Source organism: Fibrobacter sp. UWB16, assembly GCF_900215325.1.
In the GTDB taxonomy this organism is placed as follows: Bacteria; Fibrobacterota; Fibrobacteria; order Fibrobacterales; family Fibrobacteraceae; genus Fibrobacter.
Genome location: NZ_OCMS01000003.1, coordinates 518547 through 564288, shown reverse-complemented (window position 1 = coordinate 564288; position 45742 = coordinate 518547). Strand labels below are relative to the sequence as shown.

General features: G+C 50.5%; 41 protein-coding genes, 4 tRNA genes and 1 rRNA gene (1 of these 46 running past the window's edge). 9 read left to right on the top strand and 37 right to left on the bottom strand.

What is annotated here, in order from left to right; genetic code table 11:
* From CRN95_RS12175 to CRN95_RS12125, 10 genes are all read right to left on the bottom strand, one after another.
* Nucleotides 1-62, bottom strand: a 16S ribosomal RNA gene (locus CRN95_RS12175); the annotation flags it as partial.
* Nucleotides 63-613: 551 nt separating this feature from the next.
* The gene (locus tag CRN95_RS12165; RefSeq protein WP_235003030.1) at nucleotides 614-2035 is read right to left on the bottom strand and encodes a glycosyl hydrolase family 5; all 1422 of its coding nucleotides are present in this window, start codon (nucleotides 2033-2035) and stop codon (nucleotides 614-616) included.
* 170 nt (nucleotides 2036-2205) lie between these two features.
* Nucleotides 2206-3936: an alpha-1,4-glucan--maltose-1-phosphate maltosyltransferase gene (locus CRN95_RS12160; RefSeq protein WP_097021053.1), complete on the bottom strand. Its 1731-nt coding sequence runs from the start codon at nucleotides 3934-3936 to the stop codon at nucleotides 2206-2208.
* Between the two features lie 20 nt (nucleotides 3937-3956).
* Nucleotides 3957-5231, bottom strand: a complete 1275-nt coding sequence (locus tag CRN95_RS12155) for a carbohydrate binding domain-containing protein (RefSeq protein ID WP_235003029.1) — start codon at nucleotides 5229-5231, stop codon at nucleotides 3957-3959.
* Nucleotides 5228-6073 (bottom strand): TIGR02147 family protein, encoded by an 846-nt coding sequence (locus tag CRN95_RS12150; RefSeq protein ID WP_097021052.1) that lies wholly within the window; start codon nucleotides 6071-6073, stop codon nucleotides 5228-5230. Before CRN95_RS12150 ends, CRN95_RS12155 begins: the two co-directional genes overlap by 4 nt.
* 207 nt (nucleotides 6074-6280) lie before the next feature.
* The gene (locus CRN95_RS12145; protein ID WP_097021051.1) at nucleotides 6281-6862 is read right to left on the bottom strand and encodes a GNAT family N-acetyltransferase; all 582 of its coding nucleotides are present in this window, start codon (nucleotides 6860-6862) and stop codon (nucleotides 6281-6283) included.
* Between the two features lie 57 nt (nucleotides 6863-6919).
* A tRNA-Leu gene (locus CRN95_RS12140) sits at nucleotides 6920-7003 on the bottom strand.
* A 74-nt stretch (nucleotides 7004-7077) separates the two neighbouring features.
* The gene (locus CRN95_RS12135) at nucleotides 7078-7788 is read right to left on the bottom strand and encodes a hypothetical protein (protein ID WP_097021050.1); all 711 of its coding nucleotides are present in this window, start codon (nucleotides 7786-7788) and stop codon (nucleotides 7078-7080) included.
* Nucleotides 7785-8336, bottom strand: a complete 552-nt coding sequence (locus CRN95_RS12130) for a hypothetical protein (protein ID WP_088631293.1) — start codon at nucleotides 8334-8336, stop codon at nucleotides 7785-7787. The genes CRN95_RS12135 and CRN95_RS12130 overlap by 4 nt, the downstream gene beginning before the upstream one ends.
* Nucleotides 8337-8344: 8 nt before the next feature.
* Nucleotides 8345-9130, bottom strand: coding sequence for a hypothetical protein (locus CRN95_RS12125; RefSeq protein WP_235003028.1), 786 nt, complete (start codon nucleotides 9128-9130; stop codon nucleotides 8345-8347).
* Between the two features lie 34 nt (nucleotides 9131-9164).
* Here CRN95_RS12125 and CRN95_RS12120 point away from each other — a divergent pair, with 34 nt between their 5' ends.
* On the top strand, nucleotides 9165-10559 hold the full coding sequence (locus CRN95_RS12120) for a toxin-antitoxin system YwqK family antitoxin (protein WP_235003027.1): 1395 nt from the start codon (nucleotides 9165-9167) through the stop codon (nucleotides 10557-10559).
* Nucleotides 10560-10733: 174 nt separating this feature from the next.
* Here CRN95_RS12120 and CRN95_RS12115 read toward each other — a convergent pair whose 3' ends face one another.
* Nucleotides 10734-11195: a type II secretion system protein gene (locus CRN95_RS12115; protein ID WP_088631296.1), complete on the bottom strand. Its 462-nt coding sequence runs from the start codon at nucleotides 11193-11195 to the stop codon at nucleotides 10734-10736.
* Between the two features lie 7 nt (nucleotides 11196-11202).
* Nucleotides 11203-11757: a prepilin-type N-terminal cleavage/methylation domain-containing protein gene (locus CRN95_RS12110; protein WP_088631297.1), complete on the bottom strand. Its 555-nt coding sequence runs from the start codon at nucleotides 11755-11757 to the stop codon at nucleotides 11203-11205.
* Between the two features lie 234 nt (nucleotides 11758-11991).
* On the opposite strand from CRN95_RS12110, the gene CRN95_RS12105 reads away from it, so the two are divergent.
* Nucleotides 11992-12074: transfer RNA gene (locus CRN95_RS12105), tRNA-Leu, on the top strand.
* Nucleotides 12075-12112: 38 nt separating this feature from the next.
* Nucleotides 12113-12538, top strand: a complete 426-nt coding sequence (locus CRN95_RS12100; protein ID WP_097021047.1) for a hypothetical protein — start codon at nucleotides 12113-12115, stop codon at nucleotides 12536-12538.
* Between the two features lie 156 nt (nucleotides 12539-12694).
* Here CRN95_RS12100 and CRN95_RS12095 read toward each other — a convergent pair whose 3' ends face one another.
* Genes CRN95_RS12095 through CRN95_RS12075 form a run of 5 tightly spaced genes read right to left on the bottom strand, consistent with a single transcriptional unit; the run spans nucleotide 12695 to nucleotide 18251 of the window.
* Nucleotides 12695-13213, bottom strand: a complete 519-nt coding sequence (locus tag CRN95_RS12095) for a hypothetical protein (protein ID WP_097021046.1) — start codon at nucleotides 13211-13213, stop codon at nucleotides 12695-12697.
* Nucleotides 13214-13217: 4 nt separating this feature from the next.
* A complete protein-coding gene (gene recJ / locus CRN95_RS12090; protein WP_097021045.1) occupies nucleotides 13218-14930 on the bottom strand; it encodes a single-stranded-DNA-specific exonuclease RecJ in 1713 nt (570 codons plus the stop codon).
* Nucleotides 14930-16069 carry an AAA family ATPase gene (locus tag CRN95_RS12085; RefSeq protein WP_235003026.1) on the bottom strand — a complete coding sequence of 380 codons (1140 nt, stop codon included), beginning with the start codon at nucleotides 16067-16069 and terminating at the stop codon, nucleotides 14930-14932. Before CRN95_RS12085 ends, recJ begins: the two co-directional genes overlap by 1 nt.
* Complete coding sequence (locus CRN95_RS12080; RefSeq protein ID WP_097021043.1) at nucleotides 16051-17364, bottom strand: murein hydrolase activator EnvC; 1314 nt, start codon at nucleotides 17362-17364, stop codon at nucleotides 16051-16053. The genes CRN95_RS12085 and CRN95_RS12080 overlap by 19 nt, the downstream gene beginning before the upstream one ends.
* Nucleotides 17364-18251 (bottom strand): ABC transporter permease, encoded by an 888-nt coding sequence (locus CRN95_RS12075; protein ID WP_097021042.1) that lies wholly within the window; start codon nucleotides 18249-18251, stop codon nucleotides 17364-17366. Before CRN95_RS12075 ends, CRN95_RS12080 begins: the two co-directional genes overlap by 1 nt.
* A 45-nt stretch (nucleotides 18252-18296) precedes the next feature.
* Here CRN95_RS12075 and CRN95_RS12070 point away from each other — a divergent pair, with 45 nt between their 5' ends.
* The 4 genes from CRN95_RS12070 (at nucleotide 18297) to CRN95_RS12055 (ending at nucleotide 22003) form a co-directional block, all read left to right on the top strand.
* The gene (locus CRN95_RS12070) at nucleotides 18297-19277 is read left to right on the top strand and encodes a YbbR-like domain-containing protein (protein WP_097021041.1); all 981 of its coding nucleotides are present in this window, start codon (nucleotides 18297-18299) and stop codon (nucleotides 19275-19277) included.
* A complete protein-coding gene (gene tsaD / locus CRN95_RS12065; protein ID WP_085491520.1) occupies nucleotides 19274-20281 on the top strand; it encodes a tRNA (adenosine(37)-N6)-threonylcarbamoyltransferase complex transferase subunit TsaD in 1008 nt (335 codons plus the stop codon). Before CRN95_RS12070 ends, tsaD begins: the two co-directional genes overlap by 4 nt.
* 212 nt (nucleotides 20282-20493) lie before the next feature.
* Nucleotides 20494-20892: a hypothetical protein gene (locus tag CRN95_RS12060; RefSeq protein WP_235003025.1), complete on the top strand. Its 399-nt coding sequence runs from the start codon at nucleotides 20494-20496 to the stop codon at nucleotides 20890-20892.
* A 193-nt stretch (nucleotides 20893-21085) separates the two neighbouring features.
* Nucleotides 21086-22003 carry a biotin--[acetyl-CoA-carboxylase] ligase gene (locus tag CRN95_RS12055; protein ID WP_097021040.1) on the top strand — a complete coding sequence of 306 codons (918 nt, stop codon included), beginning with the start codon at nucleotides 21086-21088 and terminating at the stop codon, nucleotides 22001-22003.
* A 7-nt stretch (nucleotides 22004-22010) separates the two neighbouring features.
* Here the strand turns inward: CRN95_RS12055 and CRN95_RS12050 are convergent, their stop codons facing one another.
* The 5 genes from CRN95_RS12050 to CRN95_RS12030 all read right to left on the bottom strand — a co-directional run bounded on the left by CRN95_RS12050 (nucleotide 22011) and on the right by CRN95_RS12030 (nucleotide 27177).
* Nucleotides 22011-22232 carry a hypothetical protein gene (locus CRN95_RS12050; protein WP_097021039.1) on the bottom strand — a complete coding sequence of 74 codons (222 nt, stop codon included), beginning with the start codon at nucleotides 22230-22232 and terminating at the stop codon, nucleotides 22011-22013.
* Nucleotides 22219-23109 carry a 4-hydroxybenzoate octaprenyltransferase gene (locus CRN95_RS12045; protein WP_097021038.1) on the bottom strand — a complete coding sequence of 297 codons (891 nt, stop codon included), beginning with the start codon at nucleotides 23107-23109 and terminating at the stop codon, nucleotides 22219-22221. Before CRN95_RS12045 ends, CRN95_RS12050 begins: the two co-directional genes overlap by 14 nt.
* A gap of 21 nt (nucleotides 23110-23130) precedes the next feature.
* Nucleotides 23131-23787 (bottom strand): UbiX family flavin prenyltransferase, encoded by a 657-nt coding sequence (locus tag CRN95_RS12040; RefSeq protein ID WP_235003024.1) that lies wholly within the window; start codon nucleotides 23785-23787, stop codon nucleotides 23131-23133.
* Nucleotides 23784-24551 (bottom strand): ubiquinone/menaquinone biosynthesis methyltransferase, encoded by a 768-nt coding sequence (locus tag CRN95_RS12035; RefSeq protein WP_097021037.1) that lies wholly within the window; start codon nucleotides 24549-24551, stop codon nucleotides 23784-23786. Before CRN95_RS12035 ends, CRN95_RS12040 begins: the two co-directional genes overlap by 4 nt.
* A gap of 121 nt (nucleotides 24552-24672) precedes the next feature.
* A complete protein-coding gene (locus CRN95_RS12030) occupies nucleotides 24673-27177 on the bottom strand; it encodes a CotH kinase family protein (protein WP_097021069.1) in 2505 nt (834 codons plus the stop codon).
* A gap of 168 nt (nucleotides 27178-27345) precedes the next feature.
* Here CRN95_RS12030 and CRN95_RS12025 point away from each other — a divergent pair.
* A tRNA-Phe gene (locus CRN95_RS12025) sits at nucleotides 27346-27418 on the top strand.
* Between the two features lie 146 nt (nucleotides 27419-27564).
* Here CRN95_RS12025 and CRN95_RS12020 read toward each other — a convergent pair.
* Nucleotides 27565-28758 (bottom strand): HD-GYP domain-containing protein, encoded by a 1194-nt coding sequence (locus CRN95_RS12020; protein WP_097021036.1) that lies wholly within the window; start codon nucleotides 28756-28758, stop codon nucleotides 27565-27567.
* Between the two features lie 88 nt (nucleotides 28759-28846).
* Between CRN95_RS12020 and CRN95_RS12015 the strand changes: the two genes are divergently transcribed.
* Nucleotides 28847-28927, top strand: a tRNA-Ser gene (locus tag CRN95_RS12015).
* 33 nt (nucleotides 28928-28960) lie between these two features.
* On the opposite strand, the gene CRN95_RS12010 is transcribed toward CRN95_RS12015, so the two are convergent.
* From CRN95_RS12010 to CRN95_RS11945, 14 genes are all read right to left on the bottom strand, one after another.
* The gene (locus CRN95_RS12010) at nucleotides 28961-29671 is read right to left on the bottom strand and encodes a ComF family protein (RefSeq protein ID WP_097021035.1); all 711 of its coding nucleotides are present in this window, start codon (nucleotides 29669-29671) and stop codon (nucleotides 28961-28963) included.
* A gap of 120 nt (nucleotides 29672-29791) precedes the next feature.
* Nucleotides 29792-31039 carry a rod shape-determining protein RodA gene (rodA, locus tag CRN95_RS12005; RefSeq protein WP_088631312.1) on the bottom strand — a complete coding sequence of 416 codons (1248 nt, stop codon included), beginning with the start codon at nucleotides 31037-31039 and terminating at the stop codon, nucleotides 29792-29794.
* Complete coding sequence (gene mrdA / locus CRN95_RS12000) at nucleotides 31036-32889, bottom strand: penicillin-binding protein 2 (RefSeq protein ID WP_097021034.1); 1854 nt, start codon at nucleotides 32887-32889, stop codon at nucleotides 31036-31038. Before mrdA ends, rodA begins: the two co-directional genes overlap by 4 nt.
* Nucleotides 32882-33367: a rod shape-determining protein MreD gene (mreD, locus tag CRN95_RS11995; RefSeq protein ID WP_097021033.1), complete on the bottom strand. Its 486-nt coding sequence runs from the start codon at nucleotides 33365-33367 to the stop codon at nucleotides 32882-32884. The genes mrdA and mreD overlap by 8 nt, the downstream gene beginning before the upstream one ends.
* On the bottom strand, nucleotides 33360-34187 hold the full coding sequence (gene mreC, locus CRN95_RS11990) for a rod shape-determining protein MreC (RefSeq protein ID WP_088631315.1): 828 nt from the start codon (nucleotides 34185-34187) through the stop codon (nucleotides 33360-33362). The genes mreD and mreC overlap by 8 nt, the downstream gene beginning before the upstream one ends.
* Nucleotides 34188-34206: 19 nt before the next feature.
* The gene (locus CRN95_RS11985; RefSeq protein WP_088631316.1) at nucleotides 34207-35229 is read right to left on the bottom strand and encodes a rod shape-determining protein; all 1023 of its coding nucleotides are present in this window, start codon (nucleotides 35227-35229) and stop codon (nucleotides 34207-34209) included.
* 64 nt (nucleotides 35230-35293) lie between these two features.
* Entirely contained in the window at nucleotides 35294-35656 is a 363-nt protein-coding gene (locus CRN95_RS11980; RefSeq protein WP_235003023.1) for a hypothetical protein, read from the bottom strand.
* A gap of 148 nt (nucleotides 35657-35804) precedes the next feature.
* Nucleotides 35805-37106: a hypothetical protein gene (locus CRN95_RS11975; RefSeq protein ID WP_097021032.1), complete on the bottom strand. Its 1302-nt coding sequence runs from the start codon at nucleotides 37104-37106 to the stop codon at nucleotides 35805-35807.
* Between the two features lie 164 nt (nucleotides 37107-37270).
* Entirely contained in the window at nucleotides 37271-38197 is a 927-nt protein-coding gene (locus CRN95_RS11970; protein WP_088631319.1) for an AgmX/PglI C-terminal domain-containing protein, read from the bottom strand.
* A 3-nt stretch (nucleotides 38198-38200) separates the two neighbouring features.
* Nucleotides 38201-38695, bottom strand: coding sequence for a biopolymer transporter ExbD (locus CRN95_RS11965; protein WP_014546558.1), 495 nt, complete (start codon nucleotides 38693-38695; stop codon nucleotides 38201-38203).
* Between the two features lie 2 nt (nucleotides 38696-38697).
* A complete protein-coding gene (locus CRN95_RS11960) occupies nucleotides 38698-39588 on the bottom strand; it encodes a biopolymer transporter ExbD (protein ID WP_088631320.1) in 891 nt (296 codons plus the stop codon).
* 40 nt (nucleotides 39589-39628) lie between these two features.
* A complete protein-coding gene (locus tag CRN95_RS11955; protein WP_073424959.1) occupies nucleotides 39629-40267 on the bottom strand; it encodes a MotA/TolQ/ExbB proton channel family protein in 639 nt (212 codons plus the stop codon).
* Nucleotides 40268-40455: 188 nt separating this feature from the next.
* Nucleotides 40456-44334 carry a tetratricopeptide repeat protein gene (locus tag CRN95_RS11950; protein ID WP_097021031.1) on the bottom strand — a complete coding sequence of 1293 codons (3879 nt, stop codon included), beginning with the start codon at nucleotides 44332-44334 and terminating at the stop codon, nucleotides 40456-40458.
* Nucleotides 44335-44413: 79 nt separating this feature from the next.
* Nucleotides 44414-45742 carry the 3' portion of a tetratricopeptide repeat protein gene (locus CRN95_RS11945; RefSeq protein WP_088631322.1) on the bottom strand. The gene runs 912 nt beyond the window's last position, so only the last 1329 of its 2241 coding nucleotides appear in the window; its start codon lies beyond the right edge, outside the window; the stop codon is at nucleotides 44414-44416.

Genomic DNA, 45742 nt, shown 5'->3' with positions numbered 1-45742 from the left:
ACTTGCATGTATAAGACACGCCACCAGCGTTCGTTCTGAGCCAGGATCAAACTCTTCATTGATTTTTAAAATAGTCTGTCCTGTTTTTCGTAAATGGCGATACTTAAAGTATCGCTTAAATCTTCGGCTCGGTCATGCCCAAGCAAGCTTGGTCGCGACTCTCGCCTCTTGATTAATTGACTTCCAAGAAATTTTCTTGGGCCGTCACTAAGCACATCTCCAATTCCTTCAATCTTCCCGAAAGTCTCGCGGGCTTTCGCTTTTTCCTTCGTTCTCGGCTTTCGTTTCTTCGTTTCGGCCTCGTCTCTCAGGAACGGCGCCAATTATAGAATTTTCACGAACATTTGCAAGGGGTAATTGTGAAAAAAATTCACTTTTTTTCACTTTTTTCGATAAAAACGGGTTGTATTCCGTCGGCACTACACATTATTCACATTCTGTAAACAGAAATCTTTTTGGCCGGGGCGACACCGAGGTGAAATGTTATTGGATCCTTCGGGGAGAACCCCTCAGGATGACGTATTGCAACGTCACTTCGGCAGGCTCAGTCACCTTGCAACGCATAAAAAAACTCCTCGCGGAGTGCGAGGAGTCTCAAATCTATTCGATTACTTTATTTAACATCGCAGCCGGCGCTCGGATTTTGCCAGCCGTTTTCCGGAGGAGCCTCGCCCGCCTTCCAGCAATGGAGCGTGTCAAGCACATCGCCTTCCTTGTAAGTGGACCAGTCCGTCACCTTCTTGATGTTGGTTTGCGTAGTGGTGTTGAATCGGCTCATGTAATGGTCGATCAAGTACTGTGGGCACTCCACTTCTTCGATGTAGTAGGTCGGATTGTCTGCAGCCTTGTACCAGTCGGCAAACCAATGGCAACCGCGCAACAGGTTCGGAAGGCCTGCGTCGCCGAAGGCCGCGTCGCACATATCCTTGATGCAAGTCTGGTACGCGGCGAGAGTAGCATCGTAACCGAGCTTGTTCTGGCATTCGGTCAAGAATCCGCCAAAGCCTGCGCCCCAGTTGAAGTCGCGGCCTTTGTTTACCTGAACAGTAAGAGCGTCAAAGGCGCCCACGCCACCGCCCGGCACCATCAAGTCGAACTGGCCTGCAGGTAAATTAGCATTACCGCCCGCCACATCGTTACCGATGTTGGAGGCCATCACAATCATGTGCTTGCCCTTGAGCGCCTTGTGGGTTTCCCTTGGCGGGTTGTTTTCCATCTCGTTCGCGAAGTGGCCATCGTACTGCAAGTGATAGCACTTGCCGCACTTGCTATCGGCAGTGCCCGCAACGTACGCATAAGAAAGCGTGTCGTTCACGGCAATAGGCGCCATGTCCGTGCAGGTGAACACGCCCTTTTCCTTTTCGTCGCCGCAAGCGCTCCTGGTCCCGTTGTAACCGAACCAGGACTTCGAAACATCACCCAAGGTAAAGGTGGGGACTTCGACATCGCGAATGTTGCAGTTACGCGCAGTGCCATAGTCGGCAATGTAGGCCGCATCGGAAGACGTGTCTGCACGAGTCACATCGTTAGCGTTTTCCCTAAGCCAAGAGCAATGCGGCTTGCAAGCGTCCCAATAGCGGGTATTCCAACCGCGCTTTGCCGTAGCGCTAATGTCCTTGGTGTATTCGGCCGGAGGCGGGCCGTAAGATTCAAGAGTCGGGAATCCATCTGCACCTAATTCTGGTTCAGCACTGCTAGAGCTTTCAACGGCTGACGAATTCGGAGTGGCGCTAGATGTCGGATTGACAGAAGAGCTCGACTGAGACGGCCCATCATTGCTAGAACTCGTCGCCGAATTAGGCGGTACAACCACAGAAGAACTCGAGTTAGAGGCACTGGCCCCCGGCACAACAGAAGAGCTGGATCCCAAATCGCTATTCCCATCTACACTAGAGCTGCTTTCAACAAGCCAATCAACACTCGATGAAGATGCCGCAACAGACGGAGTAAGCGGAGACGGAGAATCATCAGAGCAGGCATTAAACATTGCACAAGCGCCCGCAGCCAATATCGAACTCAATAAAATTTTTTTCATAATCATCCTTTAAATACCTCGTCTAAAATTAGATTTAATCCTCTAAAAAAGACACAAAAAAAGCTTTTAAAAAGAGTTTTTGTGAGCAATCTAAAAAAACGCCCGGGAGCGGCGGCTTCCGGGGCGTTTCCAATTGCGATTGTGGCGTTTAGTTCGCGATTCGCAAGTTTTTAGATTTTCTTCACCACGAACATGTGACCAGGAGCCTTTGCAGGGTCAAGCTTCACATAGTTCTTGTTGCCACGCCATACATAGCTTTCACCAGTCACAATGTCCTTCAAGAAGAAGAACGAATCGTTCTGGAGGCCAAGCTTAGCCATGTCGAGCTCAACAATACCTTCCTGCACGTGGTCCATGTCCATATTGCACACGCAGAGAATCACGTCATCACCAGACTTCTTGGAGTAAACCATGAGCTGGTCGTTCTGAGCGTAATGGAAATCGAGGTTATCGTATTCCTGCAAGGCGACATGTTCCTGACGGGCGACATTCAAACGGCGAACAAAGTCTTGAATGCCCGGGCCAGACCAGTTATGTACTTTGTACTGATACTTTTCGCTATCGGCAAGTTCTTCCTTGATCGGGCTCGGGATGTTTTCGCAGAGTTCGTATCCATTGTACATACCCGTAAGGCTCGAAAGCGTCGCGGCCAAGAAATAGCGCTGCTTAAAGGCGTTTGCACCTTTGTATGCAAGATACTTCGGGAAGATATCCGGTGTTGTCGGGAAGAAGATACCACGCATGTATTCCTTAGCGTCGGACTGCGTGAGTTCCTTCAAGTACTGTTCGAATTCCCACTTTGCAGAGCGCCATGCGAAATACGTGTAGCTCATGTCAAAGCCGGACTTTGCAAGGCGGTGCATCATCTTCGGACGCGTGAAAGCTTCGGCGAGGAACACGAGTTCCGGGCGCTTTTCCTTCACGTCGGCGATGAGCCATTCCCAGAACGGGAACGGCTTGGTGTGCGGGTTATCGATACGGAAAATTTCAACACCCTTGTCGGCCCAGAACAAAATAATATTCTCGATTTCCTTCCAAAGAGCCTTGTAGTTTTCGTTGTAGTAATCGAACGGATAAATGTCTTCGTACTTCTTGGGCGGGTTTTCGGCGAACTTGATGCTGCCATCCGGTTCGTGATAGAACCATTCCGGGTGAGACTTCACATACGGATGATCCGGGCTGCAGTTGAGCGCGATATCGAGCGCAAGGCGAAGTCCCTTGGCACGAGCGGCCTTTGCAAAATGTTCGAAGTCCTTCATGGTCCCGAGTTCCGGGTCCACATCGTAATGACCGCCGTTCTTGTTACCGACAGCATACGGGCATCCCGGTTCAAGCGGATTGCCCTTCTTGTCGACCTTGGCGTGGAGCGCGTTGTTTGCGCCCTTGCGGTTCGTGACACCAATCGGGTGGATCGGAACAAGGTAAACCGTATCGAAGCCAAGCCCTGCAATGTAGTCGAGCTGCTTTTCACAATCCTTCCACGTTGCACTCTTGTTCGGGTCAGTACCCTGGCTCTTCGGCCACATTTCGTACCACGTACCCACGCGGCTGTAGACCGGGTCCACACGGAGCTTCATCACCGGGCTTTCTGTCGGAACATCCTTCGGTTCCTTGGTCCATGCGCAAATTTTGTATTCGTAATAGCCGATGTTACCGACCGTGAAGGAGCCTTCCCACAGGTCATTGTCGACAAAGTGCATCGGAGCCTGTTCCCACTTTTTCTTGGAAACGTGGCGGTAAAAAATCGCAGCATCGTACTTTTCGTGACTATGGCGGAAGATGTCTGCCTGGAGGGTCACAGTATCACCGGGTTCACGCTTGAGCATGAAGCGGCCGCCCTCGATGCTCGGGCGGATATTTTCAATAACGAGATTTTCTTTTAGAGTTGGAATAGTAGCCATAATGACTAGAATTTAGCAAACTACTTAATTCTAATCAACTGCACGTCCTTAATCCAGAACGTCCTTTCGGCCTTGCCCAGATTCAAGTCCAGACGGGCATACGGGTCCGTTTCATCGGGCGAGAATTCTATTTCAAAAGATTTGCCTGAAGTCGAAACCTTTACGTGTTCCTGGAAGCCGTTGGTCACGTTGTAGTAAGTGGACTTTCCTAAACGAGCGGTAATTTCGCCTTCGACATCAGACCAGATGGTGAAAATAAACTTGTATGTAGCGCCGGCCACCACAGGAATATTTTCGTGCAACAGCTGCACGCTGTACGAATAGTCTCCACCTCGTGTAACACGGACACGCATCACCTTGGAATTCTTTTCTTTAACGACAGCCGTATCAGCAACACCATTGAACTGCGTATGGAACACCCAGTCTGCACCGCCTTCGTCAAAGTTGCCGTTTGTGATAAAATTGCTGTTCCGTTTTCCACTAATTTCGCTCCACACGTCGTCCACGTAATCACTATGGTTTTTGCCTTGATCATCCGTGTACTTGTAGCGCAGAGCCTGGAAACTCGGCAAGAAACGTTCGTTCAGCGATTCCCAAAGTTCCGTATTTTCCGTCTTGCTAAAGCGAATAACGCCATCGTCACCGACCTTAGCCGAACCAAGGTCAAGCCCACCGACAAAGCGGCGCACGCGGAATATTACAGACAAATTCACAGAAGATTCCTGAATTTCGGTCTGAGACGAATGGTAGAACAGGTCAAAGCCCTGAATGCGGTTCAATTCGTAGACAAAAGGAATTTCCTTGCCATCCTGGCGGATTCGCCCATAGATAGAATTGACTCCATCTTTACGGTTCACTTCGAAACCGACACGGATTTCCTTCAAAATGCCGTTATGTTTCAAGTTGATGTGTTCAAATGCATCCTTGACAATTTCGCCTTCCGTAAACGAAATCGGAAGTACCGCAGCCGGATCTTCTTCGTACGGCCAAAGCTGGAGACCGCCATCCTGATCGTCCGTAATGACCATCGTATAGTAGCTACTGTAAGAATAGACATTCATCAAAGACAAACGGAACGTATCGATAACGACCTTTTCGTCTTTGGATGCCGCCTTGGCAAGAGCGACAGGCTTTGCGTCTGAATAGTCGATGGAGAAATCAGCGGTAAGCCCGATGTTCTGTGCAATCTCCGGATTTCCAATTTCAATACCGGCCGTAGTGTCGGATTCAGAACATCCGATTGCCCACAATGCCACAAGCATGCAACCGATTATTGAACTCAAAGAACGCATCATACTCCTCGGGTTAGAGGGTACAGCTGGATATTGATTTGCACAACATCCTCACCTTCCCCAGCCTTTGCTGAGAAATCTAGTAGTTCTTTGCGCATGAGTTGCAAATGTTTTTTCAAATTGGGGAAATCTTCGCGTTTTATGCTAAAAGTTAGGGCAGAAATGTCCCTTTGCGGGCCCGGAAGCGCCGAAAGCATGTCCGCCGAGAGCTTGAGCATCTGCAGATGGTACATCTTGACCATCATGTCCTGGACTTCGTCGTCGGTAGTAATCAGGGGATCGCGCTGGCGGTAACCGTTCGCGGTCTTTACCAGAAGTCCCAGTTCCACGAGAAGTTTAAGAGATTCCGTCACCTGGGCAGGCGTAATGAGACCGCCGAGGCGTTTGGAAATCCAGTCGGGAATCGGGCGAAAATCCTTGAGCGCCACCATCTCGAGAATCGCAGAGTGGTGCCATTCGCGAAAAATACGGAACTGAGCCGCATCCATCTTGTGCAGTTTGGAGCGCGGGCTCGCCTTCAAAAGCTGGGCGTAATAAACCTGCTTATCCGCATCCGTCTGAGCCTGATTGAAGAAAACAAGACTTTCGAAATACGCAGCACGCTGGCCATCCAAGCCGAGGCCGTGGATGAGCTTTACCACCGTGTTCTTTGTAATATTTCGCTTTCCGTCAATCGTGAGCTTGAGATGGGCGTGGCTCGAAAGCCCGGCCTTCTCCGCGAAGAAACGGAGGCTAAAAGCCGGAACCGTCTTCTTCTTGAACTCATAATAGTCCCGCAAATACACACGGTAGTTCGTGTATTGCAGAACATCAGGTTCAACTATGCGATTTTCTCCTGTTTCCATATTCTAAAAATAGAAGTCTTCCGCTACAAAATCAAAGAATAAAAAGCTTTTATCGTTTACCCAAGTAACCATGTCAGACGAGAGACGGGAGGGGCAGGCTTTCCCCTGATTGCAGCCCCGGCTCGCCGGGTCTTCCATCACCCCTTCGAGCGGGGTTCCACCCCGCAACGCCCCGAACGCTACAAGAGCAACAAACGCCGTGAATGCTTAACAAAAGTCTCTAGCGAGGAGCGAAAAGCGGATATGGTCTTCAAAATGCCCGTGGAGGAGTTCGTACTCGCGGCAAACACCTTCTTCCTGGAATCCGGCACGGCGGGCGACCGCAACACTCTTTAGATTGTTGACCGAAGATGTAAGTTCAAGGCGGTTCAGCCCCATCGCAAAAGATTCGCCCGCCACGAGCAAAAGCGCCTCAGTCGCGAGGCCACGACCGCAAAAGTCTTGACCGAGCCAATAGCTCACGGTCGCCGAGCGATTTTTCCACTGCACCCAGCCAAGCATAATGCAGCCTGCGATTTTTTGCGAAGATTTCTCGAAAATGCCCCAGCAGGCGCCATTAGCCATCTGCGCCTGCAAGTTCCAGGCATCCATTTTCGCAGAAACATCTTCGGGAGTTAGGCATTCCTCAACAGGCCACGGCAAGTGATCCGACAAGAACTCACGAGAGCCTTCGATCAGCTCGAACAGTGGCTGCACGTCCGCCTCGCCAAGCGGGCGCAACACGACACACTCGCCATCAACCTCTTGCAGCGAGAATTCGCAAAGTTCATCATCTAAAAAATCACTCATATCCAACTCAACGATAGCAAAACGAAAATCCCGATAGCGAACTACCGGGTTTTTCAGTGCGGATGAAAGGACTTGAACCTTCATGCCCTTGCGAGCACTAGAACCTGAATCTAGCGTGTCTACCAGTTCCACCACATCCGCGTGGTGCACCAAATTTTGAAAAAAAACACCCTTTTGTCAAGGGGAGGTTCATAAATAAGGCTATTTGGCCCAAATTATTTGCGGATGGCGTCGCGGATCCATTCCATCCGCTTGCCCTTCCAGTAATCCCAATCGTGCTCGCCATCGGGGTCGAACCGGAGTTCGCAGTCCACCTGAACTGCCTTGCAAAATTCCGTAATCCACGGCACCGTCTGGTCAGACGGATAAAGCCTGTCCTTGCCCCCTTGCAAAAAACGGAAACGCCCCACCTGCATTTTCTTCGGCGCCGCAAGCTCCGACGAACCTCCCAAGAAGCCCCCGAACGAACTCATGAGCAAGCGGTCATCCACAGCACGGCGCCCTTCGAGCGAATAAACCAGGACACCCAGCGAGCCGTCCGAAACGCCCACCAACGAAACTCGTTCTACCGGCGCGCCACGCTTTGCAGCCACAGAATCAAGCGCCGCATCAACAGCGGCAATTGCAGTCGGCGTGACCCAATGGTTATCGCGACAAGCCGATACGCTCACCACAATTTTTTCAGGATATAGCTCCGCAAAGTCCGCCCCCGCCACAAGTCCTTTCGCGCAGTTACCACTACTCATGCCCCCGTGGAACCAGACGACAACCGGAGCTTTCTTTATTTTTTTAGGCCACCAGATTCCCGCAGGACTTTGGAAACTCGCCTTTGCACCGCGCACATCAATCACAAGAGAATCTGGAGCTGCAAAAGCAAGTGCGCTCGCAAACAGCAATACCCAAAGCCCCAAATTGCGATTCATCATTGCAAAACATCCGCCGGATTCTGTAACCTTACCTGCCGCGGCTTATGCACGAGCGCTACAAAAATCAAAATAATGCCCAAAATCAGCATAATGGCAACAACGCTCACGCCCATAAAGCACCAGTAAAACTGGTAATCCGCCGACAGGTCATCCCAGCTGAGCTCGCCATTTTTCGAAGCCATCGACTTCACGATAAACTTGTCGCCTACACGTGAGGCATAAATTTCAAGCGGGATTTCGCTCGCGTTCATCGCCGAGAAATCAAACCATTCGGCCATGTCGTCCAAAAGATCGTCATTGGCATAAAGCACGAACGTGCACTTTGTATCGCCGTTAATCTGGAAAAAAGTCTTATCGAAAAACGGCAAGTTCGAACCGCCGAACAAGCTCGGAATAGCGGCGTAGCTCACCTTGCCATAGAACAAGCTTTCTTCAACAAAGAAGCTTTTCGCCAGTGGATAAATGTACCACGAGACCCAACTAGCAAGGAATATCAGTAGCAGACCAAAATTGATAAAAGCAACTTTACGAACACGGAAAATAGACATTGCAATCCTTACTGTTTAGACTTGAATATAAAGAAAAACGTGGCAAGCAAAAGCACGAGCGACAAGAAATAGAACGCAAGCGGGACTTTCTCCGAAAGCGATATTTCCTTCAGATTTTCCATCTGGAAAAAGTGGAGCAGTTCGTCACTCACGCTGAGAGTCTTATCGTTATCGAACTGATTCCAGGCTTCGTACAGATCCACATTTTTTTGGAATAGCGATTCCACACGCTTGTTAATCGACTCCGGCAGCACAAGGTCATCCGGCACAACAGCATACCCTGCCCTCGCCGAATCCAGCTTGCGCATTAACGGAAGCCCAACATCTGAAGGGTTCATTTCCATCAAGCGGTAGACTTTTCCCAGCTCTGCATGCCATGCCATGCGTTCCGAAAGATAGCGCTGCAAGCAAGAGACCTTAGCCAAGACGCTAGACTTGAAAAGCGATACAGACGCAGCCGGAGGCGCCGAAAAGCCCGCCTGTTCGAGCTTTTGGATGCCCGCATCAAACGAAAGAGCCACTTCACGAAGCGCCATCATCTGAGAAAGCACTATTGCCGAATCGACTCCATTTCCGCTTCGGACGCGTTCCATCGAACGCATGAGGCTCGCATCGGCAAACTGGTAATCACAAAGCGACTTCACGTATTGGGAATAAACGGCGACTTGCGGTTTTTGCGAAACATAAAACAGAGCCGTCAAACAAATCGTAAGAACGACGACAAGCCAAATCCAGGGCGTCTGGATTTTCATGTGCAAAGTTTCTGCAATTGATTTTTTCGTCTGTCCGTTCACATCTAGAAATTACTTTTTTTCTACTTTACGAACAATGAGACTCCTTAATTTAATCGCCTTTTTTGCCATTTTATGCTATTTCGCCGGCTGTACAGTCGAGCGGGCAGAAGAACATATCCTCGCAAGGCACGCAAACGGCGTCAAAAAGACCTCCATCTGGGTCTACCCCGACGGAACCATCCTCAAGCGTAACGAATGGTACAACGACGGCATCAAGGAGCTAGAAATTCCCTACGAAGACAGCCTCCCGCATGGTGAATTCAAACGTTGGACAGGCTTTGGCGATGTCGCAATGATCGGATGCTACAACAAAGGGAAAAAAGACGGCAAGTGGACGGTCTACTACCAGAACAAGAAAGTTGAAGCGGTCCAGTATTACAAGGAAGACCACCCCGTAGGCGACTGGGAAGGCTATCACCACAATGGTTTAAAGGCTTTTGAAAAACATTACGACGACAAAGGCAACCCCACTGGAGTATGGAAAAAGTGGCACGACAACGGAATTCTCGCCGAAGAAAACAGCAACTGTCATGACATGACGAAAAACAGTTCTGAAGAATCCTCACCAATACCAGGGTACATCAAGCGTTACGGTCGAAACTGCAAAATTATAGAGCACTTTGAATGTTCCGACGACCATTTAGACGGAGTATATAAGAAATACTACGAATCATACGGCACCGTCGATTCTACTGCAGGAAATTGCGAAAAAGCTCAAATCAAGGAAGAAGGGCTCATCGACAACGAAATCGACTTCGGAGCACACACCACCTACAGGGCTGACGGTTCCCTCATCAAAAAAATCAAGTCGGATTATTTCAAGGGGCGTGAAAAAATACAGTGGTTCGACGAAAACAACAACGTTGTACGGGAAAGCAATTTTATTACGGAAGAAACAGACGGACCTGTAGAAAGCTCCGGCATTTCCTACGGAACTTGTGCCAACTCTTCCACGCTGTTCTGCGCCGAGACTTCGTTTGTCCGTTCTTCTTGGCCCAGCGGGACACTCGACACTTGCACCTTAAGCTACAAGGATGCGTTCAAACAAAGCATCGGCAAGTTTCCGGTATCGTTACGCTACATCAAGGCAGGACACGTTCTTTTGTACGAAGAATTCTGGGCGTACGACGATCCACCGACAAGCTATGGAGATCCAGCTCTTCGCATAAGCCGCAGTTTCTACCCAGACAGCATGGGTGGCAAAATGGCAAGCGAAGGTTTTTGGCAAAGATCTCCTGACGGCAAATCCAAACGCCATGGCATCTGGCGCAACTGGTATCCGAGCGGCATATTGAAGGACAGCCTCAACTACGTGAACGGCGAACGCGTCGGTGAACAGTTCAGTTACGACAGCACCGGCAAGCTCACAATACATAAAACAGAAGCCGGCAAGAACCGGCCCGTAATCATGCACATTTTAGGGAATTAACAGACAGAACAACGTCATTCCGAGTCCGTTAGGACGAGGAATCCAGTTATTTCTAGCGAATATTTTTACTGGATGGGGGCAAATGCCCCAACTTCTTGGCTCGGTTATGTCCATGCTAGCATGGACGCAACACTCACCTTCTGAGTTGTCTTCGACTTCGCTCAGGATGACATTTCATCTAATTACACTCGAGACTTCGATAGACTGCGTTGTGCCTTTGAAATTCCAGGAGACTTTGACCTTCACCTGTTTTGCGTAAACGTGGCGAATCGTCTCGTACTGCGAAGAATCCTTCGAAGTATAATTTTGCGTTGCCGCCACAGTCACCTGCGAAGAGTACGTCACCGTTGCGGAATCGCCAAGACCACGAGCCCACTTGCGGTCAATATCATGCACATCAAAAGTCGTATCCGAAAGAGACTTCGAGGGGATAGAGGCTATACCTACGGACTTGAGGGAATCCAAAACCTGCTGGGCCACTTCAATAGCCCCGTCACGGCCGCGGATGCGCAGCAATGCATCATGGTTTCCGCCCTGAAGATTCAATATAGCCATGTACATAAAACCGAGGACCGCAGCAGCGACCAGAATTTCAACAATACCAAAGCCTTTCTTATTCTTCAAAAGTTTCACCATAACAAACCTACAGCTTACTCCAATAAGCACCAGATCTCCACATCGGGACGATCATGTTATTGTTTTTTTTCTTGATGGCAACCGCATACGTTCCATGGCTTCCATACTGCATGCACACATACCCCTCGGCAGGTGCCGCCGAAAGCCCGATACGCGGAACAAACAAGGCTCCATTTTGGGCCCAATCACCACCACTAAAACCAGAAATTTCGCTCATGTCAATTCCGTCGCCACATTCAAACTTCGCCGGAGCTTCAAGTTCGTAAGTATCAAAAACTTCCGAGCCATCGCTACCAACACCGTCACATTGATTGGCCACATAAGCGCTGATTCGCTGATCGTTATCCTTCTTGACACAGATACGTTTGGACATTCGGTTCGCTTCATTCGCAACACGTTCCAAAAAAGCCGTCACATTCAGGGCATTGTCCTTCATTCGGCTATTGATCACAGCACCTCTTAGGCCCGCAACACCCATAGATGATAAAACGCCCATAATCGTAACGACAACAAGGACTTCTACCAGGGTATAACCGTTCTTTTTAGAACCGTGATTCAACATATCTAAATCTCCACACGACAAGACATCCAAGACACCACAATCGAACCAAAATTAATAATAAAAAGGGCCTTTTTTCGCTTTAGTCCAATTCATAATATACATTAACGCGACCGCAAAGTAAACATTTATAAACAGAAAATATGTTTTTGGTGAAAAAGGTGATAAAAACCATATTAAAATGAAGACTCGTGTAATTTTACCCACACAAATTGCTATATTACACGCGCACAACCTGCCCAGGTGGTGGAATGGTAGACACTGGGGACTTAAAATCCCTTGGGGGCAACTCCGTGCGGGTTCAAGTCCCGCCCCGGGCATTGTTTTTGTGCTTCACTTCGCAGAAGGGAGGTAGATCATGATTGAATTCTATCCAAACAGCATATATTATCCGCGCGAAGCGGTCGATGAAAAGCTTGCCAAGGGCGAGCTCGAAAAGACCAAAAAGTACTTGTTCGGCTGGACTGAACGCCACCGCGACGAAATTTGGGAATGTGCCCGCGAAGATGCCGAACAGCCTTCTGACGAAATCCTCCTCGACAACCTCCGTGCCCTCCTCCTCTGCAAGGGTTCTTTGCAGCCGGCCGCCGAAATGGGCGCAATGATCCGCGAAATCACGAAGGAAGTCTGGTACCAGAACGAAAACGGTCCTAAGGATCCGGACATAATCGCGGTGGACTGGCAGACGAAGTACCTGACCAAGTGGCGTGAAGCCCGCATGTTCGAAGCATTCGTCCTTATCGAAAAGAACGCTAAGCAGCTCGTCGAAATCCTGAGAGCGTAATCACTCGCTAAAAGCGCCAAAATGTGCAAAACATTTGCCAAGCTCCACCTAGTGGAGCTTTTCTTTTGCATTTGTTGTCATGCCGGCCTCAGTGCGGGCATCGCCTTTAATAGTGTATGGTGACCCCGGAACGGAGTCCGAGGTGGCAGTAAGGAGTTAAACCCCGCCGTGGAAGCGAATGGGGATCCAGATTTCGAGTTTGCCCTGCTTGCTCGGCGGAAGGCGCCAGAAGTATTCTACATGCTTCAGGAGCTTGACTTTGAACACTTCGTTATCGGAACTCGTAAACATGATTTGCGGATCCATAAAGCGCCCAAGGCTATCGAGCGTGAGGTGCAATCCGAGAAACACATCGTCATCGGACTTGATAAATCGGTTCCCTTTGCGGGTCACACGGATTTTCTTGAAATACTCCGAGGAGAGGTAATGCAAGCCAGCGGCGCGGCCTTCCAAAAACATCGCAAGCTTGTTCAAGTCACGACCTGCGGTATTTTCAATCACGTAGATTTCATCAATCGAGGGCATTTCCACGCGGCCGGTAAACGCCTCTTCGGCGACATCCTCTTCTTCTTCAGCATCCACAATAGGTTCGTACTGCGGGATGCTGTAGACAAAGTACAGCACAGCCACAAAGACGAGAGCAAAGGCAAGTAATGGAGCGTTCCGTTTCAGCATAGCACTACTCGATGGACTTGATGCAAAGCTGCACCGTCTTGGTGTTGTTATAGTAATTCCAAATCGGCTCGAACACGACCGTCACCGGGCGGGAGCGTCCGAGCAGAGCCTTGCTCTTGCGCAGTCCAAAGGCAATAGCCGGGAAAACGGCACTTCCCGCCTGCGAAATTTCCATTTGCAAATGCCCGCCGCGAAGTTCGCGCACGCGATGCACGGTAACGCCTTCGGCGCGGAATGCGGGGTACGGGAAGTTTCCGCCAAACGGTTCCAGCAAGTCGATGAACTCCAGAATGGAGCGTTCACGAATCGGATAGCGCCCCGTCGGGACTCGCGTCTCTACGGTCAGTTCACGGAGTGCAATTTTGATGTCGTACGGGTACGATTCTTCGGTATTGATAACTTCACCCGTGTAGCCTTGATCTGCCGCAGACTGTAACAGGCGCCCACGCAACTCTTCAATTTTACCGGCTTCAAGCGAAAAGCCCGCCGCATTCGCGTGACCGCCCCAGCGGTCAAAAAGTTCACGGCTATCAAAAAGCGCCTTGTGCCAGTTGAATCCAGGAACTGCACGGGCACTCGCATGTGCCATGCCGTTGATAATCGACAGCACGGCCGAAGGTCTGTGGAATTCCTGGGCAAGCTTTGCCGCGACAATGCCAATCACGCCCACGTGCCAGTTTTCGCCGGCAACTACAATGACAGTCGGGATGGTGTCGCCGTAAAGCGCTTGAACTTGCTCCATCGCCATCTTGGTGATTTCTGCTTCTTTGTCCTTGCGGCGCTTATTCCATTCTTTCAGTTCTTCAAGAAGCTTGCCCGCTTCACCTTTGTTTTCGCACAAAAGAAGTTTAAGGGCCGGGTCCGGGCGTTCCATGCGGCCAGGAGCGTTGAGGAGCGGCGCAAGCTTGTACATCACGTCGATGCCGCCCACACAGCTATGGGGCTTCATGAGGGAAGAGTACATTTCTTGTACGCCAGGCCAACGGCTGCTCTTAAGGCTTTCGAGCCCGGTACGCGTAAAATAGCGGTTTTCAGGCGTCATCTGCACCAAGTCCGCAAGCGTCCCGAGGGCAACCAAGTCCAGATATTCCACCGGGGCATTAATGCCAAGTCGGCTAAACAAGGCGCAAATAAACTTGTACGAAACACCAACGCCACAAAGTTCCGGATTCGGATAATTGTCGCCTTCCTGGTGCGGGTCCAAAAGCACATCGCTCACCGGGAGCCCATCGCCCGACGGCTGATGATGGTCCATGACCATGACCGCCATGCCGAGTTCCTTGGCATGCGCAATTTCCACGTTCGCGGTAATGCCCGTATCCACGGTAATCAAGTTGCGCGCCCCCGCCTCATACATTTCATCGACGGCAGAAACCGAGAGGCCATAGCCATCGCCAAAGCGGTTCGGGAGTCGCCATTCAGATTCGATACCCACGGTCTTTAGGCAACGGGTCAAAAGCGTCACGGACGTCATGCCGTCCAAGTCGTAGTCGCCAAAAATGAACACGCGCTCGCCACGTTCGCGAACCGCGAGTATCCATTCCACAGCCTTGTCCATCCCCATCATGAGGAAGGGGTCATGCACGTCGCTCTCGTTAGAGCACAGCATGTGGTACGCATCAGAAACGGTCTTGATGCCGCGCGAGACCAAGAACCTCGCGACCGCATGCGGAATCTTTAGCGTAGAGGACAAAGTTGAGGCGACAAGATCTTCCATTACTTGTAGCCTTCAAAAAGTTTTAGCGAGAGGTTCTGGAGGCAGGTCACTGCCGCCATTCGCCTGGAGGCGATTCTCGACATAGTTTCTTGCACACTCACGAGAGCAGCTTCGAGGGCAGTCGCCCCCACTTGCGGGTAGCGTTCGAGATTCACGCTGCCCGTTGCTTCCGGGATGCGGAGCGGAGCGCCCGATTCACGGCGCAACAAGTCCGTGATTAAAAACGAGAGCACTTCCAAAAAGCGGTTCACGATAGCCGGGTCTTCAAGTCCGGAATCTTCGAGCTTAAAGAACAGGTCCGTGTAGTCCTGCGAAAGCGACTTCTCGATAAAATCGACCGCGAGAGGGCACCAGTTCTTGGCATGTTCGGCGTAGTAAAGCGCCATGCCAGGGGAACCCACAGCAAGCCCAATCACATCGTCGGTCAGAGTCGATTCGTCAAATTCTTCACCGCCAACGCGGATGGCCTCCTGACGCACTTCCTCATCCGTGAGGGGTGGCAGGTGGAGCGCAAGGCAGCGCGAACGGATCGTCTGCAAGAGCTTTTCGCGAGACGAAGTCGTCAAAATGAAGTACGTGTTCGGCGGGACTTCTTCGAGAGTCTTGAGGAACGCGTTTGCCGCAGAATCGTTCATGCGGTCGGCCTCGGCGATAATCACCACACGCACACGATCGCCCTTCATCGCAAAGGAGGCGGTCATCGTACGGATGAGTTCCACCGAAATCACGGCGCCCGCGCTGAAAATATCCACGCGGTACGGGTTCTTCGTGATTTCTTCGATGTAGGCCTGTTTAAAATCCTGGATGGTCTTTGCAGAGCTCCCGGCAGAGACGTCGGCCGCATTGCGGGCGCTTGCCTCTTTCGCTTCCATCGGCACGACCCAGTTGTCGGTCACGCCGGTATCGGTTGCCATTTTGCAGCCGAAGCAATTACCGCACGGGCGAACGCTCGGGTTTGTACACTGGAGCGCCTGGGCAATTTCCATCGCGAGCGCTTTTTTGCCAATGCCCACAGGACCGTCGATAAGAATCGACTGCGGGAAGCGGTTCTCACGCAACGCCGCCATAAGACGAATACGGATTCGTTCCTGGGAGGCGGGGCCATTTAAGCGATATTCTATCATCTCTGTTTCAACCATTGCAACGGGTCCACGGTCTGTGTCCCTTCGCTTACTTGGAAATACAATTTAATACCATTTAACGAAGCAATATCGCCCACTTCTCCAATTTCTTCGCATTTCTTGACACTTTTGCCCTCTTGGACGTGGATTGCCTTCATGTGACCGTACACCGTGTACGTTCCATCTTCGTGTTCGATGATCACGGAGGGGCCGCGACCGTCAATTTCGGCGACCATAGCCACAGTTCCGGCTGCAGCGGCACGGATGTGGCCACCGCGCTTTCCGCGGATTTCCACCCCGAGGTTACGCGTCATGATGTGGAGCACCGGGTGTTCCTGTAGGCCGTATTCGCTAATAATCGGGCCGTCGAGCGGCATGCACTTCGGGCCTTTGAAATGCGGTACCGGAGTCTGCTTTTGGGCGATTTCGGCCTCACGCTTCTTTTCTGATTCGCGCTTCTTGTCGGCGGCCTGGCGCTTTTTCTCGGCTTCGCGTTCCTTCTTCTTGAGAGCGGCGAGGCGGGCTGCCTCGGCGCGCTTCGCTTCTTCGATTTCTCGCTTGCGGCGCTGCTCAAGTTTCTTGAGGAGCGCAAGCATGGTCTTCTGGTTGCGTTCGAATTCCTTGAGCGCCATGCGCTGCACGGCCTTGTCGTGCTTGAGGGAATTCAGCATGCGGGCCTGACCGTTCATCTGCGCGACAAGGCCGCGTTCTTCGACCGCCTTGCGGGAGCGGAGTCTCGAAAGCTCGGCCAAGTGCTTCTCTTGCGTCTGCTGTTTCTGCGTGCGTTCGGCAATGAGCTGGCGGAGCGTTTCAACGTCTTCGCGGTCGCGGTTCAGCAAGTGGTGCACCCAATAAACTTCGCGTTCCGGGTTCCCGTTCTTGGTCAAAAGTTCAAAGAGAATTTCGGCATCGTTACTGCGACCGTGTACATACAAATTACGGATACGCTTTCTCATGGCGCGCTTACGGGCCTTGATTTTTGAATCAAGAGAATCGATATCCATCACCAATTGCTTGACCGCCCCCTGCAACATATCCTCATTGCGGGTCAGTTCCGAAAGGTAAGACCTGGTGCGGTTCAAGTTCTGGTCCAAAAGCGAAATCGTGTTCAAGACGCCCTTTTCTTCGGTTTCAAGGACGGCCAGTTCCTCGCGCTTTTTCGCAAGATCGACCTCAAGCTTTTTGAGGGCGTTCTTTTGTTCATCGATCTGCGCGTCGGTCTTTTTCGGGGCCGCATAAGACGAAACGGCTGAGCCCGCCACCACGGCAAAGATGAAAAACAAAAGCGGAATGAACCGGCAAACAAGACGCATTATTCCTGCTCACCCTTCTTTTCGAACAAGAAACTGCGCACCGTGCGGAAACTAAAGTAGCCCGCGAGCATCGTTTCCAAGAGCACCGTAAATAGCGCTACAATTCCAAAGTAATCAACGCCACTAGCCACAATCGGGAACACCTGCACGAGCGAACGGATGACAAGCCCAAGCAACAAGATGGCAACGCCACTCCCTAAAAACCCTTGCATGGCCCCTTCGAGCACAAACGGAAATTCAATGAACAGATAACTGCCACCCGCGTACTTCATGTTCTCAACCAGGAGTTTGCGGGACATAAGCGAAAGTCTTACCGAATTGCAAATGATAAGCGAGAGCGTAATGAGCAAAAGGATACTGATGCAAATCGGCCAGAAAATCATTTTGAACTTCCACGACGCAATTCGCGAAGCCCACTTCAACGGAGCCTGCACCTCTTCAAAGTAAGCTTCTTCGGCAATCGTATTGCGCACTTCGGAAAGGTCTGCCGGGTTGCGCGCCTCTTCGCTCAAGGACACTCGGAAAAATGCGGGGATCGGGTTCCCTTCGACAAGTGTGAGCATGTCCGGCGAGAAATGGTTGCTAAAATCAGCAAGCGCCGAATCCGCACTCACAAACGAGACGGACTCCACATGGCGCGTATGCTCAAGCCGCGTCTGGATAACCGCAACGGAATCCTCGGGAACATCCTCTTTCAAGAACGCCTCAATCACATACAGCGATTTTTCGGCCGAGAGGAGCTTGAACGAGACGCCGAGCGCCGTAAAAGAGGCCGAGAGCAAAAGCGAGCACAGGAAAATCGTGAGCAAAGACGGAAGAATCACCGTGCGGTGCTGCTTCCATCCTCTAAAAGATTCCGATATTAAGTAACCTAATTGTCCGAACACGCCTCGAATATAATTAAATTTATAGCAGTTCTTTAAGGGGCTTTTATGGGAAACATCATATTAAAGATTACCGCCTTGGTATGCGCGATGGCCCTCTGGTTCTATGTCATCTCGCTCAAGGACTTCCAACTGACGATGGAAGTGCCGCTTACGTTCGTGAAGTTGCCCGAAGCGCTCGCGATTGCATCAAAGCCGCCTAGCACTGTCTCGGTAACCGTCGAAGGCAAGCCCCTGGACCTTATCCGCCTGCAGTCGCAAAAGCAGGCAGCAATGGTCGTCGACATGCACCTCGCCGAACTCGGCTCCAAGCGCATCCACCTCGACTCGAAGAACTTTGTAGCCCCGAACTTTTCTTCGGTGCACTATGTGGAACCGGACAACCAGTACCTCTTTATCGATGTGGCGGTCGATACGCGCATTGAACGCAGCATCCCCATCAAGAGCAACGTAACGTTTGGCGCGGCCCCAGGCTATGTGCTTGTGCAACTGCCCAAGCTCCTCCAAGAAGACTTGAAAGTTTCAGGCGCCCGTAACGCCCTCACGCGAATCATCGACATTCCGACGGACTCCGTGTTTTTCGACAGCATCAAGGCAAGCCAGACACTCTCGGTCCCTCTAGAAACCGATCTACTACCGCCATTTGTAACGCCTAGCGATTCTGTGGCAAAAGTATTTGTCGATGTCCAGAAAATCAAGTCGAAAGAATTTAAGAACATCCCCATTCAGCTGATTGGTTTTTATGACCGAGCTTTGAATACGCTCTCACCGCAACAGGCAACCGTCGAAGTCACCGGCGGCGACAAAGTCATCGAAGCCATCAAGCACAACGATATTGAACTTTTTATTGAATACAACCGATTCGCCATTGAAGATGCAGACAGCCTTGCCCCGACAGTCAAGTTGAACCTGCCGCCCGATATCGACCGCAGCATGTCCATCAAGGCCGTCCTTGTCAAACCCGACAAGATTAAGCTCATCAAGACCCATACCGAAGGCGAAGACAAAGACGAGGAATACGGAATATGATTTGGCTTGGAATCGAATCCAGCTGCGACGAAACGGCATGCGCCGTTTTACAGGACGAGCCCTTAAAAGTTCTTTCGAACCCGCTTTACAGCCAAATTGACGAACACGCGCTTTACGGAGGCGTTGTTCCAGAAATCGCCGCCCGTGCGCACTTGCAAAAGATTGCCCCCATTGCCGAAGCCGCCGTCAAGGAAGCCGGCATCGAACTCAAGGATATCGACGCGATTGCCTATACCACAGGCCCAGGCCTTATGGGTCCGCTCCTCGTTGGCGCTAGTTTTGCCAAAGGACTCGCCCGCGACTTAAACATTCCGGCCTACGGCATGAACCACCTCGAAGGGCACCTCGCCGCCGCATGGCTCTCTAACCCGGACATCGAACCACCGTTCTTGACGCTCACCGTCTCAGGCGGGCACACGGAACTCGTGATGGAAGAACCGGGATTCAAGTACACAAGCATCGGTCGCACCCGCGATGACGCCGCCGGCGAAGCATTCGACAAGTGCGGCAAGCTCATCGGTCTCAAGTACCCCGCAGGCGCAACCATCAGCCGCCTCGGTAAAGACCACAACCGCAAATTTGTGGAATTTCCGCGCGCGCTCCACACGCACGACAGCTGCGAATTCTCGTTCAGCGGCTTAAAGACCGCCGTGCTCCGTTACACCGAAACGCACGACCCAGAATTTATCCAGCAGAACCTCGGCGACATCTGCGCCTCGCTCGAAGATGCCATTGTCGATAGCCTTGTCACAAAGACCATCAACGCCCTCAAGAAAACGAAGATGAAGACGCTCGTGATGGGCGGTGGCGTGAGTGCAAACAGCTGGTTGCGCACCCGCTTGCAGGACTACTGCGACAAGAAGGGCATCCGCTTCTGCGTGCCGGACCGTAGCCTGAGTACAGACAACGGAGCGATGATTGCCGCAGCAGCCATCCGCCGCAAATTGCAGGGCAAGCTCGAATCCATCGACGTCGTGAAACCGTGGATGCCGCTCGCTCTTTAGACGAGAGAACGCCACTACGTAGCTACAGACGAACGGCGAGAGCCCCGCGCATATAATACACTCCGCAAGACGGAAGTGTTGCATATACGGTTCCGGCGCATTTTAGCGACTTTTTAACCGTGTTTTCAGCAGCGCTTTTCGAAACGACTTTGTTCTTTTTGCATTTTTCATTGTATATTGTAAATATGATTTTGTCGTTCAAACATAAGGTAATGTTATTCTTTTGTGCAACAGCATTTTGCTCAGCACAGGATTTAAACACACCTGTTAGTGACGTTGATGTTTTCCGCCCCGAAAAGCGCGAAACCAAAGTCCAGATGGTGGACTCTTCGCAAAGCAATTCCGTACAATTGAACGTTGATATTTTTGCAGACGGTTTTGTCGGTTCGTATTACATTCTTTGGGACAACGTCGACTTGTCCGAAGATATCAAAAAGACGATACAGAGCCGCAATTTCGCCAAAGACGAATTCTTCATGCAGAACATCGACCGTGAGCAGTTCGAACAGGAACGCATGCTCCAGCTCTTTGAAGACAAGAAGCGCGAGTTCTTCAACATCTTCCCCGAAGAAGCCCTCAAAGAACTACAAGAAAAGCAAGCTGACGAATAGAGCGGCTTAGCCGCAGTTATGAATTCGGAATTAGGAGTTCTGAATTAAGACTGCTGCAAAAACCGAAAGTCGCCACCCATGTCATGCCCGCCTCCGAGCGGGCATCTCTGTTCCTGTCATGCCCGCCTCCGAGCGGGCATCTCCTTTTACTAGATTTTCTAATAACTAATGACCATCGACTAACGGCTAGCAAATGTTTTCTCAAGAACGCAATTTCACAGACTGGCAGCTTACGGGTTTTAACGGGGCACCAGCTTATCTTTTCGAGACTATCGGCAGCACGCACAAGCTCATGAAATCCATGGCGGCCTCTGGTGAAATTGCACCAGGCACGCTCTTTGTCGCAGACTCTCAAAGCGATGGGCATGGCCGTCACGAACGCACGTGGGACTCCCCTGCCGGCAAGAATCTCTATTTCAACATTCTGATTCCGCTCGAAGGAATACCCGCAAGTAATTTTGCACAAATTACACAAGTAGCCGCACTCACATTTGCAGAAACATTCAACAATGTTCAAGAAGACGTTGCTATTGCAAACCGGGACTGCGCTGAATCGGTAAACGCTAACTCGCCAAAAATCACGGTCAAATGGCCCAACGACATTCTCTACGGCAAAAGCAAGTTCTGCGGGATTCTCGCGGAAATAGTCTTCGTCAAGAGGGAGGTCCCCGCTTCCGCGGGAATGATAATGCAACAAGATGCGCCGCGTCCGGCTCTTTCAATGGGTGTCGGAATAAACGTCAATAGCGATTCTGCCGATTATGCGCACCTGAATCGCGCCGTCACCACGCTCAAAGAAATCTTCGGGCATCCAGTCAATCGCGAAAAGCTTTTGCAGGCGCTTATCGGGAATCTCGAACGCGCCATCGGACAGTTCAAAGCCTTCGGCATTCGCCCATGGGTCGAAGCTTGGAAGCGCATGGACCAGTTCATCGGCGCCCGCGGCACCATCATCGTAAACCATCACTGCACCGACCAAAACCGGGATTCCGGCGAAGGATCCATCAAAAAAACAGGCCGCATCATCGACATGAAAGATGATGGCAGCCTGCTCTTTGAATGTGACGACGGGAGCGTCGAAACCGTTATCTCAGCGGATTTGGAAATTTAAGAGAGTTTTATCTCTTAAAATACATCGCACCAATAAGCGAAACAGCGAGCATCACAATCATCGCTGTTAGGCCAATGTCGGCAAGGTCGCGGCGTTCGCCAGCAGCACCCGTTTCAATCAGCAAAATGCAGACAAGCGCTAAAACGGCGGCAACGCCTCCCATCAAATGAAACATCTTCACTTTTTCTTCATTCGTGAGCTTTCCGTTCGGGCGATTAATAAAGGGCATTGACGTCACCTCCTATGCAAATCCAGACGATAAGACCAATCATCACAAGCGCGCTGATGGCCACGTTCGCAAGGAAAAAGTCGCGGTTCATCGCATCCAGGTCATTTGACTTTCTGAACAAGTGAATATAGACAATCGCGACTGTCATAAGTCCCGTAATCGTCCACCAAATCCAGCCCATGTTCCAGAAAAATCCGAACACGACACAAAGTACGAGCATTGCCAAATGGCTCGCCAGCGCAATGCGCAAGGACTTTTCAAGGCCAAAGCGAGCGGGCACGGAATGCAAGCCCTGCTTGCGGTCGATTTCAATATCCTGCGTCGCGTAGATAATGTCAAAGCCCCCCATCCAAAGCATCAGAATAAACAGGAGGAATATCGGGAACACGGCAAATTCACCGCGAACGGCAATCCAGGCGCCAAGCGGACTCATGCCAATCGCAAAGCCAAGGAACCAGTGGCAAAGCCAGCTAAAACGCTTCCAGTACGAATACGAAAGCAGCAATAGCCACACCGGGAACGCAAGCGCGCCAGCAAGCGGCTGGAGCATCCATGCAAACACAACAAACAAGATTCCATTCAACGCCAAGAACGCCATCACCGATTTTCGGCTCAGTCGCCCTGCCGGCAAATGGCGCTTTGCCGTCCGCGGATTCTCCGCATCGAACTTGGCGTCTGCAATGCGGTTAAAGCTCATGGCACTGTTACGGGCGGTCACCATGCAAAGCACAATAAGCACGATAATGCGGGCAGTTTCAAAAGCGCTCATGTCGCGGAAACCGTTTGCCGCGACCCACATGGAACCAATCGCAAAAGGCATCGCAAACAGCGAATGGCTCAAACGGACAAGATGTGTAAATTCAAGGATTTTATTCATGGTTTAGCTGTTAGTCAATAGTTATTGGTCATTGGTTGTCGTTCCCGCCTCCGTGGATTTGTCATTCCCGCTTGAGCTTGCCCCGGACTTGTTCCGGGGAGCGGGAATCTCCCTTTCATCGCCATTCCACACTTTAGCAACACTTGCAACAAGCGATTGTTCCACGCCCAAGTGCTTTAGGATTTTCGCGACGACGGAATCCACAAGTTCTTCAATGGTTTGAGGCTTGCTGTAGAACTGCGGCGACGCCGAAATCACGACCGCGCCCGCCAAAGTCACTCGCTTCATATTCTCGATGTGGATCAAGTTGTACGGCATCTCGCGCGGCACAATCACAAGTGGCCTGCGTTCCTTGAGGCAAACATCCGCCGCGCGCACAAGCAAGTTGTCCGAAGTCCCAGCCGCAATGCGCCCGAGCGTTCCCATGGAGCACGGCACCACAGCCATGCCTGCAATATCGCTAGAACCGCTCGCGCATTCCGCAAAAAAATCATCCACGTTGCGCACGTCTTTGCAATAGTCGAAAAGCGCACTTTGGCCTTCGTATTCGAGAACCTGTTTGCCCGGGTGCGTTACGATGAGCGTAACCTCATGGCCAAAACGCTGCAAGTACATCGCCGTACGGGTCGCATAAATGCTGCCGCTAGCGCCCGTCACTCCAAGCACAAAGTGGCTCATGCTTTACCCGGCTTGTGCAAGAACACGCCAAACGAAATTCCGCCATCAAACATCTTGACTTGCTTGACTTCAAAGCCGCATTCTTCGGCCATTTTGCAGAACTGATCGACCGGCAAAAAGCGAATAATCGAGTTCACCAGATATTCATAGGCGTCGCGCTTGCCGCTAAAGAAGGCGCCCATCACCGGGATGAACAGCGGCGCAAGCACTTTATAGAAGAACTTGTTGAACAAATTCCTTGGCGAGAAAAATTCCAAAACGCAAAGGTAACCGCCTTCATCGAGCACACGATACGATTCCAGCAAGGCGCCACGGGCGTCAGGCACGTTACGCATGCCAAAGCCGTTCAGAATCACGTCAAACTGGCGTTCTGCAAAAGGCATTTTCATGGCATCGAGTTGCACCGCATGCGCATCGATTTTCTTCGGCTTGACTTCGGCAAGCATCCCGTACGAAAAATCACCGATTACAGCAGGGTCCACGACAAAATCGCGCGCACACACGCAACCAGATTCGAAAATTTTGCGGAACGTGTTGGCAAAATCGCCCGTACCCCCGCACAAATCGAGCAAGCGAACTTTATTCAAATCGCGCGGCATCTCGTCAATCGACTTTTCCGCGAGCATGCCCGCAGCCATCATCTTTTTCAGACGCTTGCAGCAATACCTGCGCCACAGCACATCCTGATAACAACTCAGAAAGTGATTCAGAAAATCGTAACGGCTCGCAATGCCATCGAACATCTTACGCACGGGACTTTTCATATAGCAAAATGTAGAAATAAAAAGCGACCTGGATCTATATCCAGGCCGCGAATTTCACCATAAGCGGCGGCGCATCTCGATAAAAAGCTTCTCGATAAAGCGCCTCTCACGCCGGTTTCAATTACTGGAACTTAGCGGTAAAGGAAGCTCCTTCCGTCGGTTCAACCAAGCGAGGATTGTCAGTGACGCCATCACTCCAGCCAGTAAACACAGAACCAGCATCAGGGACAGCCGTCAAGAGAATCGGGTTACCCACAAAGAACTTGCCCTTGTAACTCGTAGCACCATTCGGGAGTGCAGCTCCTTCCATAAGCACCGTGCCCTTGCCAGATGCAGCGATAGTCACAGAAGCCGTACCGCTCAAACCGAATTCTTCTTCGTATTCACGAATAACCTTAGGATCGCGTTTTTCAGCCCATTCCTTCATGCAAGAACCAGTCTTGTCAAATCCATGACCGCAAGAGTTTTCATACCATTTCTGGTCCTGCTTGAACTTAGCAAGGTCGCGCGTCATTTCGTCAGCATCGATTGTCGCCGTCATAGCGTTGACGATCTTAGTCACGTTAGCAAAGTTCGTATAGCTATTGAACATCACAGCAGAACGGTTAATGAACATGCGCTTGAATTCCGGATTCTTGATGAGCTGGATATAGAGATTTGCAAAGCAGCCTTCTACCTTGCACGGCTTGTTTCCACCACCCTTCTTGATCCATTCAAACATATTAGTTTCCTGGGTGAATTCCTTATTGTTCACGCCCCAAGTCCAGTCAAAGCCGTGGTCAAGGTCATAAACCATGAACTTCCACGGATGTTCCGGAGCAGACCAGGCACGCACATTGTTATTCGGCCAGTCACCATTGTGGATATAAATTTCAGCAGCCATGTAGTCCGCCAAGTTGCCCACATCGAGCATCGTCTTCACCGTTGCGTAATTTGCATTATTTTCGCCGGAGAAATCGTTCTTGGCAACAAAGCTAAGCATTGCCAAGTAAGCATCCGTCGTACCGTTGCTGGCTTCAACTTCCTGGCCCAAGTGCTTGATAAAGTTCACGGAGCTCGATTCAATCTTGTAGTTCGTTTCTACATAATGCTTGTTGAAACGTTCGCGCATGTCGTGAATACCATAATACTTGCCATTATAGAACACCACGACCTGACGGCTTCTCTGATAGTCTACGCTAGTACCTTCGAGGAGAGCGCCGCCCATAGCATCTTCAATGTAGTCACTGACAAAACGGTTACCGTTATTACGGAGGTTAAATGCCCTATACTTGTCATTCACGCCCTTGCGGGTTTCAAACAACGGATAATTGACACTACCGTCTTCGTAACCTTCACGAAGGTGGATAGAAACAGACTTCTTATCATTCAAGCGGCTATATCCACCCATCAACGAGATGCCTGCATCCATTTCCCAGGTAGCGCCATCCTTTGTAGAAGAACCCTTTTCAAAATATTCCACATGAATCGGAAGTTCTACATCAGCATAAAGGCCAGCACTGTCCTTGCAACCCTTCGGAGCGTCGCAGCTCGTCTTGATGTAATGTTCACGGAAGAAGCTGGAATCCACGCTAATGGCGACAACAGGCATCTTTACGACATCTTCGTCCACAAAGAACGTGCGAGTCGTAACCTTGTTCGAAAGAGCACTCTTCTTGAACGTTGCGCAACGGAAAGCCATGCTATGGTCAATCGTCTTCGGGGAATTGAATTCCGGAGAATTTTCAGTCGGCACAGAACCATCTGTCGTGCAGCGGAGTTTCACGCCATCTTCAAGAGCCGGCGGATTCAGAGTAAAAGCATCGTTATAGAAACCGGCCTTGAGTCCGCTCATATCCGCAGCAGGAACGATTTCATCATAAGCCTTGGATTCTGTATTCGGCTTTTCCGGAGTCGGCTTATCAAAGAACTTCCAATAGCCACCATCGACGATACCCCAGCTGAGGCCACCCAACAATTGCGGATAAGCAACCGAGTCGCGGATTCCATTGTATCTGTCGATCAAGTAAATCGTACCGCCGTCTTTATCCAGCTTCCAGTTCGTGTGCGGACGCGTATGGCGATCGCCGATATCGGCACTTTCCACAGCGGAAATATCTTTCCTGTCGCAGAAGACAACTCTAAAAGACTTCGCCTTAATAATATTGCTACCAAAAACCCACTTGCGCAAGTTCTTCACATTTTCAACAAGTGTGTAGCCCTCTAGGTCAATATCTTTATCACTAGAGTTGTAAATTTCCACCCAGGACGGATCATCGCCATTTTCGTCCAGCCAGTCCATGTTCAACGGAGCAATTTCCGTTATACGCAATGCAGACTGTCCGACCCAACGAAGAGTTGTGTCATCAGGAAGATAAACAACAATAGTTTCAGTAATAGTATCTGTGCCAATAACCCTTATAATGGTATCTGTATGTGGATTCAGTGGTATTACGCTCGTATCATTGCCGTTAATGATCGTATCATTGCATGTACCCGGCACTTGGCACTGCTGCCCAGGTATATTAGAACTCGGAGCATTAAATGCAGCATCGGCATTTTCTTCGGCACAGCCAATAACAAAAGCTGTACCAAAAATTGCAGTCAGAGAAAGAATCTCTTTTATCCATTTTTTTGAGCGAATCACGGCGACCACCTAAAATAAAAAACACACTACCCCATAGATTTTACTATGGGACACCTAATTTTCCATCCAACAACACTAAATTTAGTAGTTTTTTTAAAAAAATAACAGTAATATTCTCTTTACCCTTGACAAGCGGAAAATAAATATCTATAATTGGGTCACCAAAATGGTTCTGTAGCTCAGTTGGTAGAGCAGTGGACTGAAAATCCGCGTGTCGTTGGTTCAATTCCAATCGGAACCACGAAGAAACCTCGGTGAAAACCGAGGTTTTTTCTTTATTTTCCGCATTTTTTAATTGTCATTCCCGCCCCGAGCGGGAATCTCCCTCTTGCAATACCAAAAAGAAAAGCCCGCACAACGGCGGGCACGGCAAAAATCTAGAGTGATTTAAATCACTGGCGGCAAGAGCTTTTTCTTGACGAACTCACCATCTGGTTTATAGCAAGAGTAAAATTCGTCCCAGTGCTCCATGAGAATATCGATGAGCTCCGGCTGAAAATGCGAGCCGCTGGATTTTTTCATTTCTTCCTTGACGCGGTCTTCGGTCCAGGCGGGTTTGTAGCAGCGCGGGCTCGAAAGGGCATCAAGAACATCGGCCACCGCACAAATGCGGGCTGCAAGCGGAATTTCTTCGCCTTTAAGCTTATCCGGGTAGCCAGTACCGTCCCAACGTTCATGGTGGGCACTCGCAATGTCAGACGCCATGCAAAGCAAATCCGTCTTGGAATCGCGCAACAACGTACGACCGATAATGGAATGACTCTTCATGATGTTGAACTCTTCAGGCGTCAGCTTGCCCGCCTTGTTCAAAATCATGTCCGCAATACCGACCTTGCCAAGGTCATGGAGCGGAGCCGCATAGTAAATCAGTTCCTGCAGATCAGGCGGGAGTCCAAGATACTTGGCGAGCTTCAACGAAATTTCAGCGACACGGTGAATATGGTCGCCCACTTCCTGACTGCGGAATTCGGAGACCTCGCCCAAAATACGGATAAGCTCCATATGAGCGGACTTGAGTTCCTCGGCCTTGCGTTCCAGCTGTTTCGCATAACGTTCCAGTTTCTGCGCACGAATTGCAGATTCAATCGTCTTCGCAGAATAGACCGAAATAAGCTTGAGGCGTTCCAAATCCTTCTTGGAGAAGAATACGTTATCGCCAACCTTATTGATAGCTTGGAATACGCCCATCACGCGATTATCGCTTTCAAGAGGCATCGTCATGACAGACGTTGTATGATAGCCGTTCTTGATATCGCTACGACGATCAAACCTAGCATCGCGGTACGCATCATCGACCAAAAGCGGTTCACCAGTCTTAAGCGAATAACCGACAAAACCAGCCGAGAGCGGAATGCGAAGTTCACTTACACCATGAGCAACCTTGGTCCACAGTTCGTTCTTCTCCTCGTCAATAAGCCAGAGAGAGCAACGATCGGCCTGCACAATACGGCGGCCCAAATCGGCCATGAGCACAAGGAGACTGTCCATTTCGTGCTCTGCAGCAATCTTGGGCATATATTCAAACAAGAGAGCGGCAACTTCGCCGTCCCCAAGATCGGTATATGCTCCTTGGTTATTCATCGTATGTAAAAAAATAATTAATCTTCATCAAAAAGCAAAGTATCGTTGACGATATACGGCTTTTTTTTCTATTCTTTGCGCACCAATTGGAGGAATAGGCTAATTGGTAAGTCAGCGGTCTTGAAAACCGCCGCCGTAAGGCTTGGGGGTTCGAGTCCCTCTTCCTCCGTAAAAAGCGTTTCCGAACATCGGGAGCGCTTTTTTATTTGTAAAAAGCACGGCAATCTGCAGCAAAATCCGCCACAGCCGTCGCAGGCTCGTCGTAAATCAGCGTACACACCTTAAGAGGGAGCGGAAAATCCGGTCCAAACGCCGCCAAGCACGCCGAAGTCGTCGCCCCCGTCGTAAAAACGTCATCCACAACGACAACACTCCCCCGCGTAGGCATTTTCCGTGGGAAATTTGATACAAACGCACCTGCCACATTCATTTCGCGTTCCTCTTTCGAGAGCTTAGTCTGCGAAACAATAAACGTCTTGCGCTTTAACCAACGGCAAACCTTACCTCCAGTCGCAGTCGCAAGCGCCGCCGCCAAAAGCTCCGCCTGGTTGTAGCCACGCTCGCGAAACCTCGCCCTATGGAGAGGAACAGGCACAAAGTATAGCGGCTGAGCAAGCAATAAAAGTTCCTGCGCCACCTCCCCGAGCTTTACCGCCGACGAATGACGCACTAGGTAAGATGCAAGCCCGGGAATATTCCTGTACTTGAGCGCATGCACCAGCCGCCTGGTCAATGGCCTCATCGGAAAAAGGCAAAACGCATCCTCGTTTGGAAACTTGGGCAAACACGATTCACGCACAAGCTCCGATGCACACGAGGGGCAAAGCCACGGGTCAAGCCTTTCCGAAGAAGTCCCGCACCCCAGACATTCCATCCCGAAAACAAAATTAGCGACCGTCCGCAAAAGTTCCATAAAGCCTCCTGTTATCAAGGAGCACAAAGCGCCCCTACTCTATAACACGCTTTTTTCAGACAAAACGAACGGTAAAATTTTATTTAAACAATCAACTAATGACTATTGACCAACAACTAATTACTTGTTTCCCTGATACCGCAGGCACATCAAGAGCCCCACGAGGAACATGCACACAAGCGCAAACGAGCCACCGTAAGAGAGGAACGGCAGCGGAAGCCCCGTCACCGGCATAAGCCCAATCGTCATTGCAATATTCACCGTGATGTGGAACAAGAATATCGTGCACGCGCCCATCGTCACAAGCGTCACAAACGGGTCATCGTTCGTCTTGCAAATCGATGAGGCTCGCCACAAGAACAACGTAAACAGCACAAGAATTGCAGCACACCCGACAAAGCCAAACTGCTCCCCGAGCACGCTAAAGATAAAGTCCGTATGTTCTTCGGGCAAAAACGAGAGATTCGTCTGCGAGCCGTTTCCAAAGCCCTTGCCCCCAATGCCGCCGCTACCAATCGCCGTAAGCGACTGCAACACCTGATAGCCATCGCCAAGCGGATCACTCATCGGATCCAAGAACGTATTCACGCGCTTCTGCTGGTGCGGTTCGAGCATGTTCCACACCATCGTACTGGCATACCCCGCCAAGATGTTCGTCGCAATAATCACGCCCGAGAATTTTTTGGACAAGTGCCTACGCAACACAGAGAACACGACAAGGCAAATCAAAATGCCCCACAAGACCTGCAACACCATCGACTGCGAATGCGAAAATAGCACCGACAAGACAGGGCTTACAATCAAGAACAAGTCCGTAAACGTGAGGCCCGCAAAAAAGAACCCGACAAGCGTCACTGCCGTAAACACAAGCGCCGTGCTCAAATCCGGCTGCTTCAGCACAAGCAAGAACGGAACAATAAACAGTCCTAACGGCACCAAAAAAGACTTCAATTTATGCAAACTCACCGGATGTTTCGAAAGCCAGTACGAAATCGTAATCAAGTACGCAATCTTTGCAAACTCCGAAGGTTGCAACTTGATTACCTTCAAGTCAATCCAGCGCCCCGCCCCCTTTACATCGCCCGCAAATATGAGCACGAACAACAGCAAAAATAGAGCAATCACATAAGACGGCACTGCCACGCGCTTAAGCCAGTCGATTTTCACAAACACAAGGCCTACCGCAATTGCAATACCGGTCAAGAAGTAAATGATCTGCCTAAACCAGTGCGTATCGTAAACAGCCAGTTCTTCGCCCACAGTCGCCGAATACACGAGGAACACGCCAAACGTCATGAGCGTGAGCGTCACGGCAATAAAGAACCAGTCAAACTTTAATGACTTGTCTTGAATGCGGTCGGTACTCATTCTTGTTCCTCTTCTTCTTTACCAAAAAACGCCATCAGCACTTTATGAGCAATCGGTGCTGCCACAGAGCCACCGCCGCCGCCCGCTTCCATAATCACAGCTACCGCAATTTGCGGGTCTTCAAGCGGAGCGACCGCAGCAAACCAGGCATGCGTCTTCTGCCCTTTTTTCCATTCGCCAGAACCCGTCTTTCCGCCCACGCGAATTCCAGGTACAGCAGCTTTCTTGCCCGTTCCTCCCGGATGGTTTACCACAGAGTCCATTGCATTCAAGAGCACGCGATGTGTCTCGGGCTTCATCGTTCCAGGACGGATGATTTCAGGCTCATAGCGGCGCACCACGTTACCCTGCGCGTCTTGCAGTTCCTTCATGAAGTGTGGTCGGTAAACGCCCTTGTTCGTTGCCAGAGAGCCTATAAACACAGCCTGCTGCAAAGGCGTTACCATCTGCCCCTGCCCAATCGAGAGATTCAGAATAAGCCCGCGGGCCCAGCGCCAGCCCAAGCGCTTATTACGGCGGTTGAACGAAGCCGAATCCGGAAGCCAACCTGCACGTTCCCCTGGGATATCTACGCCAAGCAACTGTTCGCCATAGCCAAAACGACGTGCAAACTCATTGATGCGAGCCATATCTATTTCAAGGCCCGCCTGATAGAAATACACATCGCACGAAAGTCGCAGCGCATGCACCACATTCAAGTTTCCATGCACACCCCAACATCTCTGGTAACGCGCCCCGTACTGGTAACCGCCCGTACAAGCTTTCGGGTAATACTTTGTCTCCGAAATAATCCCGCTTTCAAGCCCAGCGCCAGCCGTCACGAGCTTAAAAATCGAAGCCGGCGGATAAACGCCCGAAATCGCACGGTTTGTGAGCGGTCGCATCGAATCCAAAGCCACATGAGCCCACCCCTTGTTGCGTTCACGACGCTTCAAGGAAAAGATGTTCGGGTCCAGTCGCGGAGACGAAACCATAGCCAAGATTTCACCATTGCGCGGGTCAATCGCCACCAAGGCGCCTTTCGCCGAATCAGGAATCGCCGCTTCCGCCGCCTTCTGCAGTTTCAAGTCAATCGTCGAAACCATGTGGAGTCCCGGTTCCGGCGCAATAAAGCCGCCCACATCCGTAAGCGTACGCACCTCGCGCCCCGAAGCATTCACTTCCACAAGCTTAAGCCCGTTCTTGCCGCGGAACTCCTTGTCATATTCCTGCTCCAATCCTTTTTGCCCCACGCGGTCGCCCTGCGAGTACGATTCATATTCCGTGAGCTTCAGCTGCTCTTCCGAAATTTCACTCGTGTAACCGAGCACATGCGAGGCTAGCGTTCCATAAGGGTATTCACGGCGCGATTCAATAATCACCGAGACACCCGGCAGTTCCGTCGAATGTTCTTCAATGACGGCGACCTGCTCCATCGTCGCATCTTCGAGAATGCGGACCGGACGCGTACGCACCCAGCGAATCCTCTGGAACGCAGTATCGAGCGAAAGCGAATCAAAAAGACGCACGCCAGCCGCATCACGGATGTTCAAAAGCTTCTTGAAAATGGAATCCCTATCCGCTTTTTTACGCGGCATTTCAAGCGCCTGGAGCGCAATCTGGTACGAGGGGCGGTTACGCACCAGCACATTCCCGTTCCTATCGTAAATGTAGCCTCGGTCAGCAATCAACTCAATTCGACGCAAGCGGTTATTTTCGGAGCGCTGGAAATTCTCTTCATAATGCAGGTACTGCAGCGAAAAAAGCTTGAACAAAATCACCGTAAAGACAAGAACCGTCCCCGCCAAAAAAATCAGGACGTTCCAATTCCTACGAACTCGCGCCTCGTTCTCCGAAGTATCGTTATACATCCGACTTCTTCCCCGAAGTGAGGTAGAACAAAATACCGCCAATAACTACAGTGTAAATGCTTTCCGGTACCGTTTTCGTCAGGAATAAAGTCGTCACGACATCCTTTTCGAGACCTGTAATTAAAAAATAGAACATATCGTTCACATAGAACGCAAGCCCAAGGACGCCCACTTTCGGAGGCAAGTTCAGCGTAAGGAAATGTTCTTCAAGCTGCCCCACGGCAAAGCCAACAATCGTCATGGCAATGGTATTCGCCCCCAGCCACTCTACCGGCGCATAGACATCCAGCGAAAACCCGGCCAAAAATCCCCAGAAGCAACCCGTACCAGCCCCAAAACGCAAAGCCACGGATACAATGAAAATCAGGATAAAGTCGGGCCCAACGCCCAAAATCTTAAGCCAGTCGCCAATCGTCGACTGCACCGCAAAAGCGATGACAAACATCAGGAGCGTCTTCAACCATCCGTAATTACTCATCGAGCAACTCCTGGATAATCCAATCCGGTTCCTTCTGCATCACAAACACTTCTTCCAAGGTCGAAAATTCCTGGAACGGCTTCACATCCATGAGGCTCATCACGTCCAGATCCGCCTTGCGGACCTTGTGCACCGTGCCCACCGGGATACCTTTCGGGAAAATGCCGCCAAGCCCCGACGTAATGAGCGTATCGCCCTCGGCAACGCCAGCATGCGACGGAATCATCGCCGAAAGCAAATGACCGTCTACAGACTCCAAGAAGCCCACCACACGCGTACGGCGCTCGAGCACGGAGAGTTTCAAGTTCGGGTCCACCATGAGCTGCACGCGCGAATGCGTAAGCGAAGCCTTCGAAATCTTCCCGACAAGGCCGTTCATCGACATCACCGGCATGTTCTCTTTCACGCCGTGATGCGTCCCGCGATTGATTACGAGAGTCGTCAGAAAACGCCCGGGGTTATGCCCCACCACGCGAGACGTCACAATCGGGAAATCCCACTTGTCGTCAAAACGCACCAGCGTATGTAACCTCGCCAGTTCCTGCAAGCCCTCGCTCGCGTGGTAAGTCTCCTGACGGAGCCTTGCGTTTTCCGCCTTCAGATGGTCATTTTCGGCCTGCAAAGACTTAAAGTCGTTCACAGAGGTCATCAAAAGCTGCACCGGGTAAAACACCGTCGAAAGCGCCTTGTCGACAATGCTCTCGCGCACTGCCGTCGAAGACGCATGCATCAGAATCCCTAAAACGAGAAAAAAGGCAAAAGCGACAACGCCATGCCTTTGGGTAAACAGATCGACAATAAAGCGAAAAGCTCTAAGCATCGAAGTGCAATTTCAGAATTTAGGTAGAAGAAGCCACCAAAACAGGACGGTACTTGTCCAGGTCTTCGAGAATGCGGGCAGCACCCTTGCAAACGCAAGTCATCGGATCGTCGATCACGTTCACGGAGAGACCCGTTTCCTTGCGGATACGTTCATCGAGGCCGCGCAACTGGGAGCCACCACCCGTGAGGATGATGCCCTTGTCATAAATATCGGCAGAAAGTTCCGGGAGCGTGATGCTCAAAGCCTGCTTCACGGCTTCGATAATGGCCGTCACCGGTTCATTGATGGCTTCGCGGATTTCGGCACTACCGATAGGAATCGTGCGCGGCATACCGGCAATAAAGTCAAGGCCCTTGACTTCCATCGTCAATTCTTCTTCGAGCGGACTAGCAGAACCGATCTGTATCTTGATCTGTTCAGCAGTGCTTTCGCCAACACAGAGGTTGTACATAGTGCGAAGGTAGCGCACAATGGCCTCGTCCATTTCATCACCGCCAACGCGCACAGAGCCGTTGCAGTCAGACTTGTTCAAGGCAATCACAGCGATGTCAGACGTACCGCCGCCAATATCCACAATCATGTTACCGACAGGTTCTTCAACAGGAATGCCCATACCAATAGCGGCAGCCATCGGTTCGTGAACCAGGTGGACTTCCTTTGCGCCAGTCATCTTGATAGCATCGATCACGGCACGCGTTTCCACTTCAGTAATTCCGTTCGGAACGCCAACCACCACACGCGGTTTTACCATCCACAACGGATAGCGCTGCACACGCGTAATAAAGGTGCGCAAAAGCGTTTCCACAAGTTCAAAATCAGCAATCACGCCATCGCGCATCGGGCGGATAGCACGGCTTTCGCCAGACGTACGACCAAGCATCTTCTTAGCTTCGCCGCCAATTGCAGTCACGCGATTGCTCTTACGGTCAACAGCAATCACAGTCGGTTCGTTAATGACAATGCCCTGTCCAGCCACGTGGACGAGCGTATTGGCGGTACCCAGGTCAATACCAATATCACAAGAGAAAAGTCCGAACAAAATTTGGCCCTCTAAAAAAGAAATCCCACAACCCAAATATAACTAAATCAAGCCCGTTTATAACCTATGGATTTTTGTCCTTGCCAAATTTTAGAACCTTGGAATAGCGGTCCCAATGCCTGCCATGGACCTCGTAACGGTACTTGCGCTTTTCGTACATAGCGAGGTCGCGATAGATGTAAAAATCGACTTCGGCATAGGCTGCATAAATCTCCGCCTCGGCGCCTTCGAACAACCTAAAGTCACGAATCTTGTAATACGGTTCATCGAGCAAATCAGCCTTCGTCGCATTCGCATTCAAGGTCTCTGCAACCATGAACTTCAAGTCCTCCTGCAAATACGAGAGGAGCTTCTTTTCGATACGCTCCGTCGGTTCCGAACAAGACGAGAGCAGTACAAGGAATATGAGGGTTAAAATTTTCTTCATGCCCATAAAATAAAAAAAGAAACGCACCCAGATGGAGTGCGCTTCGAAAATTGTTGCTAGTGTTTAGTTGTTGGTCATTAGTCGTTAGAATTATCGACTCAAGCCAATGACCTTAACTAATGACTACTAACCATTGACTAATGACCAGTTAGAACGAGTACGTTGCAGAGATTCTGGAGAAGAGACGGCCTTCGCCCTGGAACGGGTTGCGGAAGAGGAGGTCTTCAGCAACGGTCACGTCGATCTTCAACTTTTCTTCGATGTTGATACCGAAACCGAAGCCAACATGGTCCTTAGAGGTACCGTCAGCAAGCGGATTCGTGGTGAAGAAGTTGCCATCGTCCTTGCAGATACCATAATGATCCTTGGTGTACTTGTCAGCATTCTTGTCGTTGACATTGCACTTTGTATAAAGGATAGACTTCTGACCGCCAACACGGATCACGAACCAATCCCACCAAATGTTACGTTCGATACCGAAGCTGATCATGCCACCGACATCGGTACGGTCGTCCCAAATCTTGTTGTCTTCGTTACGGGAATCGTAAGTCCAGACACCTTTTTCATAGAACCAGTCATGAGCCTTTCTCTTGTTATAGATAAAGTCCAAGCCCATCCAGAAGAAGCCACGGTCGAGAGCGACGTTGACACCAACGCCAACCTGAGCATGCTTTTCATCCAGACCCGGAGCATCGATGAACTTGAGGTTCAAGGCCGGCACGAGTTCGCCGTTAATGGCGTCCAAAGTAAAGAATGCACGAGACTTGATCAACCAGGAGAAGTTGCCATCGTCAAAGAAGTTGTGGTGTTCCGGACCGTACTGGATACGGGCCAAAGCAAGAGAGAATTCCAAGTCGAAGTAGTTCGTGAACTGGAAGTTCATACCACCGTCAGCCTGCACAACAGAGGCAAAGGAGTTCTTGGACACCTGGTAGTTGCCATCTTCACCCTTGTCACCACCATCCTGCGTTGCAATATAAACATGCAAGCCCCAGGCATTGCCGTCCGAGAGCGTACCACCCAAGAAGCCGTCGAAGTTCGTCACTGTTTCAGGGACATTAGTAACTTCGCCATTGTCACCGATGACCTTGTTCGGCAAATACTGCATAAGTTCAGCATTCACACGGCCAAAGAGACCACCGATAGAGATACGCGGGTCCGGGTTGTTGTCATCGCCAATAGCAATGGAGAAAATGCCACCAAAGCTCGGATGCTGCGGATCAACGTTTCCACCAGCCTTCAAATCGTTGTCGGTATAAGGGCCGAATTCACCAATCAAGTAGTTGGAGTAGAGATTGATGTTTGCAGCGTTATCAAAAATGCTCACATCATCCATGATGTAAGTGGTGTTTTTGCCCATAGATTCAATACGGGCGAACGTTGCAAAGGCAGATCCGACACCAAGAATTCCAAATGCGGTACCGACCGCAGCTACGGTTTTTAAGTTCATGGAATAACTCCTATTGAAAATTCTTTTATAAAGTTAGTTTTATAAAAGAAAAAACGCAACAAAATTTTAATGAAAGACCATTTTTTTTGACATTATACCCAAAATCGAGATACAAAAAAAGACCAGACTCGCGTCTGATCTTTTTTTCAAGCTTTTGGAGTGAATTATTCGGAGAACGTGAACGGAATCGTAACCGTCGTGTTACCGGACTTCACCTTGCTGAAGGTCCAGCGGCTCACTGCATTCTTGACTTCGGAGTCGAATTCTGCGAAACCGGTCGTCGAAGAAACAGTGGAGATGCTGATGATTTCGCCACCCGGAGCGATCGTGAATCTCAGAGTAACCTTACCCTGGAATCCCGGCTTCTTCTTCAGGCACTTGTTATAGATGTGGCGAAGACCCGGAGTACGCTGGCGGACAACCTTCATGATGTCTGCAGCGGAACGAGAACCACCACCGGCACCCATGTCGATATCACGCATAGACGGAGTCTTGATGGAACCCTTAGCCTTAGTAGCGATACCACCGCCACCACCGCCAAGGAGACCTGCAAGGCCGTCACCGATACCACCGGAACCACCTTCTGCATAACCTTCATTGAAGCCACCATTAGCCTTACCGCGACGGCCACCGAGAACGGTCTTACCCGTAGTCTGGAGACCAGCGACGTCCTTGAGCACCTTATCGATGTCCTTGGTGAACTTCTGGTTCTTCATCAAGTCATAAGCAGCAGCAGAGGCATTCTTGGTCTGAGCAGTGAGGAGCTTGAGCACGCCGCGAGTCTGCGGAGCGTTCGGCTGGCCCTTACCGCGCGGCTTACCACCGCCACCAGCTTTCTTACGAGGCTTCTTCGGTTCGGGCTTCTTCTTTTCTTCCTTCTTTTCTTCCTTCTGCTCAATCTGCATGGAAGTAGTAAGGTCCACGGAATCAGCGTTGTCGAATACGACTTCAGCAACGACCTGTTCGTACATGGAAGCCCAAATACACATAGCCAAAGCGATCACAAGAGAGACACCGGCGATTGCGCCCATCTTCTTGTCGGATTCCGGCATGAGCGACGCAATAAACGGATCTATGTTCTTCTTTGCCATTGATTATTCCTCCCCGCCGTTCTTTTCCATCACGGCGAATGCGATATTCGTGTATCCGGAGAAGCCGCAAGTGGCCATCACCTTGTACATCGCATCATACGGGATGTTCTTGTCAATCTGGACAATGATGTGACCAGCTTCGTCAGCAGGAAGGCCCATCTTGAGAGCGTGTTCCTGTTCGATAGCGCGACGGTCCTTCAGGATTTCGTCCACCTTCGTAACGAGGAGGTCTTCCTGAGCGAGAACGTCAGCGGTCGGCACGACCTTTTCATTGTCAACGATAACGTAGTTAGCATCGACCACGACAGTCAAAGAAACTTCCTTCGGCTGGACCTTGGAGGTCGAGATCGGAAGAATCAAGTTTTCTGCCTGGGTCAAGAGCTGACCTTCAGCGTCCATGTTCTTGATCATGAACACCAAGATGATGGTCATCATGTCCATCATGGACGTTAAGGAGAAAGGTACGTCTTCGCTATACTTACGAGATTTTCTAGCCATGATTAACCTCCCAACTTTGCAAGGTTGATCTTGCTGAAACCAGCTTCCTTAGCACGGTCCATGAGCTGGATGATCTTATCGAACTGAGTGTCGTCGTTTGCAACGATGATGATGTTATCAACGTCGTCCAAGTCGATGAACTGAGTATGGATTGCGATCAAGTCCTTAGCAATGAGATCGTATGCGGAGAGCGGATAAACCATTGTCTTGTCACCCGGCTTGAGAGTACGGGCAGAGTTCGGCTGAAGCGTTGCAACAGCCATGCCCGGAGTCGGAGCCTTGAGAGCGGCCGGCTTCTGCAAACCCATTGCGCCTTCACCCGGAAGGGACAAGAAGTTGTTGGCGCCGTCTACATAAGCACTGTCGGCATGAGCTTCTTCAGAGCTACCGTCGTTCTTATATGCGGCCCAGATGACCTTACCCGGGTCTTCTTCAGATTCTTTCTGAATAGCCCAGAGTTCGATGGTTTCGATTTCGTAGAGATACTTCTCTTTGTCCATTTCGGAACCATCTTTGCACTTCGGTCCATGTCCACTTTCAACAGCCGTCTTCACGTCTTCCATCGGATACGTAACGAGCTGAGCATCAGACTTGCAACGGAACGTCCACATTTCCTTGAAATAGACGTTCGGCTGGAAACCACCGCGTGCACCGATAACAAGGTAGTTGTTAGCGATAGCGAGGGACAAGTTCAATGCCTGCTCATCAGGTGGAGGCGGCACGTCATTGTCCATGATCATCTGGCTGCGTTCAGGCAGGTTGACTTCGACAATGGCGAGTTTGGAGAAAGCAGTCATGGTCAAAAGCATAGGAATCAAGATGGTGAACAAGCCCATCGCCGGAAGCAAATCCGGTTCTTCGACCTTTCCTGGTTTCTTGATATTTTTTGCCATGTTTATTTAAACTCCAGTTAAAATTAAACTCTCTGATTGATTAAGCGAGGGAGTTGATAATCTTGAGGCCCTTTTCTTCCATTTCCTGGATGAGGCGTTCGGAGTTCATGTTGAGAAGACCAACGATGACGAGGAGCGGAACTGCAGAGAGAAGTCCGAGGAGCGTAGTACCCATAGCGATAGCAATACCATCAGCAAGAGCCTTAGCACGTTCAGAAGCCGGCTTGTTAGCAACAGCGTCGAATGTGTAGATCAGACCGTAAATCGTACCCATAAGTCCGAGCAACGTGGAGATGGAAGCCATAACGGAGATGATGGAGATGTAGCGAGTGAGGCGCGGAGCTTCAGTGAGGAACACAGCGTCAGAAGCAGCAGTCATCAAGTCACGAGCCTTGTCAGCATCCTTGCAGTTGAGCTTAGCAGCGACGATAGCGTCCATAACCTTAGCAATCGGGAGCTTGGAGCTCTTAGCGAACTGGAGAGCCTGTTCGAGCTGGTTCTGCATGACGAGCTTACCGAAATCGGCCATGAACTTACCGCGGCCCTTGGAGCTCTTAATCATAATGTAGGTAACACGTTCCAGGGAGAAGCCAAGGCCGATGATGAACACGACCAAGATGATCCACATGAACTGGTAACCATCAGATTCAGGGCTGAAGGATTGAAGCAATTTAGACATTAGAGACTCCTTTAATTGAGTTATTGTTTTTGTTGTTTTTGATAATCTTCGTTCATATTTATTTTTTTTTGGAGCGTTGTGGGAGATTTTAGTAGTAAAACTTTCTTTACCGCTAGGCAATCGCCCTCAAGCCCAATAAAATAGGGGAATCCCATGAACTAGGATTCCCCGTAAAATAGTTTTTACCGCTATTTCTTCTTGCCTTTTTTGGCCTTTTTCTTGGACTTCTTGGCTTCAGACTTAGCTTTTTTGCCCTTCTTGCCCTTCTTGGAGGTCGTTTCGACAGCTTCTTCGTCGCTAGAAGATTCAGAAACAGCTTCAACACCTCTTTCGGATGCCGGGATCAAGCTCGGGTTAGCAGTCCATTCCTTGAGCTTGGCGAGTTCTTCTTCAAGCTTTGCACGATCGTCCTTAGTTTCCTTGACGATGTTGCGGAATGTAGCCACCTTTTCTTCCAAGGTCATAGCGTCAGACTGTTCAATCTGTTCGATACGAGCCTTCAACTTGAAGTAGGTCGGGTCAGCGAACAGCGTGGACGGGTCGAACTTTTCGATCTTGGTATTGAGATCTTCGTTAGCTTCGTCGAGCTTTCTCAAGGTTTCGAAGAGCTTGGTCGTCCATTCGTTTTCGATACCGTAGTGAGCAGAAGCCTTGATACCGGTTGCGCACTGCGGGATAGCGAGCTGCTTAGCGGCATCAGAACGGCTGTTCAATTCTTCGCGGTAGGCTTCCAAGTCTTCGTGGGCAGCCATGATAGCGTCATCCTTCACCATGCCCTGGCCGATGTATTCACGCACGATCAAAGCACTATCCGGAAGCGGGGAGTTAGCGAATGCGTCAGCAACTTCGACGAACACAGCGCAGCCCTGGTAGTACATTTCGATGTAGCCCATTTCTGCAGCGATCACGTCCTTGTTGTAGAAGCCCTGGTCACGAGCAAGGTCGATGTTCTTCTGGAAAATCGGACGAGCCTGTTCGTAGTAAGACGGGAGCTGCTGCACAATGCCAATGCGTTCTGCAAACTTTTCTTCTTCCTTCTTACCGTTGAGCTGCTGTTCACGAATCTTAGCAGCCATCGTCACGAAGAGCATACCCATCTTGTTGGTGGCACGGAAGGTCCACTTTTCAGATGCGTAAGCAGCAGACTTGGAGTAGTGACCCATAGCCTTCTGGAGGATTTCAACCAAGCTCTTGATGATCTTGGCCTTTTCCTTTTCCTTGCCCTTCAAGACAACCGGAGTCATCTTGTTGTATTCGTATTCACCCATGTAGAATGCAGCTTCAGCCGGGATAGCAGCGTCTGCGTTCTTGATCTGCAAACCGTACTTGTCGTAAGCTTCAAGAGTCTTCTTGTAAGCGTCAACAGAGTTTTCCATATCCTTCACGTTGCGGTAGGCACGTGCGATACCGATGTAAGCAGCGATGAGCTTTTCCTTGTCTTCCTGGTACATCTTGATGAAGTTGCGATATTCCTGGATGGCGAGGTCCCACTTCTTAGCGTTAGCGTATGCCATCGGGATAGAGAAGGCAGCGTCAACAGCGTAAGAGCTCTTCGGATAGTCGCGGACGAGGTCCTTGGAGCAGCGGATAGCTTCGTTGGTCATCTTAGCTTCGTCGTAGCTCAAGCATGCGCTATAGAGGAAGGACGGAGTTTCTTCGTTCTGCGGATAACGCTTGTAAGCAAGTTCGAAGGTAATAGCAGCCTGCTTCTTATCCGGGATGGAGTCATAGGTCTGAGCGGCAAAGCCGATTGCCGAGAAGGCCATGGAGTCCTGCGGGAAGTTGTCAGTAATGAACAAGAACGTCTTGGCGGCCTGAACCGGCTGCTTGTCCTTCTTGTAGTTGCTTGCAGCACGCAAGATACCCTTAACCGTGAGCGGAGACTTAGCATAGCTCTTCGGGAGGAGCATGAAGGTTTCTGCAGCCTTCTTGTACTGGTTGGTTGCTTCGTAAGCGGCAGCGGCTTCGAAGATTGCCTTGTCAGCAATGTCGATGTTCGGGTAGCGCTTCACGAGGTCCAAGTAAGCCTTAGCACCAGCTTCGTTCTTGCCAGCCTTGACGGAGGATTCAGCCTTCTGGAAGAGAACGTAAGCGATAGCCTTTTCGATTTCAGCAGCCATGGAGTCGTTGCGAGTTTCCTTGGCCTTGTACTGCTTGAGGAGCCATTCGAATTCCGTGAGGGATTCGTCGAGCTGGTTGGATTCCAGCAAGGACTGGGCAAGCATACGGCTGATGAGCAAAATGTACTGGTGTTTCGGGAAGTCCTTCTTGAGCTTGCGGAGGACGTTCACGGCAACACTGAACTGCTTTGCATCGTAGTGAACGATAGCAGCGTTGTATGCAAGTTCTGCAGCTTCCTTGTTCTTACCGAACTTGGCCATGTACTTATCGACCTGGTCGAAGTAAGCCTTGGTTTCCGGCAAGTTGTAAGCCTGGACGGCATCATCGTTAGCCTTGGTCTTGCGAGCATTTTCGCGAGCCTGGTCCATCATGAGAACGGCGTTATAACCAGCTTCATCCTTCGTGAGGAGGTTGCCAGAGCCCATTTCGCGACGGCCATAGCGAGACGTATCGGTTTCGACGATCCAGTTGAACATCTTAGCAGCGTTAGCATGCTGATTCATTTCCTGGTAGACGAGAGCTAGGTTGATGTGAACCTTGTATTCGTCCCAAGTCGGTTCCTTGGCATAACGCTTGAGGAATGCTTCATAAGCTTCGATAGCCTTGGCATACTGTCTCTTGCCGCCTTCGATATCACCTTCCTTGGTGAGCTTAGCAGCCTGAGCGTGGTGGTACTGCGGAATGTCGAGCATAGCGCCACGGATAGCCTTTTCAGCGTTCTTCACAGATTCCGGATACTTCTGGTTCTTCTTGTACCAAGAAGAGTTACGGTCATAGCGCTTCACAACTTCATAGCGGTGAGCCTGAGCATCTTCGAACTTCTGCTGGACAATCAAGATTTCGATCATAGCGATATCGGCGAGCGGAGCGTCGATATAGTCCGGGTTGATGTTCATCAAGCGCTTGAAGGACTGGACAGCTTCTTCGTTACGGTCATGGTCCTTGTTCTTCATACCGATACGGTAGTAGACAGAGTCCTTGAACGGAACCTTCTTGTCCCTCAAGAAAGCTTCAGCTTCCTGGACACCACCACCTTCCAAGTCAGAGAAGGAAGCAGCCATGAAGTCCATAGCTTCTGCGCGCAAGTCGTTCGGGTATTTACCCTTGTCAGCGCCGACGATGTAGTCGAAGTACTGCTTAGCAGCAATTTCGTATTCGGCAGTGTTATAGTAAGATTCTGCCAAGTGGTACATGGCAAGTGCAGCTTCCTTACCCGTGAGGTTTTCGAAGCCCGTCACCTTCTTATAGGCTCCGATAGCGTCCTTGAACTTACGGTTCATGAAGTGGTATTCTGCAATACGGAGCCATGCCTTCGGCACAAGACCGTTGTCCGGGAAGTCGCGGACGAGCTGCATACGGAGCTTGTATGCCTTGTCGTCTTCGCCACTAGCTTCCTGCACTGCTGCAGCCTGGTAAATCACGGTCGGAGCCTTGGCTTCCTTCGGATACTTGTCGATGTATTCGAGGAAATAGCCCAAAGACTTCTGGTGATCCGGCTTCGGGAACTGGCCAATGTTGGCGCACTTTGCCGGCTTGTTATCACGGTCAGCGCACCATGCGACATCTTCTTCATACTGGGCGTTCTTGTCGAGGAACTGCTTTTCTTCGAGCTGGAACTGATAGTGACCGAGCTGTTGCAAGGAGCTTGCGCAACGGTTGCTCACCTTGCCCTTGCAGCGTTCTACCTGACGTTCCCACTGGGCGATAGCATCGCGCATGCCCTGTTCGTCGAGGCCACCAGAACGGCAAGCCTGTTCAGCCTGGTTCTTAATAACTCTATAGGAACTGGCGCACTGTTCATAACCAGAGTTGCCCTTTCCAATGGATTTGCACTTTGCGTAAAGATTCTTTGCTTCGGTAGTCTTATCTTTACACGGGTCCGATGCAGCAAAAGATGTTCCGGCCATGGAGCAAACAATTGCTGAAACGAGCAATAGATTTTTCATCGTTCTCTATCCACCTATGATTATTTCTAAAAAATAAAAAGGACGGACCCGGTTTTAAGCGGGCCCGCAACTATAACTATTAGAGGTCATCCTCCAACGAGGGCATTTCAGATGCGCCAGAATTCTTCGATGAGCCACCGCCAGCACCACCCATCTTAGACAAGAGGGTAGCCTTTGTAAAGCCAGCGTCATCCAAGATACGCTTACGGTTGGATTCGAAGCGGTCACTCTGGATGGATCTCTGCATGAAGGAAGCGTAATCTTCAATAGCTTGGTTAGCCTTGTTGAACGTCGGACGCAAAGCTTCGCGCTTGCTTTCCACACGCGGAGTCGGAAGCTGGCGAGCAAGATCCAAAGCAATAACCTGAACGGAGTCGAACTGGCTCTGCATTGCATCGTAAGCCTGACGAGCGCTGTCGCGAGCGGCAACAGACACAATCGGCTGTTCCGTGCGCTTTTCAGCCTGAGTCAAAGCTTCAAGAGCGTCCTGATAGTTCTTCTTCATGAAGTGGCAGTAACCAATCACGAGGTAAGCTTCAGACACGAGGAAGGATTCCGGAAGGTTAGAAATGATCCACTTGGCCGGCTTGATAGCTTCATCCGGCTTGTTGACCTTGAGGAAGGACCATGCAATACCGAGCATAGCTTCATCGAACACCGGAGATTCCTTCTGGACCTGGCCATACATCTGAGCAGCAGCTGCGATGTCCGGCTTTTCACCAGAGAAGAAGAGGTGGCCGAGCTTAACTCTTGCAGCGTCCTGAAGGTCGCGTTCAGACTGGTTGGAAACCGGCTGTTCCGTAATGTCACGGAAGCAGTTTTCAGCTTCATCGAACTTACCCATACGGCTGTTAGCAATACCCATGGTATAGCGAGCGTAGAAGTAGTTTGCGTTACCCGGGAGGATGGAGGCGAGCAAGTCGACGCATTCCTGATAGAGGCCCTGTTCGAACTTGATCTGGCCAGCAACGTAGTCAGCGTCAGCCTTCACGTCGCTTTCACCAAACTTCTGAGCAATGTTCTGATACTTGGTCATAGCTTCCGTGTACTTGCCTTCCTTATAGTCGATGTTCATCAACTGGAAGTGGTACTTAGCACGCTGGTCACTCTGCGGATAGCGCTTGATAGCGTCTTCGTAGACGGACTTAGCAGCCTTGTGCATACGGAGGTTTTCGAAAGACTTTGCCTTGTAGAAAGCAGCCTGGTCCACCAAGTGGAATGCCGGGTACTTGGTCTGAACCTTACCGAAGGCATAAGCAGCTTCGAGGAACTGACGGTTCAAGTACAGACGCATTGCAGCGCGGTAGTCGTTTTCAGGTTCGATCTTCAAGCGGCGATAACGTTCTTCACCGATTTTTTCTTCACGGGTATCACCGAAGCGAGAAGTAAGCTTGACAGCCCACACAAA

Coding starts and splice junctions, on each gene's coding strand:
- CRN95_RS12165 (WP_235003030.1), bottom strand. CDS start 2,035: ATGAAAAAAATTTTATTGAGTTCGATATTGGCTGCGGGCGCTTGTGCA.
- CRN95_RS12160 (WP_097021053.1), bottom strand. CDS start 3,936: ATGGCTACTATTCCAACTCTAAAAGAAAATCTCGTTATTGAAAATATC.
- CRN95_RS12155 (WP_235003029.1), bottom strand. CDS start 5,231: ATGATGCGTTCTTTGAGTTCAATAATCGGTTGCATGCTTGTGGCATTG.
- CRN95_RS12150 (WP_097021052.1), bottom strand. CDS start 6,073: ATGGAAACAGGAGAAAATCGCATAGTTGAACCTGATGTTCTGCAATAC.
- CRN95_RS12145 (WP_097021051.1), bottom strand. CDS start 6,862: ATGAGTGATTTTTTAGATGATGAACTTTGCGAATTCTCGCTGCAAGAG.
- CRN95_RS12135 (WP_097021050.1), bottom strand. CDS start 7,788: ATGATGAATCGCAATTTGGGGCTTTGGGTATTGCTGTTTGCGAGCGCA.
- CRN95_RS12130 (WP_088631293.1), bottom strand. CDS start 8,336: ATGTCTATTTTCCGTGTTCGTAAAGTTGCTTTTATCAATTTTGGTCTG.
- CRN95_RS12120 (WP_235003027.1), top strand. CDS start 9,165: ATGAGACTCCTTAATTTAATCGCCTTTTTTGCCATTTTATGCTATTTC.
- CRN95_RS12115 (WP_088631296.1), bottom strand. CDS start 11,195: ATGGTGAAACTTTTGAAGAATAAGAAAGGCTTTGGTATTGTTGAAATT.
- CRN95_RS12110 (WP_088631297.1), bottom strand. CDS start 11,757: ATGTTGAATCACGGTTCTAAAAAGAACGGTTATACCCTGGTAGAAGTC.
- CRN95_RS12100 (WP_097021047.1), top strand. CDS start 12,113: ATGATTGAATTCTATCCAAACAGCATATATTATCCGCGCGAAGCGGTC.
- CRN95_RS12095 (WP_097021046.1), bottom strand. CDS start 13,213: ATGCTGAAACGGAACGCTCCATTACTTGCCTTTGCTCTCGTCTTTGTG.
- recJ (WP_097021045.1), bottom strand. CDS start 14,930: ATGGAAGATCTTGTCGCCTCAACTTTGTCCTCTACGCTAAAGATTCCG.
- CRN95_RS12085 (WP_235003026.1), bottom strand. CDS start 16,069: ATGGTTGAAACAGAGATGATAGAATATCGCTTAAATGGCCCCGCCTCC.
- CRN95_RS12080 (WP_097021043.1), bottom strand. CDS start 17,364: ATGCGTCTTGTTTGCCGGTTCATTCCGCTTTTGTTTTTCATCTTTGCC.
- CRN95_RS12070 (WP_097021041.1), top strand. CDS start 18,297: ATGGGAAACATCATATTAAAGATTACCGCCTTGGTATGCGCGATGGCC.
- tsaD (WP_085491520.1), top strand. CDS start 19,274: ATGATTTGGCTTGGAATCGAATCCAGCTGCGACGAAACGGCATGCGCC.
- CRN95_RS12060 (WP_235003025.1), top strand. CDS start 20,494: ATGTTATTCTTTTGTGCAACAGCATTTTGCTCAGCACAGGATTTAAAC.
- CRN95_RS12055 (WP_097021040.1), top strand. CDS start 21,086: ATGTTTTCTCAAGAACGCAATTTCACAGACTGGCAGCTTACGGGTTTT.
- CRN95_RS12050 (WP_097021039.1), bottom strand. CDS start 22,232: ATGCCCTTTATTAATCGCCCGAACGGAAAGCTCACGAATGAAGAAAAA.
- CRN95_RS12045 (WP_097021038.1), bottom strand. CDS start 23,109: ATGAATAAAATCCTTGAATTTACACATCTTGTCCGTTTGAGCCATTCG.
- CRN95_RS12040 (WP_235003024.1), bottom strand. CDS start 23,787: ATGAGCCACTTTGTGCTTGGAGTGACGGGCGCTAGCGGCAGCATTTAT.
- CRN95_RS12035 (WP_097021037.1), bottom strand. CDS start 24,551: ATGAAAAGTCCCGTGCGTAAGATGTTCGATGGCATTGCGAGCCGTTAC.
- CRN95_RS12020 (WP_097021036.1), bottom strand. CDS start 28,758: ATGAATAACCAAGGAGCATATACCGATCTTGGGGACGGCGAAGTTGCC.
- CRN95_RS12010 (WP_097021035.1), bottom strand. CDS start 29,671: ATGGAACTTTTGCGGACGGTCGCTAATTTTGTTTTCGGGATGGAATGT.
- rodA (WP_088631312.1), bottom strand. CDS start 31,039: ATGAGTACCGACCGCATTCAAGACAAGTCATTAAAGTTTGACTGGTTC.
- mrdA (WP_097021034.1), bottom strand. CDS start 32,889: ATGTATAACGATACTTCGGAGAACGAGGCGCGAGTTCGTAGGAATTGG.
- mreD (WP_097021033.1), bottom strand. CDS start 33,367: ATGAGTAATTACGGATGGTTGAAGACGCTCCTGATGTTTGTCATCGCT.
- mreC (WP_088631315.1), bottom strand. CDS start 34,187: ATGCTTAGAGCTTTTCGCTTTATTGTCGATCTGTTTACCCAAAGGCAT.
- CRN95_RS11980 (WP_235003023.1), bottom strand. CDS start 35,656: ATGAAGAAAATTTTAACCCTCATATTCCTTGTACTGCTCTCGTCTTGT.
- CRN95_RS11975 (WP_097021032.1), bottom strand. CDS start 37,106: ATGAACTTAAAAACCGTAGCTGCGGTCGGTACCGCATTTGGAATTCTT.
- CRN95_RS11970 (WP_088631319.1), bottom strand. CDS start 38,197: ATGGCAAAGAAGAACATAGATCCGTTTATTGCGTCGCTCATGCCGGAA.
- CRN95_RS11965 (WP_014546558.1), bottom strand. CDS start 38,695: ATGGCTAGAAAATCTCGTAAGTATAGCGAAGACGTACCTTTCTCCTTA.
- CRN95_RS11960 (WP_088631320.1), bottom strand. CDS start 39,588: ATGGCAAAAAATATCAAGAAACCAGGAAAGGTCGAAGAACCGGATTTG.
- CRN95_RS11955 (WP_073424959.1), bottom strand. CDS start 40,267: ATGTCTAAATTGCTTCAATCCTTCAGCCCTGAATCTGATGGTTACCAG.
- CRN95_RS11950 (WP_097021031.1), bottom strand. CDS start 44,334: ATGAAAAATCTATTGCTCGTTTCAGCAATTGTTTGCTCCATGGCCGGA.